Below are 57,671 nucleotides of genomic sequence, written 5' to 3'. Positions count from 1 at the left end.
TGCTAGAAACTTGGAAGGCGATACGCGTAGGGATATTCGCTTTTATTAGCCCAGTAATAACATCAACTGATGGTCGTTGCGTTGCAAGTATCAAATGAATACCAGCAGCCCTTGCTTTTTGGGCGATACGCGCTATCAATTCTTCTACTTTTTTACCGACAATCATCATCATGTCAGCGAATTCATCTACTATCACTACGATGCTAGGCAATTTATCTAATTCTGGCGCCGTTTCTTCCATGCTATCTTCAGACTTCCATAATGGGTCTAGTATTGGTTGACCATTCGCTTTCGCTTCTTTAATTTTCTTGTTGTACCCTTTCAGGTTTCGCACGCCCAAGGCAGACATCAATCGATAACGGCGTTCCATTTCACCAACACACCAGCGAAGCGCATTTGAAGCTTCCTTCATATCGGTCACAACTTCTGCAAGCAGATGTGGGATACCTTCATAAACCGACAACTCGAGCATTTTTGGGTCAATCATGATCAAACGCACATCTTCTGGTGTTGATTTATACAACAGACTCAAAATCATGACGTTTACACCGACCGACTTACCAGAACCAGTTGTACCAGCAACCAGTAAGTGTGGCATTTTACCCAAATCAACAACAACAGGTTTACCCGAGATATCAGCACCTAAAACCATCGTCAATGGTGATTCATTCGCCTGAAAAGCTTTTGTTTCGATGACCTCACTGAGACGCACCATTTCGCGATGTTTGTTTGGTAATTCCAGACCAATCACTGACTTACCCGGAATAACTTCAACAACTCGCACAGAGATAGCCGACATCGCCCTGGCTAAATCTTTAGACAAAGCCGTTATTTTGCTGACTTTCACACCCGGTGCTAAATCGAGTTCAAATCTTGTAATCACTGGACCAGGTAACACATCAACCACTTTTGCAACGACATTAAAGTCAGCAAGTTTGGCCTCTAATAGGCGAGAGACCTGATCGAGTTCTTCTTGAGTGATCGGGTTCTCATGCTTGTCCGCTCTCTCTAACAAGTCAAACGATGGCATCACCGGCTTTTCTGTTGCCGGTTTGGCTGCGTTAGCGCCTTGATTAATTGTTGGTGGCTGAATACTTTGCTCTGCACGTAATCCGCCCTGCCCTACACTTTTTGACGCTCGTACTACCTTTATTCGCTGTGCTTCTGGTTTTTGTACTTGCGGTTCATCTTCTTCCTCTGACACTTCAAACGGGCTTAATTTATTTTCAAGGGGTTCGTCTTCCTCAGACATAAATACAGCATCAGGAATATGGAACTTCGGCTCAGTGCGTTGAGGTGTATCGTTATTTGTTTCTGTTGCCGCTTCTGCTTGCGAATAGTCCGCTGCTTCTGGTTCCGGCTCAGCCCGGAGCGCGGTAATATTGAGTTCGGCTGTTTCACTTTCTTTTGGTAAATGGGCATCGATATCAGCAAGCCCTTGCGCCTCTGGTTTCTTGAGAGCCGGCAGCGACACTGAACTTAATGTAGAAGGCAAACGATAAACATCCAGTGCTCGGTTGATCGTAAACGAGCCAATGCTATCAATGATAGTTAGCCAAGAGATACCTGTTGCGAGTGTAAAGCCCGTACAAAAAAAGCTGATAAGCAACAATATTGTGCCTACAAAACTAAAATGCGGAATGAGTGCGGTACTGATAATATCGCCCATTGCTCCGCCAGCAGATACGCTATAAAAGTCATCGAAATTGATACTTGCTATACCTGTAAAACCGAAAACCATGAACAAGGCACCAATTAAACGGAGGCTAATAGTGAGGTAATCAAGCTTAGCGACACTTTTGACGTGTAGGAAAATAAACCAGCCACAAAACGCCAAGGCAAACGGCAGAGCGTACGCGGTAATGCCGAAGGTAAACAATAAGATGTCAGCAGACCATGCACCCATTGAGCCCATTAGATTCTGAATTTCATTGTGTAAACCCGCCTGAGACCAACCTGGGTCACTTGGGTGAAATGAAGCTAAAGCGATCAATAAAAAGAAAGCAGTGGCGCATGATAACATCATGCCTACTTCCATTAGTCGCTGAGTTCCGGACAATCGCGCCATATTCCCTACATCTTTTGTATGTTTAGTTCTTATTATATGTTTTCAGTGCTAAGAATATCATAATCCAAATGACTGAACACAGAATGAATGCTATTTATCGTTAATTTTTATCTTGTTTGTATGCTTCACTTCTTCCATCACGACGTAGGTTCGTGATTCACTCACACCAGGCAAACGCAATAACGTGTCTCCCAACAATTTTCGATAACTGGACATATCCGCAACCCTTGCCTTCAAAAGGAAGTCAAAATTGCCTGACACCAAATGACATTCTTGAATATCATCCTGGCTCTGTACAGCCGCAGAAAATTCTGCAAAGATATCTACCGACGTTTTTGAGAGTGTTATTTCGACAAACACCAACATTGCCGCCCCAAGTTTTGCTGGATCGACATTCGCTGTATAACCGACAATATACCCCTGCTGCTCTAGCCTCTTTACTCTTTCTAAACAGGGGCTTGGACTTAAGCCTACTCGCTTCGCCAATTCAACGTTAGCTAGCTTTCCATCATTTTGAAGTTCTGTCAGGATTTTTCTATCGATTCTATCAATATGTTTGGGAGTTTTAACCAGCATTTTATACCGCCTTTGTTGCCAAGTACAAAACATACTACCAGAAAGTTAAAATCTTCGATATTTTTGTTTTCAAAAAATACAGTACACTGCTATCGAATTTTTTTAGCTAAGGTAAATAAGATGATTGTAGGTGTACCAAAGGAAATTAAGAATCACGAATACCGCGTCGGTTTAACACCTGCCGCAGTGCAAGAGTTCACAAATAATGGGCACGCTGTCCTTGTTCAAGTGAATGCTGGCACGTCAATTGGTTTTACAGATGATTTATATCTAGCTGCTGGCGCAACAATGATTGAAACCCCAGAAGAAATCTTTGCCACCGCAGATATGATTGTTAAAGTGAAAGAGCCTCAGCCTAACGAGTGTAAAATGTTGCGTGAAGGCCAAACTCTCTACACTTACTTACACTTAGCACCTGACCCTGTACAGACTCAATTATTAGTTGAATCTGGTGCTACCTGCATCGCATATGAAACTGTCACCGACAACCGCGGCACTTTGCCACTCCTTGCTCCAATGAGCGAAGTTGCAGGTAGAATGTCTATTCAAGCGGGTGCGCATTACCTAGAAAAAGCCAATGGCGGAAGCGGCACTCTGCTTGGTGGCGTGCCGGGCGTTGCACCAGGCAAAGTATTAATAATAGGTGGCGGCGTTGTTGGGCTTAACGCTGCTAAAATGGCGATGGGACTTGGTGCAGATGTCACAATTTTAGACCGCTCTTTAAATCGGTTGCGAGAGCTTGATGATATTTTTGAAGGTCGCCTCACCACTGTCTTTTCAACTTCTGATGCGATTGACTATTATTCATCTCGAGCAGATTTAGTTGTTGGAGCAGTTCTCGTTCCCGGCGCTGCCGCACCCAAGCTGTTAACGCGCGAGCATATCAAAAATATGAAGCCAGGCTCTGTGCTAGTTGACGTTGCTATTGACCAAGGTGGCTGTTTTGAAACCTCTAAGGCAACGACTCATCAAGATCCTGTATATATTATTGATGATGTCGTTCATTACTGCGTAGCAAACATGCCAGGCGGTGTTGCTAGAACATCTACCATGGCATTAAACAACGCCACGCTTCCATTCGGTTTAGCCCTGGCGAACAAAGGACCTAAGCAAGCGATGCTTGATGACCCGCATTTGTTGAATGGTTTGAACGTACACAAAGGAATAGTGACTTATAAAGCCGTTGTCGATGCTTTAGGCGACAGTTTAGGCTTGACCTATCAAAATGCAGCGGAAGCATTAGCGCTGTAATTTTGGGTCATAAGAAATACAAAAAAGGAGCAGACTTATCTGCTCCTTTTTTTATGCTTATTCAAAACAAACTCTGATCTTCAAAACAAATTGTCATCTTAAATAGTCACTTATGCTTTGATTGATAGCATCTAAACTATCTAATGGTGAATCTGACTGAGTAATTGGACGACCAATAACCAAATAACTGACACCATCAGCCATCGCAGTTTTAGGCGTGGCAATGCGTTTTTGATCTCCTTTGTCGCTGCCTTCTGGGCGTATACCTGGAGTCACTAGGGCAAAATTAGGATCAACAAGGGTGCGCAGCGCTTTTGCTTCCTGTGCAGAACAAACTATTCCATCAAGACCACAATTTTGCGCCAACAAAGCCAATTTTTTCACCTGCTCTTGAATGGGCGTATTACCCATCACGGCGTCTAACTGCTCTTGATCCATACTTGTCAGCACCGTCACTGCCGTTAGTAAAGGGCGGCGGCCTGACACAGAATCCAAGGCTTCTTTCGCGGCTTTCATCATGACCTCACCGCCGCTAGCATGCACATTCACCATCCACACACCCAGTGATGCGGCCGCTTTACAAGCTTTTGCCACCGTATTAGGAATATCATGAAATTTCAAATCTAAGAATACATCAAACCCCATCTCAATAACTTGCTTTACCCACTCTGGGCCAAAGTAGGTAAACATTTCTTTACCTATCTTCAAACGGCATGCATTAGGGTCGAGTTTTGCTATTAAGTCATTGGCAAGAGTGACATCATCAAAATCTAGAGCAACAATGACTTTTGCGTCTCTAATTTTCATTTTTTATTCTCCATCTAGCCCTTTTATAGGCTTATTACTTGACCATGTTTTACATGAAGGGCATAACCAGTGCAATTGACGCCCGGAAAAACCACAACTATGGCAACGATACTTAGGTCGTTGACCGATTTGTTTATCAAGTAAAGACTTCAGGTGCTCAATGCTTCTTTGCGCTTGCTCACTTTCCTTAAAGTCTTCCTGATATAAACTCAGTAGCGTTTTAAATCCGCGCATTGTTGGGTGTTTCTGTAATTGCGTATTTAAGGTATCAATCGCAAGATTATTTTCACCACGTTTGGCAATAATGTTTACTTTAGCAATATATGAGGACGCACATTTTTGCCAGTAGGGTTCAAGAAGCTTATCTAATTCGTCCCAGCCATCACTTTTAGCTGCCCACTCTTCTAACAGTGGAACAGCCTCACTCAACCAATCTAGGTCTCGTTTAGGAATTTCAGATAAATAATTAAACGCTTCTTTGTAATTTCCAGACTCTAAGGCCAAACGCCCAAGGTCTAACCACGCTCTGACTTGGCTGCCATCGATTACAATTGCTTTCTTCAAAAATGATCTAGCTTCATCGACATTTTCGTCTTCGAGCAATAATTTTGCTTGTTCGCAGTAGAAGTGTGAAAGCAAAACGTACAAATGTTTGTCATTTGGCGTTATTTGTATACTCGCACTGGCTAAATCTATTGCCTTATTCCACTCTTTGGTAATTTGGTAAATGTTAAATAGTTTTTGCTGTGCAAGATCAAAATGCTGAGTCTGCTCTAGCAACTGCAAGAAAACACCTTCGGCACGTTCTAAAAAGCCAGCCATAAGATAATCAGTCCCTAACTCAACAAGTGCGAGTGCTTCTTGCCTGCTGCTGATTTCGTCACGACTAATTAAGTTTTGATGCACGCGAATAGCACGGTCTAACTCGCCCCGATGCCGGAAAAAGTTACCCATCGCGATGTGGGTCTCAACAGTGTCATTATTTACACTGATCATTTTCATTAAGGTGTCGACTGCCTTATCTGGCTCGTCGGACAACAAGAAATTCAGCCCTTTATAATAGTGCTTAGATAATATCGAGGATTGTTTACGTTGTGCTTTACGAAGGCTGTTGCGGCCCATTACCCAGCCATAAGCAACGGCGACTGGTAAGGCAAGAAAGAGAGCCTCTAACATTTAACTATTTTCTTTTGAAAGTTTCTTAATGCGTCTCTGCAGCAATTTGTTCTGCATCTTTAGCGCCAAGAAGCGTAAAAGCATTAATAAGAAACCAATAACGAAACCAATGGCCAAAGAAATGACCATAAAGGTAGCCACTCTCATCTCGGCTTTTGCTATAAGGTAATTAACGGAAATAATTTGGGTATTTTGAGAGCCAATGACAATCGCAAACATAAACAGCAAAATTATGACAACAAAAACGATTATTCCTTTCATCGATGCACCCTTTTCAACCGTCTTCCTGATTACAGATTAACTCTGTCTCTGAGTTCTTTGCCTGCTTTGAAGTGTGGTACGTGCTTACCTGTTAATTCAACTGTTTCACCCGTTTTTGGGTTTCTGCCAGTTCGTGGTGCACGGTAATGTAATGAGAAACTGCCAAACCCTCTAATTTCAATACGGTCGCCGCGTTGAAGGGTCTGTGCCATTTGCTCTAGTAATTCTTTGATTGCGAGTTCAAGCTCTTTACCTTGAAGGTGCTGTGCTTTTTCGCCTAAACGTTCGATAAGTTCTGATTTGGTCACAAAAAAATCTCCTATATAAGAATGAAGTCAAGCAACCGGGAAGAAATTGGAGCGACAGGAACTGCCGCTCCGAATTGCATTACTCGCCTTTAGCAGCTTTAAATGCTTCTGCCATCGCGTTAGCGAAACCAGCGTCTTCACCTTGATTGTTAACTTGATCAAGAGCTTCTTTTTCATCAGCCTGATCTTTTGCTTTAACAGAAAGGTTTACAACACGGTTCTTACGGTCAACGCCCATGAACTTAGCTTCGATTGAATCTCCAACCTTCGCTACTTCACTTGCATCTTCCACTCTATCGCGTGCAAGGTCACCAATGCGGATATAACCAACAACTTCTTCACCAAGTTGTACTGACACACCTTTAGCATCGGCCTCGATTACTGTTCCATTAACAATAGCACCTTTCTTGTTATCTGTCAGATACTTATTGAATGGGTCTTCTTCGATTTGCTTAACGCCAAGAGAGATACGCTCACGCTCAGGGTCAACTTGAAGAACAACAGCTGAGATTTCATCGCCTTTCTTATAGTCACGAACCGCTTCTTCACCTGTTTTCTGCCATGAAATGTCAGATAAGTGAACAAGACCGTCGATGCCACCGTCAAGACCGATAAAGATACCGAAGTCAGTGATAGACTTGATCTTACCGGACACTTTGTCACCTTTTTCGTGTGACTTAGCGAATGTTTCCCAAGGGTTGTCGATGCACTGTTTAAGACCTAGAGAGATACGACGACGTTCTTCGTCAATTTCAAGAACCATCACTTCCACAACATCACCTAAGTTAACAACTTTAGATGGGTGGATGTTTTTGTTAGTCCAATCCATTTCAGAAACGTGAACCAAACCTTCAACACCGTCTTCGATTTCTACGAAACAACCGTAGTCAGTTAGGTTAGTCACAGCACCGCTTAATTTAGCGCCTTCTGGGTAACGATTAGCAATTTCCTGCCATGGATCGTTGCCCATTTGCTTCATACCAAGAGAAACACGTGATTTCTCTTTGTCGAACTTAAGTACTTTAACGTTGATTTCATCACCAACGTTTACAATTTCACTTGGGTGCTTAACGCGTTTCCAAGCCATATCTGTGATGTGTAGAAGACCATCTACGCCACCTAAATCTACGAACGCACCGTAATCAGTTAAGTTCTTAACGATACCCTTAACTTCATCACCTTCTTCCAAGTTAGAAAGAAGTTGGTCACGTTCTGCGCTGCTCTCTGCTTCGATAACCGCACGACGAGAAACAACAACGTTATTACGCTTAGCATCAAGCTTAATAACTTTAAATTCTAATTCTTTGCCTTCAAGGTGTACTGTTTCACGAACAGGACGCACATCAACAAGTGAACCAGGTAAGAACGCACGTACAGTATTAACTTCAACTGTAAAACCGCCTTTAACCTTACCGTTAATGATACCTTTAATCGTTTCTTTTTCTTCGTAAGCTTTTTCAAGTTCAACCCACGCTTCGTGGCGTTTAGCTTTCTCACGAGAAAGGATAGTTTCACCGAAACCATCTTCAACTGCATCAAGAGCAACGTCTACTGAATCACCAACGGCGATTTCAAGAGAACCATCTGCTGCTTTGAATTGGTCTACTGGAATAGCGCTTTCTGATTTCAAGCCGGCGTCAACAAGAACGATGTCTTTATCGATAGATACTACTGTACCTTTCACAATTGCGCCTGGGCGAGTTTCTAGCTGTAGTAAGCTTTCTTCAAAAAGCTCTGCAAAATTTTCAGTCATTTTATTTGATAGTCTTTTTTAATCCGTAATATCATCCATAGGATTACGGGGTTGTTAATAATACAGTCGTCGTCCTGGCAACTGCTTTAAACATCAATACCAAACAATTTGGAATCGATGAAATCCTTTGCTTTATCAAGCACTTGCTTAATACTCATTGAAGTAGAATCAAGTACTAAAGCATCACTCGCTGCCACCAAAGGAGCAACAGATCTGCCCGAATCTCGCTTGTCACGAGCCTCTATGTCAGATAAAAGGCGCGGAAGTGTAACATCAAAGCCCTTGTCTTTCAACTGATCGTAGCGTCTTTGCGCTCTGGCTTCGGCGCTAGCTGTTAGGAATATTTTCACATCGGCATTTGGGAAAACAACCGTGCCCATATCGCGACCATCTGCAACTAAACCTGGCTCCTCAGCAAATGCTCGTTGACGACGCAATAAGGCCTCTCTAACGGTTGGTAATGCGGCGACTTTTGATGCCAATGCACCAACGTCCTCGGTGCGTATATCGTCTGACACATCCTCGCCTTCCAGAATCACTCTGGTATGGCCGTTAATCGTTTCAAAAGTCACATCTAAGCTTGACGCGAGTGGCACGATACCAAGCTCATCGTCCGGGCTAATACCATGGTGAGTGGCTGCAACTGCAAGCACTCGATAGATAGCACCGCTATCTAAGAATCGCCAATGATAATGTTCGGCAATAAGGGTACTGAGCGTTCCTTTGCCCGCGCCACTTGGCCCATCGACTGTAACTACTGGGACTTTATCCATAATTGCTCCGTATCTGCATGGCCGAAAAAACGCGGCAATTATACGCGCATAGAAGCTCAGTGCAATGCCTTATAGTAATTGCACTGAGCGATATCATAAAAAGTTCACTTAAACGTACGTGTTATCTCGAGATGGTGCTAAACGTCTGGAAGTAAGTCGGGAAGGTTTTCGCCGTACACTTTGGATCATTGATGGTAATTCCAGCATCACCTAGGGCCAAGAGGCTAAAACACATTGCCATGCGATGGTCATTATAGGTATCAATACTAGCATGCTGTAATCCAGTTGTAGGAGGAGTGACTTCGATAAAGTCATGGCCTTCTACGACGCTAGCACCCACCTTTTTCAATTCAGTTGCCATTGCGTGCAATCTATCTGTTTCCTTTACTCGCCAGTTATACACATTTGATATGCGTGTTGTGCCTTTTGCAAACAGCGCCGTTGTAGCAATAGTCATGGCGGCATCAGGAATATGATTCATGTCCATATCAACAGCATTTAGTGGTGCACCTGTCACTTGAATAAAATCATCGCCCCACTCTACTATCGCGCCCATCTTTTCAAGTACATCAGCAAACGCAACATCGCCCTGAATAGAAGCTTTTCCTACTCCGGTCACTTTTACCGTGCCACCTTTAATTGCCGCTGCCGCCAAAAAGTAAGAAGCAGATGAAGCGTCACCCTCGACTAAAAATTCACCCGGTGATTGATATTGTGCGTCTGCTGAAATGTGGAAAGACTTATATTCATTATTGTCGACACTGACACCAAACGCCTGCATCGTTTTTAGTGTTATGTCGATATAGGGTTTCGACACTAATTCCCCTTTAATCACTATTTCCAAATCATTGGTGAGCAATGGAGCTGCCATAAGTAATGCAGTCAAAAACTGTGAGGAGACTGTACCATCCACCTCCAAACGGGAAGCATCTATTGCTTGACCTTGGATTTTTAAGGGTGGAAAACCAGTTTCTTTTAAGTACGTAATATGGGCGCCTGATGCGATTAGTGGGTCAACTAAATCACCAATAGGGCGTTCTTCCATGCGCGGCTCACCGGTCAATTCAACATTCACATCTGAAAATGCTAAAGCCGCACAAAGAGGCCTCATAGCTGTGCCTGCGTTCCCTAAGAACAAAGAGAGCTCTTTTTCACACGAGAATCGACCACCCATGCCTTGCACGGTACATTTCGTTTTGTCTGGACTAAGATCAAACTGCACGCCAAGAGCAGATAGAGCATTAAGCATGTGTCGTATATCGTCACTGTCCAATAAGTTAGTGAGTGTCGTTGTACCCGTCGATACTGCCGCTAGCAATAGTGCACGATTAGATAGACTTTTTGAACCTGGTACGTTGACTTCACCTGCAACTGCATTGATTGGTTCTAAAGTTAAACTTTCCATTTATCCATGTTTCCTTTCAAATTCTTTCATAAAACCCGCTAATGCTTGAACACCCTCAAGTGGCATAGCGTTATAAATACTTGCTCGCATACCGCCTACAGCTCGATGCCCTTTTAACGCAACTAAACCATGTGACTCCGCTTGCTCCAAAAACATCGCATCTAAGCTACTGTCTTGCAATTGAAAGGTCACATTCATTTTTGAACGGAAGCTCTCATGGACGTTATTTTTATAAAAACCAGTGCTGTCTATTTGCTGGTACAAAAGCTCACTTTTCTCTTGGTTCCTCTGTGCCATCTTCGCTAACCCCCCTTTGGTTTTCAGCCACTCGAATACGAGCCCAGCTAAATACCATGAAAAGGTTGGAGGCGTGTTGTACATCGAACCACTTTTTGCCTGCAGTTGGTAATTGAAAATAGAAGGAGTTTGTTCTCTTTCGATGCCAATCAAATCGTTTCGTACAATGACCAACGCTAAACCCGACGGACCAATATTTTTTTGAGCTCCGGCATATATGACGCCGTATTCTTCAATGTTAAGAGGTTTAGATAAAATATTGGAAGACATATCTGCCACAATGGGTACGGCATCGTTGCCCGATTTAGGTACCCAGTCAATTTCCACACCATCAACCGTCTCGTTGGTACAATAGTGAAAATAATCAGCCTGATCAGATATGGACCATAGCGTTTGATCCGGCACAACGATTTTGCCATCGACTAATGCCGACTCAGCGAGTATTTCAGTTTTGGTATATTTTCTCGCCTCAGCCTCAGCTGAGACTGACCATTGACCAGTTAACAAATGTTGGCTCACACCACCTTGTTTTGAAATATTCATCGGTACAGCTGAAAACTGACCTCGGCCACCACCTTGCATAAACAACACAGTGTAATTACATGGAATAGATAAAAGCTCTCGCAAATCGGCTTCTGCTTTTTCTGCTACCTCTATAAAGGGTTTGCCTCGGTGGCTTACCTCCATTACTGAGGTGCCTAATCCTCTCCAATTTAGCATTTCATCTTGCGCTTGCTGCATAACTTCTTTTGGCAGCATCGCTGGTCCGGCACTAAAATTAAATATATTTTGCATCTACTTTCACTTTCCACAAAAAAAATAAGCGGCACCATGCCGCTTATCTAATTCAAATTATTCGGCTATCGAACAATTCACTATTCAGCGTCAGGCGCGTCATCCGGTGTTGCAGTGCCTTCAGCATTGGTTGCATCTTCAGCAGCATCTGCAGTTTCGACTACAATGGGATTACCATCTTCATCTAGCTCTACACCTTCATCTTCGATTTCGTCGATACGTTGCAAGCCAACCACTGTTTCATCCTCAGCAGTTCTAATCAGACGTACACCTTGCGTATTCCGGCCTACTGTAGACACTTCAGACGCTCGCGTTCTTACTAGAGTGCCTTGGTCGCTGATCAACATGATTTCTTTGCTTTCGTCTACTTGAATAGCGCCAACAACTAAACCATTGCGTTCAGAGACTTTAATAGAAACAACCCCTTTAGTCGCTCGGCTCTTAGCAGGATATTCACCGATGGGTGTGCGTTTACCAAAACCATTTTCAGTGGCGGTTAGGATGTCACCCTCCCCTTGAGGAACGATGAGTGAAACGACTTTCTCATTATCCATCAAACGAATACCGCGAACACCTGTTGCAGTTCGGCCCATAGGGCGAACTTGGTCTTCTGAGAACCTGACTACTTTACCCGCATCAGAGAACAGCATGATTTCACTGCTGCCATCAGTTAAGTCGACGCCAATTAGCTCATTTCCGTCATTCAGGTTCACCGCAATGATACCGTTAGCACGCGGACGTGAATATTGAGTTAACTCGGTTTTCTTCACTGTACCATTGGTTGTTGCCATGAAAACGTATTTGCCCGCTTCAAATTCTTGGATAGGCAATATAGCTGTAATACGTTCGCCCTCTTCAAGAGGTAGAATATTAACGATAGGTCTTCCTCTTGCGTTACGACTTGCAAGCGGCAATTGATAAACTTTCAGCCAATACAAACGTCCACGCGTTGAGAAGCACAAGATATGGTCATGTGTGTTTGCGACTAATAATTTCTCAATGAAATCTTCATCTTTCATCTTCGTAGCCGACTTACCTTTACCACCACGGCGTTGCGCCTCATAATCAGACAGCTTCTGATATTTGACATAACCTTCGCGTGACAATGTAACAACAACATCTTCTCTTTCTATTAAGTCTTCAATATCGATGTCATGACTCGCTGCGGTAATTTCGGTACGACGTTCGTCACCAAACTCTTCTCTTACAGCCTCAAGCTCTTCACGAATAACTTCCATCAAACGCTCTGAACTAGCAAGGATATGCAATAGTTCTGCAATGATATCAAGCAAGGCTTTGTATTCTTCAAGAATTTTATCATGCTCAAGACCTGTCAATTTATTCAGTCTTAAGTCAAGAATGGCCTGAGCCTGCTCTTCCGTTAGGAAATATTGACCATCTCGAATACCAAACTCTGGCGCTAACCAATCTGGGCGAGCTGCATCGTTGCCCGCTCTCGCTAGCATCTCAGCCACATCACCTAAGCCCCACCCCTGAGCGATAAGTGATTTTTTCGCGTCAGACGGGCTCTGCGACTTCTTGATTAACTCAATAATGGGGTCGATATTTGCCAGTGCAATTGCTAAACCTTCAAGGATGTGTGCCCGGTCACGCGCCTTCTTCAATTCGAAAACGGTACGACGGGTCACGACTTCACGGCGGTGTAGTATGAACTTTTGTAAAATATCTTTCAGATTAAATACACGTGGCTGCGTATTATCAAGGGCAACCATGTTGATACCAAACACCGTTTGCAACTGCGTGTTGGCATATAAGTGGTTCAATAGGACTTCCGCAGATTCATTACGTTTGACTTCAATAACGATGCGCATGCCGTCTTTATCTGATTCATCCCGTAAGGCTGAGATACCTTCGACACGTTTTTCTTTCACTAGCTCTGCGATTTTTTCAATCAATCGAGCCTTGTTTACCTGATACGGAATCTCATGAACAATAATGGTCTCTTTACCATTGTCTTCTTGTTCAATTTCCGCTCGTGCACGAAGATAAATTTTTCCTCGTCCTGTCTTGTAGGCGTCGATGATGCCTTTACGACCACTGATAATTGCAGCCGTTGGGAAATCTGGACCAGGGATAATATCGAGCAGTTCTTCAAAAGTGAGTTCTGGATTATTGATGAGCTCGATACAGCCATTAATCACTTCGGTTAAATTGTGCGGTGGAATGTTGGTTGCCATACCAACAGCAATACCTGAGGAACCGTTTACTAATAGATTAGGTACTTTCGTTGGCAAAACTTCGGGAATATGTTCTTGGCCGTCATAGTTTGGAACGAAATTGACGGTTTCTTTTTCAAGGTCAGCCAACAATTCGTGTGCGATTTTAGCCATTCTAATTTCGGTGTAACGCATTGCCGCGGCTGAGTCACCATCAACAGAACCAAAGTTTCCTTGACCGTCGACAAGCATGTAACGCAATGAAAAAGGTTGGGCCATACGGACGATAGTGTCGTACACCGCGGAGTCACCATGAGGGTGATATTTACCTATAACATCACCTACGACACGCGCAGACTTCTTATAGGGTTTGTTATAATCGTTCTTTAATTCGTTCATCGCGAATAGAACGCGGCGATGCACAGGTTTTAAACCGTCTCTTACATCTGGTAATGCTCGGCCAACGATAACGCTCATCGCGTAATCGAGGTAAGAGTTTTTTAATTCATCTTCGATATTAATCGGTAGGATTTCTTTAGCGTTATCAGTCATGAACTGCACTGTCCTTTGTTATTTGTAGAGGAATCACTAACTGATGCTATTCATTCTCTAAATGAACGTTAATCTGTTGCGACGCACTCACTTGTTATTTTTATAACCCACTTTATTCAGCCTCAAGATATTATCATTAAGACTGTTGAATATGTAGATTTATGTCATAATAATTACATAAAATTTGATGAATTATGCAATCCCGCGTGAAGACGCCCTTAAATCGCATAAATAGAAGAGGAAGGCATGCCGTCAGTTAATGTCGATAACAACGAAATTGAAAAATTTTCAGCACTAGCGTCAAAATGGTGGGATTTAAACGGCGAGTTTAAGCCACTTCACGATATAAATCCCATTCGACTTTCCTTTATAGAGGAAAAGTCTGGTGGCTTGTTCGGAAAAAAAGCAATAGACGTAGGGTGCGGTGGCGGAATCCTATCTGAAGCTATGGTGAAACTGGGTGCGGAAGTCACGGGAATAGACTTAGCAAAAGACTCGCTTGAAGTCGCTAAACTGCATGGTTTGGAATCCGGTTTGCAGGTGCACTATGAATATTGTTCAGCTGAACAAAAGGCCGAACAGGACCCCGGTCATTTTGATGTCGTTTGCTGCTTAGAAATGCTCGAACATGTCCCTGACCCTACTTCAGTTGTGAACGCTTGTGCCAATCTGGTCAAGCCTGGCGGAGATGTTTTCTTTTCTACCTTAAATCGCAATATAAAAAGTTGGTTAATGGCCATTATTGGCGCTGAGTACGTGCTGAACTTGGTTCCCAAAGGGACGCATGACCATGCTAAATTCATTCGACCTGCAGAACTAACTAGTTGGATAGAAAATAGTGCTTTGGTATCTAAAGACATAACAGGCTTACACCTTGATCCATTGAAACAACAATATTACCTCAGCAAGAAGAATGTAGATGTAAATTACATCATTCATTGTCAAAAACCGCTGTAAACACCAGATGTAGTGAGTTATAGAAAAATCAACACTATATAAGGTGTTTTCATTAAAACAATTAGGAATAAATAACTGCTTTTTAGATTAAATTAATTTAGCTCAAAATTAATTTTTAAATTTTTCTTGCAACACACATAAGCCTTGTTTTGTTTTGTTCCCAACGTTAGTAGATACCAACCTAAAATTAACTAGTGTCAGTAAACGTAAAAATCACTATATATTGGGTTGCATAAGCATCAAAACCTCACTATCTTGTGTTTACTTAATTACGACCTGTGATCTAATAAGTCTCAAATGTCATACATAATTTGGCAAGTTAGGCACTCATTCTTAATATGCACAAAGACGCCCAATAAGAGCGTTCAGCAAATCCTGACAGTACCTTAAGGTCAGAAGAATTCGGCGAATTAAGCATTAAGGGAACTAAAACACGCTAAGCGCAAGCGGCGACGACCACATAGAGCGATAAAAAATGAATAACACTCTGCTAGTAACAAAAAGAGATGGCACTCAAGAACCTCTCGAATTAGACAAAATCCACAAAGTAGTAACATGGGCAGCAAAAGGCTTAAGTGATGTTTCAGTATCTCAAGTAGAAATAAAGGCACAAATTCAGTTTTATAACGGTATTAAGTCAGCTGAAATTCACGAGACAATGATCAAATCAGCGGCCGACCTCATTTCAACTGATGCTCCTGATTATCAGTACCTTGCTGCTCGACTGGCCATTTTCCATCTTCGTAAAAAAGCTTACGGCCAATTTGAGCCGCCAGCGCTGTATGACCATGTCACTAAATTGGTTGCAGCGAAGAAATATGACGATCATCTGCTGGTCGACTACACGAAAGAAGAATTTGAACAAATGGACGATTTCATCGATCATTGGCGAGACATGAACTTCAGCTACGCCGCAGTGAAGCAGCTTGAAGGAAAGTATTTAGTTCAAAACCGCGTTAGCGGCGAAATTTATGAAAGTGCACAGTTTTTATATGTACTTGTAGCTGCGTGTTTATTTGCGAAATACCCGAAAGAAAGCCGTTTGGATTATATCAAGCGCTTCTACGATGCGGCATCTACCTTTAAATTGTCACTACCTACGCCAATTATGGCTGGTGTAAGAACCCCTACTCGTCAGTTCAGCTCTTGTGTACTCATCGAAGCAGGCGATAGCTTGGATTCAATCAATGCGACTGCATCAGCTATCGTAAAATACGTGAGTCAACGAGCCGGTATCGGTGTAAACGCTGGTCGAATTAGAGCCTTAGGGAGCCCAATTCGTGGCGGTGAAGCATTCCACACTGGTTGTATTCCGTTCTACAAATACTTCCAAACAGCTGTCAAAAGTTGTTCACAAGGTGGTGTTCGTGGTGGTGCTGCAACTTTGTTCTATCCACTGTGGCATATGGAAGTCGAATCACTATTGGTGTTGAAGAATAACCGTGGCGTAGAAGAGAACCGCGTTAGACACCTCGATTATGGTGTTCAATTTAACAAGTTAATGTATACCCGCATGATCAAGGATGACTACATCACTTTGTTCAGCCCTTCAGATACGCCTGGTTTATATGATGCTTTCTTTGCGGACCAGGATGAATTTGAACGTTTGTATGCTATTTATGAAGCTGATGACAGCATTCGCAAAAAGCATATCAAAGCGATCGAACTATTCAGTTTGTTTATGCAGGAGCGTGCAAGTACAGGTCGTATATATTTGCAAAACGTTGACCACTGTAATACTCACAGCCCATTTGATCCAAAAGTTGCGCCTGTTCGCCAGAGTAACTTATGTTTAGAGATTGCCCTTCCAACCAAACCTTTATCGCACGTAAACGATGAAGAAGGTGAAATTGCGCTTTGTACTCTTTCTGCCTTTAACCTCGGTGAAATTAAGAGCTTAGATGAGTTTGAAGAGCTATCGGATCTGGCAGTAAGAGCGCTAGACAGTCTATTAGATTACCAAGATTACCCTGTTCCAGCTGCTTACAATGCAACAATGGGTCGAAGAACTTTAGGTGTGGGTGTTATTAATTTTGCCTATTATCTCGCTAAGAATGGTGTGAAATATAGCGACCACAGTGCCAACGGCCTTGTGCACAGAACATTTGAGGCAATGCAGTATTATTTGCTAAAAGCGTCTATGCAATTAGCGAAAGAAAAAGGTGCTTGCCCTAAATTTAATGAGACAACCTACTCACAAGGTTTAATGCCAGTAGACACCTACAAAAAAGATGTGGATGGTATCTGCAATGAACCATTGCATTACGATTGGGATACTCTGCGTGCAGATATCGTAAAACATGGTTTACGAAATAGTACTCTTTCAGCCCTAATGCCGTCTGAAACCTCTTCTCAGATTTCAAATGCAACAAACGGTATTGAACCACCACGCGGTCATATTAGTATAAAAGCTAGTAAAGACGGCGTCTTGAAGCAGGTTGTTCCTGATTATCAAAATCTAAAGAATGACTACGAGTTGTTATGGGATATCAAATCTAACGATGGATATTTGCAGTTAGTAGCCATCATGCAGAAATTTATCGACCAAACGATATCGGCTAATACGAGTTATGACCCAAGTAAGTACGAAGGAAACAAGGTACCGATGAAAGTCTTGTTGAAAGACCTATTAACAACCTACAAGCTTGGTGTGAAAACCTTGTATTACCATAACACCCGAGATGGTGCTACCGACAGTACTGATAAGGCCTACGTTGCCGAGGCGGTAGATAAGCCAGTGCAAGAAGTCGTAATTGAAGAAGATGACGATTGTGCCGGCGGCGCATGTAAAATTTAACCTGATTGATTAATCCTATAAGTGACTAAATAAAAATGAAATACACGACTTTTAATCAAGAAAGTAATAACACAATGATAGAGCCAATGTTTTTCGGTAATCCGGTAAACGTGGCTCGCTATGACCAGCAAAAGCACCCTATTTTTGAGAAGCTAATCGAAAAACAAATTTCTTTCTTTTGGCGACCAGAAGAGGTTGATGTAAGTAAAGATAGAATGGACTTTCAAAAGCTGACTGATGCTGAGAAACATATCTTCACTTCGAACTTAAAGTACCAAACTTTGTTGGACTCAGTTCAAGGCCGAAGCCCTAACATTGCGTTTTTACCTATCATCTCTATTCCTGAATTAGAAACTTGGGTCGAAACATGGTCATTCTTTGAGACTATTCACTCTCGTTCTTACACGCACATATTGCGGAATCTTTTTACTGACCCGAGTGAAATCTTTGATGATATCGTGGTAAACGAAGAAATAGCGAAGAGAGCAACTGATATTTCTAAGTACTACGACGATCTAATCTTTGCTACACAGCTTTGGCAAACCAAAGGTGAAGGTGAACACGAAGTGGATGGTGAAACAATTGGTATCACCATGCGCGAGCTGAAAAAGAAACTATATCTATGCATGAACTCTGTGAATGCGCTTGAAGCTATCCGCTTTTATGTTTCTTTCGCGTGTACCTTTGCATTTGCCGAGCGAGAGTTGATGGAAGGCAATTCAAAAATCATACGCTTAATAGCCAGAGATGAGAATATCCACCTAACGTCTACTCAACACGTTCTAAATTTGTGGGCGAAAGGCAAAGATGATCCAGAAATGGCTGAAATCGCTGAAGAATGCCACGAAGAAGCCAAAGAGATTTTCTTAAAAGCCGTTCAACAAGAAAAAGAATGGGCTCACTATTTGTTTAAGAATGGCTCAATGTTAGGCCTAAATGAAGAGATTCTTAGCCAGTATGTAGAATATATTGCTAACCATAGGATGGCAGCAATAGGTATGGGGCAACCTTTCGATGTGAAAAGTAACCCGCTACCATGGATGAATAACTATTTGAATTCAGATAACGTCCAAGTTGCACCTCAGGAAACTGAGATAAGCTCTTACTTGGTAGGCCAAATAGACAGTGAAGTTGCATCAGACGACTTCGAGGCGTTTGAACTGTAAGGTGTCTGAAGAATCAGGGACGTACAAAGTCCGAGTAGAACACTCGGACTCACAATATATTATTGAAGACGACACTAGCTTGTTGGTTCATTTAGAGAAGCAGAAAGTAGAGGTGCATTATCATTGCAGAGAAGGTTACTGTGGTGCTTGTCGAACAAAGTTAATTTCAGGCGATGTTGAATATCAAACAGATCCCCTCGCCTTTATTGATGACGATGAGATCCTAGCCTGTTGTTGTAAACCTACATCTGATATCGAAATAAAGCTCTACTAAGGTTAGGTCAATTTACATAGCCAGCTTCTTATTTATGCGCAGATAACAAAAAGCCCGAGAGGAGATAAGTCCACTCGGGCTTTTTTATTTAGACAATTTATTTGCTGCTATTTTTAAATAAGGAAATAACATTCTCTGAAGCTTGATAACCAGGAATTATTTGGATGTCAGCACCAACTAGGTACATGAGGGGGGTTCCCTCTAATCCAACTTTACGTCCTGCTAACTGACCTTTTCTGATGCTATCTACACAGCTGTCAGGATAAGACTCTTTCACATATGCACCATTATCAGTACCTGCTTTAATTTCTGTCATCGCCTTTGTTTTATCCTCAGCACACATGACTTGTTTCATTCTTTCAAAGGCTGGCTCACCATCCATTAATGCACTGCGTGGATAAGGTATATATTTAACTTCAATACCCGCTTGTTGATAATTTTCAATTTCTAGGTGCAGCTTTTTACAATAACCGCAGGTCGTATCAGAAAACACATATAGCTGTCCGACTTTTGTTCCACTGACGGGATAAGTCACAAAGTCGCTTTCATCCAACTTCGCAATTTCTTGTTCAGCAAGCACGACTTGACCTTTTTGTTTTTCCAATCGGGTTAGGTTCGTCATTGTAGATAAGCTGAAAACATCACCGACAATTGCAGTTTTTCCATCGCTAGTTACAACAAGGGATTGTCCATCAATGGATGCCTCGTAAAGGCCAGGTAAATTGAGTTCACTAAGCTCTCTGTGTACAACAATATTAGCACCACCAAATCTGACATTTGCCGCCGCTAAATTCGCTTTAACTTCGTCTAAACTAAGACTTTTATCGACTATCCCTGAATTGACACCTGGTGATTGGCTGACTTCTGCAGTCGCAGCGGTATCCGCTGTTGCATCGTTTGTCGCATCACCACATGACATAAGCGTCATTGAAAAAAGAGCCAATAGCGTTTTCTTAAACATGTTTATTTCCTGTTTTGAAACAAAAAGAGTAGCCCTGAGCTACTCTTAAATGAAAAATGTTAGCATAGTTTTACAGCTCTAAACCTATACGTTTTGCTACTTCGATATATGATTCGACAACTGAACCCAAACCCTGACGGAATCGATCCTTATCTAATTTTTTACGCGTTTCCTTATCCCACAAACGACAACCATCTGGTGTGAACTCATCACCTAAAACGATGTTGCCATCGGCGTCGAGCCCAAACTCTAGTTTGTAATCGACCAGCAGCATACCGCCTTCTTCAAATAATGGTTTGAGCACATTATTGACAGCAAAAGTCAGTCGTTTCATTTCCTCAATTTGGTCCTGAGTCGCCCAGCCAAAAGCGGTAATATGATAATCGTTCACCATCGGGTCGTGTAATGCATCATTCTTCAAGAAGAATTCAAACGTTGGAGGACTAAGGACCAAACCCTCTTCTACGCCCAAACGCTTGACCATTGAACCGGCAGCGATATTTCTGACGACACACTCAACCGGTATCATATCGAGCTTTTTCACCAAACATTCTGCGTCAGAAAGTAATTCTTCGACCTGTGTTTGAATACCCGCAGCTTCTAATTTTTGCATAATGTAGTGATTGAACTTGTTGTTCACCTCACCTTTACGCTCAAGCTGTTCAATTTTTTCACCGTCGAATGCAGAGGTATCGTTTCTAAAAAACAACACCAACTTGTCATCACTATCTGTTAGGAATACAGTTTTAGCCTTCCCGCGGTACAACTCATCTTTCTTTTGCATCTACCCTATTCCTAAATATCTAAATTTTCAGTGCCCATATACTCTTTAAACGGTGCAAACACTTCTGTAATTAATTTGGTATCAAAAGGTGCACTTTCATCGTTCATAAAAGTGACTGCCGTTTTCTCACCGACATCACTGACCTTCAAACGATAGTCTTCTTTCTCAATTTGTAAGCCTTCAGATGAACCGAATAGGTTGCCCCACCATGACTGTTCAGCTCCAGTGTATTGAACAAACAACAAACCGGTAGATTGGTCTAAGTCTTTTACATCAAATCCCATTTTTCTCAAAACGAGCAACAGACGTGGCCATGTATTTTCATATTCAGCATCAACCATGATGGCGGGTTCACCGTCTTCATTAAAGCCCATATTACTATCAAAACCTTGACGAATCATGGCGATTCTTTGAGTACGAGCCAAACGCAGACCAAAGTCATACTCAGCTATCACAGAATTCAAAAATGCTGACTCTTCATTTCTTTTACTTATCACATCTACCTGAGAGAGTGTTTTATTGTCTTCCGGATCTTCGTAAGCAATTAAATTACTTTTTAACGAAGCGGTTCTTCCGTGAGGTGCCACATTCATTGTGAACTTAAATTTCTTTCTGACTGGTTTAAAACTATCTGTAAAGTCATACCATGCACTTTCAGTTTCTACCATCTCAACAACCCAATCAGTGACCAATAAGCGATTGTCAGGTTCGAAACTTTCAACGCCAATTTGATTTTTTTCGAGATACTTCAGGACAGTATCCCAAACGGTTTTTTGCAATGGTTCGCTATCATCTATCTGATCAAACAATACTTTCGCATCTTCTGAACCTTCCTCGACGTGTGAACCAGCCACAAGCGGCAATATTAACGCTGGTGAAACAACTTTTAGGCGTTCGCCTACCAGACTTGGATCAGCATTTTCACCTAGCTCAGGAAGCTCATACCGTCTGGAAAACTGCGGTGTATCTAACTCAGCAGGGACTTCCAACACTTTTTGTTGTGAGGCTTCTAAATACTGATAACTACCAGATGCTATTTGACGTTCTTCTTTGCTGGCACACCCGCTTACAGCAAGGGCGAACAAACTTAAACCTATGACTTTACTATTCATTAAAAACCTAACTAAATTAATTTCAACGCGCTTAGGACTTCTTCGATTGCATTTTTACTATTAAGTTCAGGCAATACCATAGGAAGTCTTAAAAAAGCGTCTTCGATTAAACCCATTTTATACAACGCCCACTTGGGCATAACTGGATTTGGTTCGATAAAGAGCTGACGATGCAGCTCCGTGATATCTTTGTTAATCATTTGCGCCGCTTCAACGTCCCCTTTCAATGCAGCATTACACATTTTGCTCATCGCTTGGGGAACAACATTAGCCGTTACCGATATAACGCCGTCACCACCCTCACACATGAAATTGCATCCAGTTTCATCATCGCCACTGAAGAACAAGAAATCGTCAGGGACTAGTGCTTTCGTCGTCGCATATCTTTGTAAATCGCCAGTTGCGTCTTTAATACCGACTATGTTTTTATGTTCAGCGAGTTGAGCAACAGTATCAGGCAGCATATCGGCTACGGTTCTGCCGGGTACATTATATAACATCAAAGGAATATCTGTCGCGTCAGCGATTGCTTCAAAGTGAGCAACCATACCAGCCTGTTGAGGCTTGTTATAATAAGGGACGACACTTAAGAAACCGTCAACACCCGTGTCAGCCATTTGTTCGCTTAAAAAGATAGCCTCAGCTGTCGAGTTTGCGCCACTGCCTGCCATAACGGGTATTTTTTTATCTACCAGTTTGACTACGTCTTTGACAACATCTATGTGCTCGTTAAAAGGCAATGTCGCACTTTCACCCGTGGTGCCAACAGCAACGATGCCGTGAGTGCCATTGTCGATATGAAACTTTACTAAGGCTTCCAAACTGCGTTGGTCGACTTTTCCGTCAGCGTGCATTGGAGTGACCAAGGCAACATAACTTCCTTTAAACATTATTCCCCCTTAAAACTTGCCCGTCATGTTAGTGTTCAAAGCCCTTAAACACAAGCTTATATAGGTAATACTGGGTACTTTTTTTTGTTCTTCTTCTAATCGTCTAATTTTCATCCAAAAATATGACACAGCAAAGAGCTATGCTACACTCTGCGGCCTCTTTTATTGCAAAAAAAATTCACTATGAAACATCAAGTCATTGTCAATATTTTAGGTCCTGACAAGCTCGGCATTTTGAGCGAAATAAGCGCTTGCGTGCACGAAAAATGTTGTAACATTTTGGATAGCCGACACGCTATTTATGGCCAAGACTTTTCACTATCCATGATTGTTGAAGGTACTTTATCTGCAATCACGAAGTTAGAAATGGCCTTATCAGCACTCTGTATTGAGCATGATCTTCTATCAATGATTAAGCGTACAAGCGGACATGCAAAACAGAATTTGGAACAACTAGTCCATCTCGAATTTGCAGGCGAAGATACTGCTGGTTTGATTCAAAAAGTCACCACGTTTTTGGCGAACAATAAAGTATCTGTCAGCGCCCTAAGGCAAAAGACCTTTACAGACATGACGACGCATAAGCAGTCTGTAAAATGTAAGATGGTGCTAAGTGCGCCCAAAGAAGTCGATTTAATTGCTTTTGATAGCGAAGTTAAAACCCTGATGTGCTCCTTGGGACTGTCAGGTAAAGTAACCCATAACGAAGTTAAGGAAGAAAATGAACACATTGAAAGCTGGTGACAAAGCCCCCGAGTTTGTCCTTAAAAACCAAGATAATGAAGATGTCAGCCTAAACGACTTTTCAGGTAAAAAAGTATTGGTGTACTTTTATCCGAAAGCAATGACACCTGGCTGTACCATTCAGGCCCAAAATTTACGTGACGTTAAAGCTGAGCTTGATAGCAAGAACGTGGTTGTACTTGGCATCAGCCCTGATGCAGTGAAACGGCTACCTAAATTTATAGAAAAAGAATCTCTAAACTTCACCCTCTTATCTGATGAAGATCATGCTGTTGCCGACGCCTTTGGTGTTTGGGGACTCAAAAAATTCATGGGTAAAGAGTATGATGGGATACATCGTATGAGTTTTCTTATCGATGAAAGTGGCGTAATTAGCCATGTGTTAAATAAGTTTAAAACGAAAGATCATCACCAAGCGGTACTGGATTTACTAGCTTAACTACTAGTGCTTGGTCTTCTACGACCAGTGCAGTCGATAATCGAGAAACGCGCCAAACAAAAAGCGCGTTTTTTTATTACGCTAACGGCGTTTCTTCATCAACTTGTTCTGGCACTGGCGTAGACCAGGCCGTGATCACAGCCTTTACCAAGGTTGCTAAGGGGATTGCAAAAAACACGCCCCAAAAACCCCACATGCCACCGAAGACTAACACCGCTATGATGATATAAAGTGGATGCAGACTCACGGCTTCAGAAAACAAGACAGGAACAAGTAAATTACCATCTAAGGCTTGAATTATTGCATACACCAGCATCAGGTACCCGAATTCAGAACTGAGCCCAAATTGAAACAATGCAACAATGGCCACCGGTATGGTAACTACCGCCGCACCAATATAAGGAATGAGAACGGAGAAACCAACCAGCACGCCAAGCAGTAATGAATAGCGTAAATCCATAAAAGCGAATGCTGCGGATGAGACCCCACCTACAATAATGATTTCAATGACTTTGCCGCGGATATAATTCGCAATTTGCAAATTCATTTCTTCACCTACTTGAGTAATTAATCTGCGTTCCTTTGGTAAGATGTTTGAAATGCTTTGTAAAAAAATCTGCTTATCTTTCAACATAAAGAATACCATCAAGGGTACCAATATCATGTAAATCAACAAGGCTGCTAAGTTACCAATAGAACTCACCGATACACTGATGACTTGTTGTCCCAAGTCGACAAGATGTTCGTTAACGCTGTCCATTGTATTTTTTATGTAATCAACTTGAATTAAATCAGGGTACTTTTCTGGCAAACTTGTTAACCAACGTTGACCAGAATCCCAAATAAGGGGTAATTCTTGAGCAAGATTGACACTCTGTTTTGATATTACGGGCACAAGACCGACTAATAGCAAAATACTCACTAATATAAACACCACTAGGGTAAGTGCTGTAGCGAGGGTTCTATTCATCCCGCGTCTATTTAATCGAGTTACTGGCCAATCAAGTAAATAAGCAATAATGGCAGCGACAATAACAGGCATTAAAATGCCACCCCAGACAAGCAATACGACTGTTGATATGATAATCAACAACAAAAGCATCATCGCATTAGGGTCTGAGAACTTGCGTTTGTACCATCTATCGAAAACGCCGAACATGAATAAAGTATTCCTATATTTTGATTTATTGCTCTGATGCATTTATGGTAAACCTAGTTTCGTATGAAAACCAGATTTACTGAAACTATCTTGTACTATATCGGTCTATACTGAGTATTAAAGAAGATGAGACCGTTCTTCATTGTGAAACTACAAAGGAATTTGAAACTATTTTCATGCGCAATATTACTTTTCGTAAATTATTCATCGTGCTTACCTGCTTTTCGCTGCCAATTATTGCTAGCAGCCAGAGTGTTAATAGCGATAAAAACAAGCTTCCTGAAATTGGCGTTGTTGCCTCAGACACTCTCACGATTGATAAAGAAGTCCTGGTGGGTAATGCCATTATGCGCCAATTGAGAGGTCAAGCACCTATCATTCACGACCCGGTTTTAAACGAATATATCCAAGACTTGGGAAACAAACTTGTTGTTCAAGCTGACAATGCAAAGTTTCCATTTACGTTTTTTACACTCAATAATTCGACAATAAATGCATTCGCATTCTTTGGTGGCCACGTCGGCATTCATAGCGGCCTTATTACTCAAGCAGACAGTGAAAGTGAACTAGCATCAGTATTTGCCCACGAAGTGGCTCACGTAACGCAACGACATTTAGCACGGGCTAACCAAGCGCAGAAACGCAGCGCCCCATTGCAAATTGCGACACTGATTGGCGGAATATTATTAGCCATGGCAGATCCTGAAGCCGGTGTTGCAGCAATCAGTGCGGGAAATGCAGGTGCTGCACAGAGTCGAATAAACTATACTCGAAACATGGAACAAGAAGCCGACAATATTGGCATCGCAATGCTTGCAAGAGCTGGCTTTGACCCTCAGGGTGCCCCTGCATTCTTTGGTAAATTAGCAGTGCAAAACAGAGGTAGCAGTAAGGAACTAGAATTCTTGCGTACTCACCCAGTGCCAGAGAATCGAATTTCTGAAACGCGTGCAAGAGCAGCGACCTATGGCAGTCGTTCTGTTCCTCCCAGCCTTCAATTTCAATTAGCTAAGGCGCGTGTTATCGCTAGATATGAGGGCAATCCACAACGTAATATTAGTTATTTTGCTTATCAACTTCAAAATCAACAATATGTCATAAGAGAAGCTGCGCTATATGGCTTAGCATTATCCTATTTCGAAGCTGAACAGTATGCATCAGCTTATCAAATATTGAGTGAGTTGCTGGCCAATCAACCAGAAAATTTATTTTATCTGGATGCCATGACTGACGTTTATATTCAACGAAATATGCCTAAGAAGGCAATCGAGTTGCTTAAGCCGATTTGGTCTTTCAAGCCACAGAATAAGGTACTCGCGTTGAACCTTGCAAATGCAATGATAAAAGACCAGCAGTTTGCGCCGGCTATTCAAATTTTACGAGATATACTACTAGTCGATCCAGAACACTACTTATCGTACACCTTGCTTATTGATGCCTATACTGGAACGGGTCAAAAAAGGGAAATGTACAAAGCGAGCGCCGAACGTTTTAGCCTTGTATTGGCATACCCGCAAGCAATAGATGAACTCAATTTCGCTTATAACGAAACGGGTGAAGATTACTTAGAGAAACAAAGAATTAAAGCGAGAATCCAGCAGTTCCGCAATCGTATGGAAACCTTAGAGAGATTATAAGCCAGTGGAGGTCTACTGAGGATTAGACGGGCTACTTTGCTTGAATCGCTTCTAGCAATGACTGCTGGGATTGTTCTCCGAGCAATTGCCCCGCTAGAGTCCCATCCGGTCTAATAAGGTAAGTAGCTGGCAAATACTTAGGGGGGTCAAAAGGCATAGCTGTATCAAGTTCATTGATCAATGGAAACTGAATATCATACTTTTCGGCTAGCAAGGACAATTCATGGTCTTGGATTGCATCATAACTAACACCAAATAGCACCACATCACCCTGCTCTTGCATTGTGTGGTGAAACTCATTGAGTTCAGGAATTTCTCGTAAACACGGGGCACACCATTCGGCAAAATAATTGATCACCAGCCATTTGCCTTGAAGTTCCTTAAAGGTATAGCTTTTACCCTCTAAAGTAGAGAAGTCGGTTTGACTGTATATTTGATATGCCACGCCAATAGATAACGACAGCATGCCAACAAACACATACAAAAACACTTTTTTCAATGGTAACTCCCAAACGTTTAATGGTATTTTACGTCTTATAAATATCGCTCAAAGCCTGACGCATACCGTAAGATTAACTTAAGGCTTTTTATTTTTTGAACGTCAATTAGACACAATAGGAAATCCGTTAATATGGCTAATTTTACACTACTTCACAACCCTAGATGTAGCAAAAGTCGGCAAGCAGTAGATTATATAAGCCAAACAGGCTTAGAAGTAGACATCAGAGAATACCTAAAGGTTCCACTTACCTTGGAAGAAATCAAGACGCTATTTAACGCACTCAACATTGATAATGCTATCGACATGATTCGCACCAAAGAAAAAGAATTTAAAGAGGCTGGCTTAAGCAAAGATTCAGAGAATCAACAAATATTTGAAGCCATAGCAAAATATCCCAAACTGCTTGAACGCCCGATCCTAAGCAATGATAAAGATGCTGCAATCGGTCGCCCCTTAGAAAATATTGTACAGTGCATTGCCAAAACACAATAGACTGTCTAAAAAGGCATCTATTTATGGGTAATACGCGTAAGTATTTCATCAAGCAAAGAGTCATTCCATTTAGCAAAGAGTAATAATGCATCTATGAATAAAGCAAATGTATTGGTTTTGTATTACAGCCAACACGGCATCACCAAAGCCCTGGCTGAGTCAATAATGCTAGGCGCTGAGAAAGCAGGCGCTGATGTGTGCCTACGCACCGTACCCCGCGTATCAGCAACAATAGAAGCTGTTGAGGACTCAGTACCAGAGAGCGGCGCGCCCTACGTCACACATGAAGATTTAATCCAATGCCACGCCCTCGCATTGGGCAGTCCAACTCATTTTGGCAATATGGCGGCTGCAATGAAGCACTTTCTTGATACAACATCGAGCCTTTGGTTGAAAGGTGCTCTCATCGATAAACCGGCTGGCGTTTTTACAAGCTCTTCAAGCTTGCACGGTGGACAAGAGTCGACCTTGTTGAGCATGATGCTGCCTCTGCTTCATCATGGAATGGCCATCATTGGCGTACCTTATGCAGAGCCAGGATTACATCAAACAAGCGACGGTGGAACGCCCTATGGGCCCAGTGCACTGAGCCGAGATGGTAAAAGCACTCTCAGCAATGACGAAAAATCAATCGCCATTGCTTTTGGTAAAAGACTGGCACAACATGCCATAAAATCTAGGAATAATTCATGAGTTCATCATCACCTGCTTCGAACACAAGCGAATCACAGGCCCAAACATCCGTGCCAATGTCGGCAAAAGTTAAAAATCTTCGAATATTAGCGCTTGTAAGTCATATTGGTCTCTTAGCCTGGATGTGCATCTGGTATTTCTTCTTACCAATGAATGCGGAATACTCAATTTTATTCAAGTTTCTAATTTACATTCTCCCATTGCTACTACCTTTTTATGGAGTAGTGCAAGGAAAACCTTACACTCATGCTTGGGCAAGTTTTATTGTCCTGCTGTACTTTTTACACAGTATTACGGTCATATATGCTGAACCAACACAAATGTTGTATGCCATTATAGAACTGATCTTCGCAACAGGCATGTTCGTTGGCTGTAGCGCGTTTGCTAGATTACGAGGTCAGGAACTCGGAACAGGCTTACCAAAACTGAAAACCGTAATGGAAGAAGAGAAAACATTTTTTGAGGGAAAACCAGATGATTAAGTCGACTCCTTTTGTTGTTGCTATTGCCATCACGCTCAGCGCTTGCGGTGGCTCTTCTAATGACGGTCAAAGCTCTGGTCGAAGTCCTTTGCCACCACCTGAAATGACAGAGAGTGTTGGTTCCATAGATCCTATCCTTACCGTTAACAATGTCGAATTGTATGGCGATCAATCGTTTTCAGAGGGCGGCTCTTATGGTTTTGCCGTGATCACGAACGATGGTAGCCGAATCAATTCGGTTAATTGGGAACAAACAGCAGGCCCTTCCTTAAGTATTCTAGCTACACAGTCACGCACGATTGGTTTCGATGTTCCAGTCGCAGGTGATTATGCAATTGATGTAACTGTAAATACCACATCTGGAACACAGGCGTTGTCTTACGATTTTACGGCAGCGAGTGCCGAGGTTGCGAATGCGAATATTCGCTTAGACCATACTGTGACAGAACGAGGCAAGGTATCGATTCGAGTCGGCTCTTTAAGTCACGATATCAGTACAGCGACAGTCGAATGGAATCAGCTAGCCGGCTCTGCGGTTCTCAATATGGCAGTAGGAGAATCCCAAGCAAACCTCCTGACATTTGATATTCCCACGGTAAATCGGGATGAAATATTACAGTTTGAAGCACAAGTCAGTTTTGCTGATGGTAGCGAAGCAACAGACCTTACTTTTATTACGATTGCTGATGCAATCATCTCGGATGACGCTTATTTTCCATCAAATAATATTATCACGACACAAGATATCAGAGCATTTAACCCCGACAGTCCATACAAGTCTGCACTTGAAAGTTGTGTTTACACGAATACGTTAAGCAGTACCTGTACCTTCGGTACACTCCCTCTATTGGGTCAGCAAACCGATACACCTTCGATACAGGACGTGCTGGACCGCACCCTGGTTTCACACGATTGGATGGGCGAACGCTTTAAGCAATACTTAGAGCAGTCACTTGCAGGGCCCGATATGTTGCAACTGTTAAGAGGAGTGACAGCGGTTGTCATTTCTTACGACGTGAGACCTTCATTTTATTGGACTGCTACGGGCGCGATTTACTTAGATGCCGATAATTTTTGGGTTACCCCAGAAGAGAGAGATACCTTAAATGAAGCGCCAGACTACCGGAGCGGCTTCAGCTCCGATTTGTCTTTTCGAATATTTTGGCGATATGTAAAGGACAACGAAGCTTATATGCCAGGCAGACAATATCCGATCGCGGCAAGAGAGTCGCGTTCTTTTGACGTATTAGAAGCTGATATTTCATGGCTCATGTATCACGAACTCGCTCACGCCAATGATTTTTTCCCATATATCGTTTGGTCGACTTTACGTGATAGCGATGATCCTCGCTCATACTTCAACAACAACGGCGCGAAATCCGACGAAATGATTGCAAACTTTCCTTTAGCCTCATCCCAAATGAAAGGCTTGGCACAAGTGAGTTTCGCTGGCGATACAGCAAGTGCAACTCAAAGGAACTACGCTGCAGATGACATCCAAAGCTTCTTCTCGCCTGATAGCGCGTCATCCTATTATTCCTACCTCAACGAGCGCGAAGATTACGCAACATTGTTTGAACGCTTTATGATGCAATATCGCTTAGGCGCTTCAGCTGATTTGGGCATTTTGAATACTGTTAATAATAATAATCTGCTGGTGACTTGGGGGCAACGGGATAGGTTTAATGACCCTAAAGTGCAAGCGCGTGCTAGATATACGGTCAGCCAAATATTGCCGCAAATTGGCAACATCCGTGATATTCAGGATAACGAATTACCCGCTCCCCTGCTATTGCGTTCAGGTATTGGCTGGTTTGATAATATTGATTTGTCTGAGCAAGGTGAAAATGCCATACAAATACCGTTAAGGCCTGAAGAAACTAGCATTTTGGAAGCACAACACCTTCATAAAGGGCGGCCTACCTTAGAGTAGACAGAAAGGAATGGCGTAAACTCACGATTATTTAAACATTAAGCACTTGTTTAATGAATGGGATAGTGACTTTTCGCTGCTCTTGTAGTGACTTTTTATCTAATTCATCGAGAATATCCATTAAACTGCCTAATTCTCGTCCTACCCGGCTGAGTAAGAATCGCAGAGACTCGTCACTGGCATCAAGCCCACGAAGACTAAGCCTAAGCGAAATGATTGCTAAGAGCTCGTCTTCACTGCGTGAAGCTAGTTTAAAAACGGCTCCCCAACTGAGTCTGGAGACCAAATCTGGCAAGACAAAGCCAGAGCTTATCGGTGAAGATCCACTGGCTAATACAATGCGATGATTGCCTCCCAATTCGATAAACTGATTAATGAGGTCAAAAATCGCCACTTCCCACTCTCTAACCCCAGCAATGATGTGCAAGTTATCGATACACAAAAGTTGATATTCTGTGAGCCCTGCTACAACTTCTACTGGCATTTCCACAAGGATCGACATATCCAAATACATCGCGGAGCGATCGATTTGATTGGCATGTTGACACATCGCATATAGCAAATGTGATTTGCCTAAGCCCCTACTACCGTGTAGATAGCAAATCACGGTTGAACTTGCGTTCTCGGAATATAAAAACTGTTTTAAATACTCAACAACGAAATCATTACCAGCGGAATAAAAAGAATCAAATGTCTCATCAACATTCAGTGAGACAGGTAAACTCAACTGCAAACCTATTTACCTCGCCAGATATATGTCAAACTCTGCTCATCGTCGCTAGCAGGGTCTCCCTCGTAGATAGTGTTTTCGAGTTTTAATATGGAGCGTAAACGCAGAGCCGGTACGTTTGTTGTGATGTGAAATTCTGACACATCATTTTGTTGCGCCACTAACTCCACACTCTTGGTTATTGTCAGAGAACTAAGAATACTTAATACCGTTCTGTAATCTAGCAAACTATTCACGTTGGATACTTTTAATACGATATCGTAGGTCTCGTTCGTATCATCTGAGCTCACCGCATATTTCAAACCCAGTTCGTCTGCGTAGCGATTAATAAATTCGCCCAATAACACAGGTAATGAATCACCAGCAACTTGCGCAGTTTCTATAGACTGACCGTCCGTCACAAAATAGTTAAGAATGAATTTTTCACTTGCGCTGTAATCATCAAAACCCAAGCCTATTTTTGCGCCAATGACGTAGTTAGTGCCGTATCGAATTGAGTGATTATAGATACTTGAAGAATATAAACCCCAAACATCATTGGTACTCACGTTCATTGAATCGCTCAAATCACCTAATGGAAATACAACTTCGATACCGCGCTGAAATGCAGCGGTATTCAATAAGGTCTTGAGATCACTTTCTGTGGTTTGGGTCAACAACTTTTTATCTTTAGTTGTGTCGTCCTCAATGGCTATCCATAACAAACTTGATGGCCTGCGTTTGCCCCAAACTCTCAGCCCTTCAGATCGTAACAAGTCAATAATTTTATCTTGGTTAAACTCAGCTCGGTATATTAGTGCTTCTTTTTCTTGTCGGTATGAACTGGAGATCAAATATTGTTCAAAGTTTGTGGCAGCACGACGAACAGTAATATTCTCGTTGCTCGTACTTTCGCCACTCATTTTAGTGACAACTTGCTCAAACGCTCTCTTACCAGCGCGTTTTTGTGAGTAAATAGATTGATCAGATACCACAACTTCTCCCACATTGAGGTGATCAATCTGAGCGTGTACCTTGCTCACAGGGAAAGTGAACAATAAAGCAACAGCAAAAAGTAACAGCGTTTTATTCAAAAGTGTTTGTTCCTATTCATATCTAAGCCGCTATTGTGAGATATTTCATGCTTTTTTGCATCAGATATTTGTTCCACATTGTTTTTTGATACCTTTTATGTCGATGAACTGCTAAAATTCTGCCTTCAAATTTTTCAGAGGAAAGCGCGTGGCTGAACAAAACAAACCCCTTAGTTATAAAGATGCTGGTGTAGACATTGATGCTGGCAATCAGTTAGTAGAAAGAATTAAATCTGTGACGAAAAAAACACATCGTCCAGAAGTTAAAGGTGGTTTGGGTGGTTTCGGCGCGCTTTGTTCGCTGCCTACAAAATATAAACAACCTTTACTCGTGTCTGGTACAGATGGTGTTGGCACTAAACTTCGTCTTGCAATGGATGAAAATAAGCACGATGGCATTGGTATTGACCTAGTCGCGATGTGCGTAAATGACCTGATCGTTCAAGGCGCAGAGCCGCTTTTCTTCCTAGATTATTATGCAACAGGCAAGCTTGATGTTGATACTGCGACGCGTGTTGTCACGGGCATTGGAGAAGGTTGCCAACTAGCTGGTTGCGCACTCATTGGTGGCGAAACTGCAGAGATGCCAGGCATGTATGATGGCGAAGATTATGATGTTGCCGGTTTTTGTGTGGGTGTCGTAGAAGCTGAAGATGTCATTGATGGTAACAATGTTGCCACGGGTAACAAGCTGATTGCACTCGCCTCTTCCGGTCCACATTCAAATGGCTACTCGCTAATACGAAAAATCATTGAAGTCAGTCAACTCGACTTGTCGGCCAACTTAAATGAAAAAACGATTTCTGACCATCTATTAGAACCGACTAGAATCTATGTAAAATCTGTATTAAACGTATTGGAATCATTTAAGGTAAACGCGATTTCCCATATTACTGGTGGCGGCTTTTGGGAAAATATACCTCGTGTGCTCCCTGATAATATGCAGGCCGTAATCGATGGTTCTTCTTGGCAATGGCCGGCGATTTTTGAACTACTTCAAGAGAAAGGCAATGTCACGACTCATGAAATGTATCGTACGTTTAACTGCGGTGTCGGTTTGATATTGGCCGTTGAAGAAAAAGATGCCCAAGCTATCAGTGATGCTTTTAACGACCTTGGTGAAAATGCATGGATAATCGGTGACATTAAGCAACGCCAAGAAGACCAAGAACAAGTGGTTATTAATTAATAATGACAGCCACTACCAAACAGTCTCAGTCGCAAACAACTGTCGCCGCCAAAAAGCAAATAGTCATTATTGCTTCTGGTGGCGGTTCAAATGCTCAGGTAATTATCGATGCATGCGTTAATCAAAAAATATCTGGCGAAGTGTGCAAAGTTATCAGTAATATTCCCGGTGCAGGTGTTCTAAACCGTGCAGAACAAGCTGGCATTAAAGGTGTCTGTGTTGATCACACGCAATTTGATACAAGAGAAGCATTTGACATCGCCCTCAGTGCCGAAATAGATACTTCGCACGCAGATGTTATTGTACTCGCTGGTTTCATGCGTATTTTGAGTACGCAGTTCGTAAATAAGTATTTGGGCAAATTATTGAACATTCATCCATCTTTGTTGCCGAAGTACCCAGGACTAAATACACATCAACGAGCAATCGATGCCGGCGACGAGGAACACGGGACTTCTGTGCACTTTGTCACTCCAGAACTTGATGGTGGCCCCGTTATATTACAAGCAAAGGTGCCGGTGTTCGAAGACGACACTGCTGACGAGTTGGCACAGAGAGTGTTGGTGCAAGAGCATGATATTTATCCACTTGTTGTTAGCTGGTTGTGTGCTGAGCGTGTTAAGCTGGCAGAATATAAAGCGTATTTAGATGACGAATTACTCTCGGAGCAAGGTTATGCAAGCGATTAAATGGGTCAAAGGACTAGGCACATTAACTAGAACAATGAAGTTAGTCGGATTCATCGCTCTCATTGCTGGCGGATATTCTCCGCCCGCGCTAGCTCAGTCAGAATCTGAAGTCTCCCTACCTCCCCCATTTATCGCTAAATACGATGCCTTACGGCATGACAAAAAAATTGGTACTGCCAGTTTGTCGCTGTCTCTTGTAGCGTCATCAACATATAAATTAGATTATCAATCTAAAGTATCTCGTTTCTTTCTTTCAGACAAACGCTATGAAACGAGCTTTTTCAATTATAATGCAGGTATTATTACACCGACCAAATACGAATTTGCTCGCAAAGGAACGGGGCCTAACAAATCCTTAAAGGTTGTTTTCGATAAGAAAAAACAAGAGATAAAAATTAATAAAAGTGAAACGCTCAAATGGGAAGGCGAATATGACAATCAACTTTTCAGAATTGATATTTCACGCCAACTCGCTTCAGGAAAAAATCAATTCGATTACAAATTTCTAAATTACCGTGGTGAAAAACGCAGTTACTCTATAGAAGTTGTAAAAACAGAAACGGTAGATTTACCTTTTGGTCAACTTGAGGCAATCAAGGTTAAGGTCAATAGAGATTCAAATAAGCGCCAAACCTATGCATGGTTTGCCCCTTCCCTCGACTTTGTTCTCGTACGATTACAACAGTTTAAAGAAGGTGAAGAACAAGGCGATATCCAGCTTTCTTCATATACAAAACAATAACATCTAAATCCTGTATAATACGTAAACAATCTTGTGAGGATAAGCCTCCTCTTTTGTACCGTTTTACTTGATCTTTTTGTCCTCAAGTAATACCGTTACCTAATCTGGTCAGACCTGCGGGAGCAAAGATGAACGAATTATTGTGGTTACTTATTGTACTTAGTGTTTATGGCGCCACGGCGTATAAACAAACTTCTCCTCAAACAACCTTAGTTGCGGTCACCGTCGCGATGGTTGTGGGTACTGTCGCTGATGGCGTCGGTATTTTTGGTTGGATAGCATTTGCGGTAGTGGCTATTCCGCTAAGTTACGCACCTTGGCGTAAAGAATTTATCACCAAAAAGTTATTGGCTTTCTACAAAAGTGTGATGCCTGAAATGTCGACGACTGAACAAGAGGCTATCGATGCCGGCACTGTTTGGTGGGACGGAGACATTTTCAGCGGTAAGCCAGACTGGCAGAAATTTCATGCTATCAGTCAGCCTCGACTAAGTGCAGAAGAGCAAGCTTTCCTTGACGGACCTTGTGAAGAAGTCTGCAATATGGTTGACGAATGGCAGATAAATCATGTTGATGCTGACCTATCTGATGAAATTTGGCAGTTTTTGAAAGACAAAAAATTCTTTGCCATGATCATTAAAAAGCAATACGGCGGTCTCGACTTTTCTGCTTATGCACAATCAAGAGTATTACAAAAATTAGCAGGTGTTAGTGCTGTTTTGTCTAGCACCGTCGGTGTGCCAAATTCACTCGGCCCGGGTGAGTTGCTTCAACACTATGGTACGAAAGAACAGCAAGATCATTATCTCCCTCGCCTCGCTGTCGGCGATGAAATCCCATGTTTTGCTCTAACAAGTCCGGAAGCCGGTTCTGACGCAGGCGCAATTCCAGATGAAGGCATTGTTTGCAAGGGGAAATTTGACGGTAAAGAAGTGCTAGGGATGCGTTTAACTTTCTCAAAACGTTATATCACACTCGCCCCCGTCGCTACTGTTATTGGGTTAGCGTTTAAACTAAAGGATCCAGAGGGTCTGCTCGGCGAAACGAAGGACCTGGGTATTACTTGTGCATTGATTCCAAGAGATACCAAAGGACTCGATTGTGGTCGTCGTCACTTCCCGTTGAATGTGCCATTTCACAATGGTCCGGTGCGCGGAAAGGATATTTTTGTACCACTGAGTTACATCATTGGTGGTGAAGCGATGGCTGGTAAAGGTTGGCGTATGCTGATGGAGTGTTTATCAGTTGGACGCTGCATTACCCTGCCATCATCCGCTGCTGGTGGTGCAAAAGCGTTAGCACTCTCAACAGGCGCTTACTCACGTATCCGTCGACAATTCCGTATGCCAATTGGTCAGATGGAGGGTGTTGAAGAGATGTTAGGTCGCATCGGTGGTAATGCCTACCTGATGGATGCCGTAACAACACTGTCTACTGCGGGCGTTGACTTAGGCGAAAAGCCGTCAGTTATTTCTGCCATATGTAAATACCACTTAACTGAAAGAATGCGTCAAATTGTTAATGACTCTATGGACGTTCATGGCGGTAAGGGAATTTGTTTAGGTCCAAATAATTACTTAGGCCGCGCATATCAAGGCGTTCCTATTTCTATTACCGTTGAAGGTGCAAACATACTGACGCGAAATATGATGATCTTTGGCCAAGGCGCAATGCGTTGTCACCCTTACGTATTGAAAGAGATCTACGCCTCTCAAATGGAAGATAGAGAAGAACAATTGGAAGCGTTTGATTCAGCAGTATTCGGGCACATTCGTTTTGCTGTTAGTAATACCTTCCGTTCTATCTGGTTTAGTTTGGTCGGCGGCCGTTTGAGTTCTGCGCCATTCAAAGATGAAACTGCGAAGTACTATAAAAGTATGCAAGGATATAGTGCAAACCTAGCATTACTCACTGATGTTAGTATGGGTGTTTTAGGTGGTTCTTTAAAACGAAGAGAAAGACTGTCAGCCCGACTAGGTGATATTCTAAGTTATCTATATCTTGGTTCTGCCGTGCTTAAGCGCTTTGATGAGCAAGGTCGTAACCATGACGATTTACCTTTTGTCCATTGGGCGATGCAAGATTGTCTTTCTAAGCTAGAAGTAGCCTTAGACGACTTCCTGCGTAATTTCCCTAATAAAGTGATTGGTGTGTCGTTAAGAGCTCTGGTTCTTCCGTTTGGTAAGCGCTACTCTGCCCCATCTGATGATATAGAGCACAAAATTGCGCATATATTACAACATCCAAATAAAACCAGAGACAGACTGGGTCATGGTCAATACTTGACTCAAGAGGAAGGTAACTTGTTTGGTGATTTAGAGAAGACGCTGCTCAATATCGTGAAAGTTGAACCTATCTTCGACAAGATATGCAAAGAGTTAGGTGAAAAGCTCCCGATGACGAACTTAGACTTAGTTGCTGAACGCGCACTTGAAGCCGGTATTATTGATAAAGAACAAGCTGATTTATTAATAGAAACAGAAGCTGGCAGATTGAGAACTATCAACGTGGATGACTTTGATCCGCAAGAGTTATTAATGTCGACCAGCAAAAAAGTTAAGAAACCGGCAGCTAAGCGCAAATCAACCAAAGCGGTGAAAGCTGCTTAGTTCGCTGGAGAACAAATGAGAAGGCTACCTAGTTAGGTAGCCTTTTTTTTACATCGTGAAAACATTACTTTTTAAAAATTTGGCGATAGCCGTTTTTCCTTAACGTTTCTATTTGATGAGTATTTAACGCTAAAACCTGCTCAGCTAACTTATACTCATCTTGAATCGTAATATTGGAAATCGCAGGATCGTCTGTATTTAAACTCACGGACAGCCCCAAATCTAAGAACTGTTTCAATGGATGTGTCGATAATTGAGTCCATGTGCCAGTCTGATAATTCGAGGTCAGACACGACTCAATGCCGATATTATGCTTTAGCATATAATCTATGAGTTTATTATCATTGACGACGGCAACGCCATGACCGATTCTTTCAGCACCGAGTAATTTTATTGCATCCCATACACTCTCCGGCCCCGCGGCTTCACCGGCATGCACGGTTACATGGAGTCCACTGTCTCGCGCTTGTTTAAAGTGACTCTCAAACAATGCTGCGGGGTATCCTCGTTCATCACCCGCTAGATCAATCCCTACGAACTCAGAGACCTGTGACAATATAGCATCTAACTCTCGTTGACACGCTTCCACACCAAATGTACGGCTGAGTATGCCAATTAATTGATAATTTGTGCCAAAGACACGATTGCCATCTTTTACACCTTGCACCACCGCGTTGACGACTTCGTTCATGGGGAGGTTGAATTTATTCGCCATAAAATATGGCGAGAAACGCAATTCAGTATAATCTAAGCCTTCGCTTTTGGCCGACTCAACATTATCATAAGCAACCTCATAGCATGCGTCGATATTCGCTAAAACAGACACCCCATAATCTAATTTCTGCAAAAACTGCATGAGATCGCTGGTTCGGTCTTCGATGGTAGTAAGCTTGATTAATTCTGAAAGCGAATCAACTGGCAGTGCAATCTTATTTTGCTGGGCTAAATTCCACATTATGTGCGGGCGGATATTGCCGTCCAAATGTCGATGCAAATCGACTAGAGGCGAATATTGCGCAGGATATGAGGTCATGAATCGCCTTGCCTTGATAATAAACTAAGAGTGACAAACTAAAAGTATTTAACTGAGAGTGATAAGGTCAGTCAAGCTTGAGTTTTTCAACAGCCAGTACTATCTGCGTGCGCGTTTTAACATCTAGTTTCTTAAATATCACCCCGATGTGCGCCTTCACTGTTGCTTCGGTCACGTTAAGTGCATCGGCTATTTGCTTATTCATCATGCCGTCTTTCACGAGCTTTAAGACTTTGAATTGCTTCGGTGTTAACTCTCGCAACCTATTAGCAATGCTTTTCGCTTCACTATCTACATGAACTAACGCTTCTTCGATGTTACTAGGTAGCCATTTGCTACCTGCAAGCACGGTGTCTATCGCTTTTTTGATATCGGATGTTGGTGTGGTTTTTGGAATAAAAGCATTGGCACCAAACTCCATAACCTGAGCGATAGTTTCTGTTGAATCACTCGCGGATAACACAACCACTGGAATGTCTGGGTAAGATTGCTTCACTCGAAGTAAACCGTAAAAATTATCACAACCTGGCATATTCAGATCGAGGATGATTAAATCAATCTTTCTCCCTTTTCGAAGCACTTCTATTGTCGTGTCTAGTGAATCTGATTCAAAAAAGCTGACACTGTCATAACAGGAAGAAAGAGAGCCCTTCAACGCCTCTCTAAACAAAGGGTGATCATCAGCAATCAAAAACTTGTACATTTACCATTTCCCGAGATTATATTTATCATTATTATTTTTATAGAGCGGTAGTTTTTTATATACTACCAACTTACGTGCTGCATTGCTTCAAAAGTGACGACATTTCCTAACAGCAACTCGATTATTAATGATCATATTGCTTGTTCCATAACTGAGATACCATGGCTAAAAATACACCTAGCGACAACAAAGATAGAATATACAGTAGCAAGCAAGAGGAAGTAAGAGATTTTTCATTCAATGACCAAGTAGCTGATGTCTTCCCTGATATGATAGCCCGCTCAGTTCCGGGCTATAAAAATATCATAGATGGTATAGGCAAACTGAGCGCTATTTTTGCTCAGGACAATACGCATATTTATGATTTGGGTTGCTCTCTCGGTGCAGCAAGCCTCTCGATGGCAAAGCAAATCAATAAGACTGGTCTGGAGATTATCGGTATTGATAACTCCGCTGCTATGGTCTCCCGTTGTCAACGTAACGTAAATAACTATAACTATGGCTCCCCTATTCACATTATAAAAGATGACATTGCATGTATTGATTTCAAACCAGCCAGTGTGATTGTGATGAATTTCACCTTACAGTTCATCGATAAAACTAAACGTGATGCGCTCATGAAAAAGATTCATGAAGCCTTAGTACCCGGTGGTATATTAATATTGTCAGAAAAAATAAAACTCGGGCACCCAAAAATTGATAGCGCAATTATCGACTGTCACCATGAGTTCAAGCGTGAAAATGGCTACAGTGAGTTAGAAATTGCGCAAAAAAGAACAGCCTTGGAAAATGTGATGATATTAGATGAATTCACAGAACACGAAAATAGATTAAAAGCAGCAGGATTTAGTGCCGTGAGTATCTGGTACCAACAGTTTAATTTCGCTTCTTTCTGTGCAATTAAGGGGGACTAGAATGAATTGGAAGTCAGCTATGTACCAAGCGCTTATCAATACAGACATGGAACCGTGGATAGCGCACCTGATGCCGCAATTAGAGGCTTGGGAAAATTCAGCCCGGCACGGTGATAGCACAAAATGGCAACAACAATTAAAACAACTCCCTGATATCACTCCTGCTTCTGTCGAGTTGAAGGCATCAGTCAGCTTTGATGCAGACGAAGCCTTGAGCTCAGGCCATCGATCTCATGTCAAAAACGTACTCAAACAATTCATGCCGTGGAGAAAAGGACCTTTCTCTTTATTTGGTATCGATATTGACACTGAATGGCGTTCAGACTGGAAATGGGACCGTGTCGTGCAGCACATCGAAACTCTCGAGGGAAGAAAAGTGTTGGACGTCGGATGTGGGAGTGGCTACCACCTGTTCAGAATGCTCGGCGAAAAGGCGGAACTGGTTGTTGGTATAGACCCCACGGAACTGTTTTTTTATCAGTTTAGTATTTTTAAGAAATACCTTTCTAACTCTCCCATTCATTATCTCCCACTAGGTATTGAAGATATGCCATCTGAAAATCGTTTTGATACGGTATTCTCGATGGGAGTGTTGTATCACAGGCGTGATCCCATTGAGTTTTTATATCAATTAAAAAACCAACTTAGGTCAGGAGGACAACTGGTATTAGAAACAATTGTTGTTGATGGTGATATCGACACAGTGCTAATGCCAGGTGAACGCTACGCACAAATGCGAAATGTATGGTTTTTACCCAGTAACTTAGCGCTCAAACAATGGTTAGAGCGAGTTGGATTTATCGATATACAGTTAGTTGATGAGTCAATTACAACATGTGAAGAACAAAGAGCCACAGAGTGGATGACGAACCATTCTTTAGCTGATTTTTTAGATCCTAATGATGCTAGTTTAACCATTGAAGGATATCCCGCCCCTACTCGTTCAGTTTTTACTGCTAAAAAGAAATAATTACCTGTTTTGGGAGTCTATGCTTTATGTATTGGCATAAAGCTTGTTATACAGAACACATAGACCCAAAGTATAAGACATTATCATGTTAAATAGAGGCACTCATTGTCCATCATTTGAGCAAAAAGCAATTAATATTAGCAGCTTTTTTTTCACTGAGATGTGTTCAATGCCCTATTTAATAAGAATCTTAAGGTAAAAATGCTAAAACTCGAAGAATGCATCAATCAATTTATTGAGCAAGAATCATTGCCAAAGACTTATTTGGACACTGCACTAAGTTGGTTCACTCCGCTAATCGAAGAGATATCGCTGCACCATAACAAGGCAAAGAGAACAGTATTTATTGGCGTAAATGGCTGCCAAGGTTCTGGAAAATCAACCATGAGCGGTTTAATCCAATATATATTGGAAAACGTGTATGAGAAATCTTGTCTTGTGCTGTCGTTAGATGATTTCTATTTGAAGAAATCTGAACGTCAGACTCTAGCCGATGATATCCATCCTTTGTTATCAACAAGGGGGGTACCCGGTACTCACGATACGCAATTAATTGCAAGCGTGCTGCATTCGCTGAAGCAAGGAAGTCCCTCCCTTATCCCACGTTTCGATAAATCTATTGATGATCGCAGTGCTACAACCTTACATACCAAAATTCTTGAACAAATTGGTGTCGTTATCTTTGAAGGTTGGTGCTGGGGAGTACCGTCACAAGCCAATGAGCAACTGTCGACACCGCTTAACGACCTAGAAAAGTATTCAGACCAGACTGGTGAATGGCGTAATTACGTGAACAGAAAGTTAAAAAACGACTACATGCCACTTTATCGTTATATGGATAAATGGATATTTTTAAAAGCGCCTTCTTTTGACAGCGTTTATAAATGGCGTTGCCAGCAAGAACACAAACTATTGCAAAAGGTCGGAAACAAAGCAGAGATCATGAGCGATAAAGAGATTGCAGAGTTTATTCAATATTATCAGAGACTAACTGAGCATAGTTTGTGTACACTGGAGTTCATCAGTGACTGGATATTTGAGTTAGACAATGAACGAACAATTACCAAAAGCGCTCACAATGCAAAGTGATTTAATTACGAAATATCAGCGACAAGTGCTCGTTTTTACCGATCTCGATGGCACTCTGTTAGACCATTATACCTACGAACACGAGGCAGCAGTTGCATGCATGACGCGCCTTTTGAATCACGGTATTCCCATCATTCCAAACACGAGCAAAACGTTTGCTGAGCTGATCTCCCTTAGAAAGAGGCTCGGTATAAAGGGCCCATTTATCGTAGAGAATGGAGCTGCAATATACATAGACAAAGACTTTTTACCTGAAAAACCTCGTGGCGCAGTTTGGCAGGATGGCTACTGGATGAAGTCTTTTAGCTCAAAACGGCAATACTGGTTAGGCTTGATTAACAAAGTGTTACCAGAATTTGGGCATTTATTTGAAGCATTTTCCAGCATGAGTATTGGCCGCATAATGGAAGTGACAGGATTAGAAGAAGCAGATGGGAGTTTAGCGGCGCAAAGGCAGTTTGGTGAGCCTTTGTTATGGAAAGGTAGCGAAGAGGAAATGGATAAGTTCATTGCCCATGTCCGCAAGCTGGGGGCCCACCCTCTTAAAGGCGGTCGCTTCTTGCACATTTGTGGTGACAACAATAAAGGTATCGCACTATTGTGGTTACTCAAAGAGTATCAACGCCAACATCGCAAAATTACTGTTAGCACAATCGCGCTTGGTGATGGCAAGAACGACATTGCGATGCTGGAAGTAGCAGATACCGCGGTTCGCATCGCGTCACCCGTTAATCCTCCGCCACCACTAGAACGCACAGTAAAACTATATACAAGCAATAAGTACGGCCCTGAGGGCTGGGCGGAAGTGCTCGATCAGCTCATTCCAGAGTCTGTATTTTTTGCGAAATAATTGGAATATTTAATCATAAACTAGGAGAAACTCATGGCTGATTTTTATCAAAATGGGATTGTAACGACACTACATAATCTAGAGGATCGTTCTATAGATGAGCTAGAGTCAGAATTAGTAGAGTTCTCTAGCAAAAGACCACTCGGCTTAATTTTACCCTCTTTGTTTTCCGAACTTGAAGGCGAAGCATTACCTGCTACCATAGAGCATATTAAAGACGTTCCTTATTTGTCTGAAATCGTTATTGGTTTAGACCGAGCAGACGAAGCCCAGTATCGCTATGCCATCGACTTTTTCGCAAAACTACCACAGCATCACCGTATTCTTTGGAATGATGGTCCAAGACTTCAAGCTTTAGATGCGGAACTACAAGCACTAGGGCTTGCACCAAAGGAGTTGGGTAAAGGCAGGAACGTTTGGTACTGCATGGGCTACATCCTAGCGTCAGGTAAAGTAGAGAGCGTTGCTTTGCATGATTGCGACATTTTAACTTATGACCGTTCTTTGCTCGCCAGACTCATCTATCCGGTTGCTAACCCACAGTTTAATTACGAGTTTTGCAAAGGTTTCTATGCCAGAGTTGCTAACGGCAAGGTAAATGGCCGAGTCTCTCGACTATTAGTCACACCACTACTCCGTGCTCTAAAAACTACCCTAGGCTCAAATGAATATCTTGAGTTTATGGATAGCTTCAGATATCCATTGGCTGGCGAGTTTTCATTCCGCCGAGATGTACTTAACGATATTAGAATTCCAAGCGATTGGGGCTTAGAAATAGGTGTGCTGTCAGAAATGCATAGGAACTATTCTCATAATAGGCTCTGCCAAGCGGATATTGCAAAAACCTATGATCATAAGCACCAAGACTTGTCACTAAACAACGAACATGGTGGCCTATCGAAGATGTCGATAGATATTACTAAGGCATTGTTTAGAAAATTAGCGACACAAGGCACGACATTCAATACTGAAACCTTCAGAACAATAAAAGCAACCTACTTTCGAATTGCCTTAGACTTTATAGAAACCTATCACAACGATGCAATCATGAATGGACTAAAACTAGACATTCATAGCGAAGAAAAAGCGGTAGAAATGTTCGCTCAAAATATCATGAAAGCAGGCCAAAGCTTCTTAGATAACCCCATGGAAACGCCATTTATTCCAAGTTGGAACCGAGTAGTAAGCGCCAAGCCAGATGTATTGGAAAGACTTAAAGAAGCTGTCGAAGCCGACTCTGAAGAGTTCAGTAAAAAAGCATAAGGAGCGCGATATGGCAGATGTTTTTGTTAACTTACAAGAGAAAGTTAAACACCACCTAGAAGTGATTTATGAGGGTGTGCTAAACAGCAGTGATATTACAACGATTGTCCCAGAACTGATTTCAAAGATTGGTATACAATCAGCTGAAGATTGCCACTATCCGACGCCTCATAAAAATCGCTGGGATGAATCTGACATCATAATGATCACCTATGGTGACAGTATCGTCGAGAATATGGACACGAGCGAGTTTGGTTATCAACAAAAACCCTTGAAGACCCTCTTACGTTTCCTTGAGGACTATGCTGATTCGATTATCAGTCATGTGCACATATTACCCTTCTTTCCTTACAGCTCAGATGATGGCTTTTCAGTAATCGACTACTCAATAGTTAATCAAAGCTTAGGGGATTGGTCTGATATAGAAAAGATCGCGGATAAATATGGATTAATGACGGACCTGGTGATTAATCATTGCTCTTCAAGAAGTCAGTGGTTTCAGAACTTTATTGCGAAAGATGGTATCGGCTCAGACTACTTTTTTACAGCCTCTCCAAGCGATGATTTGAAAGCGGTCGTCAGGCCCAGGACATCAGACTTACTAAAGGAAGTTGAAACAGCAAGTGGTATCGAACATGTTTGGTGTACTTTTAGTCACGATCAAGTCGATTTTGATTTCAGAAATCCAAAAGTGTTGCTTACGTTTGTGGATATTATCCGTCTATACCTCGATAAAGGAACAAAGATTTTCCGTCTCGATGCGATCGCCTTTTTATGGAAAGTCGCGGGAAGTCCGTCGATTAATTTACATCAAACACATGAAGTTGTTCGTTTGTTGCGAACTCTGATTGAACATGCTGAACCAGAAACTGTCATTATTACCGAAACAAACATACCAAATAGAGAAAACCTCACTTATTTTGGTAATGCTAACGAAGCTCATGCTATTTACAATTTCTCGCTTCCACCCCTATTGTTAAATACGCTAGTGACCGGAGATTGCAGTTATTTGAAAAGCTGGATGATGAGTATGCCGCCGGCTCAGAACGGGACTACCTATTTCAATTTTATTGCCTCTCATGATGGTATTGGTTTAAGGCCAGCCGAGGGCCTATTAAGTGATGAAGAGCTCACTAGCTTAGCCAATTGTATGCAAAACTTTGGCGGGCGAGTGTCTTGGCGAGCCACTGAAAACGGTGAACAAAAGCCTTATGAATTGAATATTGCATTAATTGATGCACTAAAAGGCACGTTAGAAGGTGCTGATAAGTATCAACTACAGCGCTTTATTTGTGCTCACGCTATCATGCTGGGTTTAGAAGGAATACCCGGTATTTATATCCACTCATTATTGGGCACCCCAAACGACGAAGAAAAAGTATTAAACACCGGGCAAAACCGTGGTATCAATAGGCACCGCTGGGATTATAAATCACTCGTGACTCACTTAGACAATGACAATTCTATGCACACGAAAGTTCTCTCGTCCCTGTCAATGTTGATTCGAATTCGTCGCTCACAAGCAGCCTTTCATCCAAATGCAACGCAATTTACCCTGCAACTCGGTAGACGAATATTTGGGTACTGGCGTCAAAGCGCTGACCGTCAACAAAGTATTTTCTGTATATCGAACATATCTCACAAGACCAAGAAAGTTAGGCTTTCAGACATTAACTTAATAGAAAATAGTCTGTGGTTTGATCTGATTGGAGAAAAGCCGATAGACCCTAACACCGAAGACTTGGTGCTAAAACCGTATCAAACCATGTGGATATCTAACAAATCTACCGGATAACCTGCCAATAACCTTGAAAGCAGTACATCAAGGCAAAAAAAAGACCACTTCGAGTGGTCTTTTTTAGTAAGTTGCAGGCGCTTATTCGTAGCCCCTTTCTCTCTTTACTTCAATTGTATCAATGTAGCCATGCCAGCTAGCATAGCCAATTATTGGCATAATGAACAAGAACGCAAAGAAAAAGGTAACGAAGCCTAAAAACACCGAGAAAACGATAATTGATGCCCAAAAGAACATTGCTCTTTTATTCAACCAAACAGCGTTCATACTGGTTAATACCGCTGTTGCCAAATCAACTCTGCGTTCCATTAATATCGGCTGTGTGAACGCCGTTATGAAAAATACAATGACCGTAAGAACCGCGCCCACTATGGTACCCATAATCAAGAATGGCCATAAATTAGCTAAGGAGTATTCCATGTGACTTGGGTAAAGCGCATGAATCAGAGACGCAATACGTAGCCAAAATAACATTAGCACCATCAATAAAAGACCAAATGCCCATTCATTTACAGCGTTACGGGACATCGCTTTTAATGAATGTCGCAATGAGGGTTTATGTTTCTTCTCAAATTGCCATGAAACATCATATAAACCCGCGGCTAAATAGGGTCCTAGCAACATAAAACAAACCATCGCAGGGAATATGATCATATACCACCCTGTCGTTTCTATGAGGTAGAAGATAATCCAAGGGATGAGTGTAAAAGCGGCGCCGTAAGTCAAACTGATTACAGGTGCTTTTTTAAAGTCGTTAATGGCAAGTGAGATCCATTTTAATGAATCGAACACTGCCAATTTTTTACAGGGTATAACACGTGCGATACCACTGCTATTAATCGCTGTTTCTGGCATTTCATCGAACTGCTGAGACATAACATCTCCTATTTAGCGTTTAGTCATTAACTTACTGTCGAGCTTAAGAATATTTACTTAACTCAAGTTTATACTAATCCACTTCACTGTTTAGTTCAAAATTTAGTCGCACATTTACTGACCTATCTCAATAAGTTTGAATTTTAGCTTGATGCCAGCTCACGGGGCTCATGAACATTGAAGCAATTGCTTCATTCAATTCGCTGAAGCTAGTAATTCTTTGTTTTTCGCCGCTAAGCATCTCTAATACAAACTGATGACAATTATTACTCAACACATGATAATCCCGGGTATGATATAAATTATCAATGCAACGTTGGGCAACGGCTTCAGCAGCCAGTGGCCGGTAATCATCGTCACATGCAACAAAAATTGATTCGCCGCTACGATTTTCTAAGAAGCGTCGAGGTGAAATACAGCGAATCAAGCCGGCACCACTCAATTCGTAAATATTGCCATTCACCCATATACCAGTATGGTCTAAGACGCCATATATACCACAAGTCACAATAGCACCGTTTCTAGGCGCTACTCGTTTAGTAGACTCTCCTGGCAGTAAGCTCACATATTCGTTGTGTTTTAAATAGGCATTATTGGCTTTGTTCGTAGCATATAAGCCAAGACAAGCAGCGCCAAGCCATAGTAAAGGTGCAGGCATGTATTTCTCCACATTTTCATTGTTTGGTATCTTAACCTAGTCGTTGAAAAATTAGCCAATGAAAAAGTGTGACAAATAGTGACAAAGCGCTTAACACTTAGGCTTAGCTGTATTATCCTCTAGGTCTATATAAATCAATATCTTAAGTTAATGCACCATGTCTACGATTAATCGCTCGAATAAATTGGCAAATGTTTACTACGACATTCGAGGGCCAATATTGGAGCAAGCGAACAAAATGGAAGAAGCGGGTGAACGAATATTGAAACTGAATATTGGTAATCCAGCGCCATTTGGTTTTGAAGCACCAGACGATATTCTTAAAGATGTGATTCATCAACTGCCAGCAGCTCAGGGCTATACTGACGCTCAAGGCATCTACAGTGCGCGCGTTGCGGTTATGCAGTATTACCAGCAAATGGGCATCACCAATATCAAAGTAAAAGATATTTATTTAGGCAATGGCGTCAGCGAATTAATTATGATGTCAATGCAAGCTCTGTTAAATGCAGGAGATGAGGTTTTACTACCTGCACCTGATTATCCTTTATGGACAGCAGCGGTCAACCTTTCTTCTGGGACAGCTGTGCACTATCGCTGTGATGAACATGCAGGTTGGTTCCCTGATCTAGAAGACATCGAATCAAAAATCACCAAAAATACCAAAGCTATTGTTCTCATTAATCCGAACAACCCTACCGGCGCCGTTTACAGTAAGGAAATACTACTCGACCTTGCTGCGATAGCACGCAAACACAATTTGATTATTTATAGTGATGAAATCTACGACAAGATTTTATACGACGATGCAAAACATACCTGCATTGCGTCATTGGCACCTGATTTATTCTGCGTCACGTTTAGCGGACTCAGCAAGAACTATAGAGTCGCCGGTTTTAGAGCTGGCTGGATGCTTGTTAGCGGTAATAAGGACAGTGCAAAGAGTTACATCGATGGTTTAACCATATTGTCTTCAATGCGGATGTGTTCCAATGTTCCCTGCCAACATGCGATTCAAACCGCGTTGGGTGGGTATCAAAGTATTAATGAATTGATTGCTGGTGATGGTCGCCTGTTTACGCAGCGCAATCTTGCTTATGAAATGCTAAACGAGATCGATGGTATTCACTGCAGCAAGCCGATGGGGGCAATGTATTGTTTTGCTAGCGTTGACGCCAAAAAATTCAACATCAAAAACGACGTTAACATGGTACTAGACCTGCTCAACCAAAAGAAAATATTACTTGTGCATGGCAGCGCATTCAATCTGACTGACGGGTGTTATTTCCGTTTAGTGTTTTTGCCACACAAAGAGCAATTGCGTCCGGCCTTGGGCCAAATTAAACAGTTTTTCGACAACTACACTCAAAATTAACAGAGAACCATGACATTGACTCAGAATAAGCACAGCGCTTTTTTAGCTTGGATACTTAGAATGCCCCTAATTAAAAGATGGGCTTTAATGCACACACTAAAGAGCGAAAACGTTGCCGAACATAGCCATCAAGTTGCTGTCATCGCCCATTTACTTGCGGTTATCAGAAACACTTATTTCGATGGCAATCTAAATGCTGAAAAGGCGGCAACGATCGCGTTGTATCACGAGGTATCGGAAACCAAGTTACAGGATATTAATCATGTCACTAAATATCACAACCCAGACTTGACCCGTGAATTTAAAAAAATTGAAGAAATGGCGGAGCTCGAGTGTTTAAAAACACTTCCCTTGGAATTGCAGCCTATCTTCAAGCCGTTGCTAGTGCAAAAAGAAGTTGATAGTGAATATAAGTCATTGGTAAAGGCTGCTGATTTAATATCTGCCTATCTCAAGGCCTGTGATGAACTACGTTTCAAAAATGAAGAGTTCTCACATGTGAAGACCAGGCTTGAACGCATGTTAAAACAATACCAAGAAGAAATGCCAGAAGTTGACTACTTCTTGAGTATTTTTAAGGACAAATGCTTTGTTAGCGTCGACCAATTAGCGGAATAGTGAATAACTAGCAATGACGAATAGTGAACTTACTCTTGCTATGAACTGTAAATACAAGAATACTCTAAGTTCTACTGACGCGATTTTAGGAACATCAATAAACGCTTAACGATGGAATTTCAGATATAAGGAACTAGCCAAAATTGCACTCTTTATTAGACACGCCTAACCAACGAAGTTTAGTTGAAAAGTATACTCAAACTGGCACATTACTGTTTGACTACGACACTGGTCAAGTTAGTGTATCTAATAACCTGCTTAATTTGCTTGGCTTAGAAAGAAATGACTCGCAAATACCCGCGGAATGGGACCTACCCTGCTTTTCTGAACATACTCAAAAGCTATTAAAGAATCGTATTAGTCTAGGTGAATCTAATCTAAGTCCAATTGAGTTGAGAGTGGTTTTTAAAACATCCCAAGGCAAGGATCGTTGGCTTCGTTATTGTTGTGAATTTATTGGTGAAGTAAATAAGATAAGCAAACGGGTCGCATTATTTCAAGACATTACTCATACCGTCGAACTAGCAGAACAGAATAATTATTATCAAGAGCGTGTTGAACTTGCGTTACTAAACTCCAATACAGGTACCTGGGATTATAGAGTCGACAGCAATGAGTTGTATTGGGACGTATCAATGTACAATTTGTTCGACGCTCGCCAAACTCAAAAGACGATAAAGTTTCACGACTGGGTGAGCTTAATCCATGTTGATCATCGCGACATGTTTATGGATCAGATAAACAGCGGCATGAAAAAAGGTGATACTGATGATGTGCTTGATATTGTCTTTCAAACGGTTACTCCGCTGGGTAATATCAAATATATTAAGCTCAAGGCCCGTTCGTTTTATAACGATTTTCAAAAGGTCGTGCGTATTATTGGTACTTGTAACGACGTTACCGAAACACAATTGCAGAACGATAAGTTATTAGAGCAGGCAACAATTGCCCAAAAAAACGCTATGCTCCTGCAAGAAGCAAATGCTGCTCGAGGACGCTTCATTGCCAATGTTAGCCATGAAGTTAGAACGCCATTGAATGCTGTTTTAGGGGCAATTCAGATACTTCAGAGCTATGACTTCAATGATGAGTTACGCTCTATTATTGATATGGCAAGCCAGTCCTCATATGAACTGCTTCAAATTTTAAACGATGTACTCGATTTATCAAAACTAGATGCTCGAAAGCTCGATATTGGCCAAGTTGATTTAAACGTCAAAGAGCTACTCGAAAACGTAATAAGCAAGTATAGGCCAGAGATTCGACCTAGTGTCGAACTGAGTGTGGATATACCGAGTGATTTCGCAAATAATCGTTTGGGCGACCCTTTACGCTTCAATCAAATTATCGATAATTTAATTTCAAACGCGGTGAAATTCACCCTCAATGGGAATATTTCGATTGCGGCAAGTGGAGACCATCAGTTCTTTCAACTCACAGTGAAAGATACGGGAGTTGGCATTAGCGAGGACGATAAAAGCCATATTTTTGAACCATTCAGACAAGTAGATGAAACAACAACGAGAGAATTTGGTGGAGCTGGGCTGGGATTAGCGATATCCAAAAAACTTGTGTCGTTGATGGGTGGCGAAATTGCTTTGGAGTCAACGGTGGGTTTAGGCTCAGAGTTTTCGGTGACACTTCCCCTCCCCGTGATTAAAGATAATGTCACAAACGAAGGCGTTTCAACACTGACTCAAGCTGTCCCAGACCTTTCTAAACATACCATTTTATTTGCAGAAGATAAGCCTCAAAGCAGTAAAATAGTACAACAGTTACTTCGCCCAACGGGTGCTAAAGTCATTACAGAAATCGATGGCAAACGAGCCATTGAAAGTTATAGAAAGTTGAAGAGTTTCACTGCTGTCATTGTGGACGAAGACTTACCTGTGATTAACGCAATGAACCTGTGTGAAAAAATCAGACGAGAAAATAAATATATTCCTATTATTGCGATATGTAATCAGGTTAAGCTCGAAGATCAAAAGATGTACTTTAATGCTGGTTTTACTCACGTTGTCGAACGTCCCATTAAGTTTGACAGCTTTTATCAAATTCTTATGCAGTTATAGTGACATCTAAGCGGAACTTTTATGACTAAATCAGACAAAAAATCACCTCAGACGAACAGTGGGAATGATAACAGCCAAAGTATTAGTTCACCTGGACAAAAACCGAGCCATTTAGCGGAAAAGAGCATTAAGGCGCCGTTGTTTCAATCGTAGAAATAGTCAAATCATAAGGATACGTAATGAGTATAGTGGATGTCTGGTCTGAACGCGCCTTACAAAGAGTTGAAAAGCGTGATGGAGACCATCGCTCTGCGTACCAGCGAGATAAAGCGAGAATAATGCATTCAGCGGCCTTTAGGCGCTTACAAGCGAAAACGCAGGTATTGGGCATAGGTATTAGTGATTTTTATCGTACAAGGCTCACCCACTCTCTTGAAGCGGCGCAAATTGGTACTGGCATAGCTTCGCAAGTTTGGCAAAAGCAAACTGAACTGGCGAAACGATTACAGATTGACGAGCATCTCATTGAAAGTCTTTGTTTAGCGCACGATATTGGTCATCCACCTTTTGGCCATGGCGGTGAAGTTGCACTGCATTACATGATGAATGATTACGGTGGGTTTGAAGGTAATGGACAGACATTTAGGATCATTACAAAGCTAGAAACTTATAGCCCTGATGACGGTATGAATTTAGCAAGAAGAACACTATTAGGCTTAATTAAATATCCAAATTATATCGATAATTTAAAGAACACTACCATTACTGAAGCGAAACCTCACACTCACCGTTTAGTAAAATCCAAACAATGGCATCCGCCTAAAGGTTTATATTTGTGTGATAAGGCCGCGTTTGATTGGGTTGTTTCGCCTTTATCAGAACTCGATCAAGAAATATTCTCCGAATCATTAGTCGGTGATAACCGGCACGCCAGAACATTATATAAATCGGTAGACTGCTCAATTATGGAGTTAGCCGATGATATTGCTTACGCTATTCATGATCTTGAAGACGCCATTGTGATGTCAATGGTTACGCGTGACGAGTTTCAAAACCAAGTGGTAAAAGCAATTTTAAACATGGATATCAATGGTTTATCAGAAAATATCATCAATATTACTGAACAATTATTTAGCGCTATCCCTTACAAACGGAAAAATGCTATTGGTGCACTTGTGAATACCTTTATCACAGCGATAAGCATTCAAAAGCAAGGTATTTTTGAGGCTGATATCCTAGATTACAACGCCAAATTTCCTGCAGAGTATGCGAAAGCACTGAGCCTTTTTAAGTCCTTCGTATATGAATTCGTTATTCGTAAACCCGAATTGCAATTGTTGGAGTATAAAGGTCAGCAGATCGTGATGGAGTTGTTTGAAGCATTTAGTTCTGAGCCAGAGCGTTTATTGCCGGCAAACACTGCGAAGCGATGGATGGAGGCTGTAGAATTGGACAGTAAGACTGCACCGGATAATCAGCATCAACAGTTTCGTGTGATTGCTGATTACATTTCTGGAATGACAGATGAGTATGCGACGCGCCTATATACCCATTTATTCTTACCCAAATCGAACGCCGTCACAGACTCTTTAACGCCTTAGTGAAATATATAATGAGTTAACAGGGTCTAATTTAAAAATGAAAAAGGCCTTGTCATGATATTCAAATTTCGAAAAAAACACGACCTCACAGAAAGTGATGTAACCGACGAAAAGGTGTACCTGCAGCGTCGAGAAATCTTGAAGAAACTGGGTTACATTGGTGCAGGTTCTCTGCTAGCAGGCAATGCATTCAACGCTAACGCGGGTCCATTCGATTGGTTCTCGAGTGACGATGACCCGGTTTTTAAAACGTCTCCTCTATCCTTCAAGAAAAGTGGCCCTGATTCGCAAATATTAACACCTGAAGAAAGAGCGACTAGTTATAATAATTTTTATGAATTTGGCACCGGTAAAGGCGATCCAGTAAAGCGTGCGCAAGGTTTTAAAGTAGATCCATGGAGTTTAACTGTTGACGGCTTAGTTAATAAACCACAGAAGTTAAACTTAGAGGATTTATATTCACGCTTTGACCTTGAAGAGCGCATCTACCGGCTACGTTGCGTCGAAGCATGGTCAATGGTGATCCCTTGGGTTGGTTTTTCTTTAGCTGAGCTGATAAAACAAGCGGACCCGCTCTCAAGCGCAAAGTATGTCGCTTTTCAAACCTTATACGATCCTAAACAGATGCCAGGACAGCGCAGTCGCTTTACTGGCGGTGGTGTTGATTACCCATACGTTGAAGGACTGCGGATAGATGAAGCGATGCAGCAGCTGAGTTTATTGAGTGTCGGCATGTATGGTAAAACATTACCCGCCCAAAATGGTGCGCCAATTCGATTAGTCGTGCCATGGAAGTATGGTTTTAAAAGTATTAAATCAATTGTCAAAATAACACTCACTGACAAACAGCCGCCTACAACTTGGAATATCCTTGCACCAAACGAATATGGCTTTTACGCAAACGTCAACCCGAAGGTCGACCACCCTCGTTGGTCACAGGCTCGGGAGAGAAGGATCACAGGAGGCGGTTTACTCGCGCAAGATCGTATTGATACTCTACCGTTTAATGGTTATGACGAAGTTGCACCTCTCTACGCTGGCATGAATTTGCGTAAGTATTATTAGTGTCGTTTTCGTAGTATTTTAATATGAAGCCAATGCGAGTTAATACAGCATTAATAAAAACTATTCAGTTTAGCCTTCACTTAATTACACTCATTTGGCTAACGTGGGTTTTCTATGCCGGATTTACCGCTCAACTACCTGGGGATCCGGTGCAATATTTATTGGATTTTACCGGTATTGGTGCCTTAAACCTACTTGTTGCAAGCTTAGTTGTGAGTCTTGTTGCGCAACACCTAAAGTTTGCGCAAGTCATGGTTTTTCGGCGCCCTCTTGGGGTCTACTCGGCGGTTTATGTACTCGCTCACTTCATCGTATTTATTGCGTTTGAGTTGCAATTCGAGTTTCGTTTAATTGCTGCTGAAATTATTGAACGGCCCTATATCACCGTTGGCTTTACTGGGTTTATCATACTCAGTTCACTCGCTCTCACCAGTTTTCCTTATATAAAAAGAAAAATGGGGAAATCATGGCAAAAATTACATAATTTGACTTATCTTGCGGTTATATTGGGGTGCATACATTATTTGTGGTTAGTGAAGTCATCTTGGATAGAGCCCGCTATTTATATCGCTATAGTGCTGTCCTTAATCATTATGAAACGAAAAAAAATCAAAAATATTTTCAATTAGTGCTTGCATGTTTATTTATACAGTACTACTGTATATACATACAACATGGATAAGAATACAGCTATAAGAATAGATTGAACGAACCCTGATATCTTTATAGAAGCACAACATCAAGCTTTGTCTGTTGGCTAAAAAAGTTTATCACTTCTGAAATCTGTCCTTTAATTAGGAGCACTAATATGAGTATTAACAACGTCGAACTGTCTACACAAGCTCTAATGCCAATGCATTTTGCTTCACTGTCTAGCCTGCCAACAACTAAGTTGGCGCACAATTCAGTTAGAGCGCACCTGCCACTCAAACGTTGGGTTGCACACGTATCTGATAAAACTCAATTGGTATCTGCCGAAGAACTTGTACTTCAGTTGTCACCTACGGCCTCACTTAACGCTTTTGATATTATCGAAAAGTTATTATTTGCAAAAACTTGTCGAATCATCCACACAGACGCGCAATTCTCCTTGAACCAAATAGCGTTCTTAAAAGAAATGGCCTTGTTTAGTGGCACCGACTTAGTTTTCATAGGTGATAAAGAAAGATTTAATCGCAAACAAATGCTTTCTTTAGAGAAAGCTTAAGCGAAGACCTTGCGCTCTTGCCATGATTGAGGTTTGTCCGATAGCAGGCGCTCATGTGGTGTTGCTCTTAAATTCAAATAATCAACGGACTCCGCAATGAAAGAAACAAGTACAAAATTTTCACTGATATTGCGAATGACCTCTGCATTATTGATATTCGTTTTTTTGATATTCGTCGATAATTTGTTGTTGTCACTACCTTGAATATCAGATATTTCGGAATTATCACAAAAGGGTGTTTTCGGAGTGTCTAAATAAAACGCTTGTTGGGCGTTTTGCGATAATTCAATCCATGTTTTGATCAGCTGACTATTTTCCGCTTCACCCGCCGTATATTTAGGTAAATCGCTAGCAAAGAGTAATTTAGCCCTACCTGACACTCGATATTGCTCGCGACTTTTAGCGAAGTACCAGCACAACTCAAAAGTCTTGTTCTCTTGCTCTTGCCAATCGATAATTTTTTCACTGCGTCTATCTGTAATCGACAACAAGTTATCATTACCATCCTCAAAGCCTCTAAACACCATGGTTCTATTTTTGGGTAAGCCACTGCCATCGACAGTTGCGACTTGATAATAACGCGATTGCGGCTGACTCCTATTCAGATGGAGGCTTCTAACTAAACGCTGACGCCAAGGCGGAAATAATTGTGTGTTCATTTGTTGATATGTGAAAACAATGTATAGAAGTTTTCAGTCGTAGCTTTACCTAATTCAGCGACCGTTATCCCCTTTAGTTCAGCAATAAAGTAAGCAACATCGACTACATTCGCTGGCTCATTCTCTTTCCCCCTGTGTGGTACAGGAGCAAGCCATGGGCTATCGGTTTCAATAAGTAGTCTATTCAAAGGAATTTGTTTCACGGTCTCCCTTAGTTCACTGGCTGAAGAAAACGTTACGATACCTGAAATACTAATATAGAAACCCAGTTCCATCGCTTCCTGTGCCATCTCTAGAGATTCCGTAAAACAGTGCAAAACACCAGTGGTATGCGCTTCTTTATGTTCTTTCAGTAAGGATATAGTATCCTCCCTAGCATCTCTTGTGTGTATTATCAGTGGCTTTTTCACTTTGTTTGCGGCAATGATATGGTCAACAAAAGAAGCTTTTTGTACATCTCTGGTCTCGGCACTATAAAAATAGTCCAAACCAGTCTCACCCACAGCAACGACATCGTCTCGCGAAACATGGCTTAGCAGCTCGTCAAAAGAGCAAACGTCTTCGTTATGTAGAGGATGCACACCGCAAGACATTGATACATTATCGAAGCCCTTCACTCTATTCCGCATATCTTCAAATTCTTTCACAGATACTGCGACACAAAGCATATGTTCAACACGCCTCTTTTCTGCAGCTGCTACAACATCAATCAGTTCAGACTCTGACTTTT

General features: G+C 41.8%; 54 protein-coding genes (2 of these 54 running past the window's edge). 29 read left to right on the top strand and 25 right to left on the bottom strand.

What is annotated here, in order from left to right; translation table 11 throughout:
• On the bottom strand, window positions 1-2,068 hold the 5' portion of the coding sequence (locus RM556_RS01735; protein WP_311373697.1) for a DNA translocase FtsK 4TM domain-containing protein. The gene continues 458 nt to the left of window position 1, outside the view; only the first 2,068 of its 2,526 coding nucleotides appear in the window; its start codon is at window positions 2,066-2,068; its stop codon lies beyond the left edge, outside the window.
• Between the two features lie 90 nt (window positions 2,069-2,158).
• A complete protein-coding gene (gene lrp / locus RM556_RS01730) occupies window positions 2,159-2,644 on the bottom strand; it encodes a leucine-responsive transcriptional regulator Lrp (protein ID WP_311360220.1) in 486 nt (161 codons plus the stop codon).
• A gap of 120 nt (window positions 2,645-2,764) precedes the next feature.
• Here lrp and ald point away from each other — a divergent pair, with 120 nt between their 5' ends.
• Window positions 2,765-3,895: an alanine dehydrogenase gene (gene ald, locus RM556_RS01725; protein WP_311360219.1), complete on the top strand. Its 1,131-nt coding sequence runs from the start codon at window positions 2,765-2,767 to the stop codon at window positions 3,893-3,895.
• Window positions 3,896-3,988: 93 nt separating this feature from the next.
• On the opposite strand, the gene pyrF is transcribed toward ald, so the two are convergent.
• From pyrF to gyrA, 9 genes are all read right to left on the bottom strand, one after another.
• The gene (gene pyrF / locus RM556_RS01720; RefSeq protein ID WP_311373696.1) at window positions 3,989-4,702 is read right to left on the bottom strand and encodes an orotidine-5'-phosphate decarboxylase; all 714 of its coding nucleotides are present in this window, start codon (window positions 4,700-4,702) and stop codon (window positions 3,989-3,991) included.
• A 3-nt stretch (window positions 4,703-4,705) separates the two neighbouring features.
• Complete coding sequence (gene lapB / locus RM556_RS01715) at window positions 4,706-5,878, bottom strand: lipopolysaccharide assembly protein LapB (RefSeq protein ID WP_311373695.1); 1,173 nt, start codon at window positions 5,876-5,878, stop codon at window positions 4,706-4,708.
• Window positions 5,879-6,139 carry a LapA family protein gene (locus RM556_RS01710; protein WP_311360216.1) on the bottom strand — a complete coding sequence of 87 codons (261 nt, stop codon included), beginning with the start codon at window positions 6,137-6,139 and terminating at the stop codon, window positions 5,879-5,881. It abuts the gene before it with no gap.
• A gap of 29 nt (window positions 6,140-6,168) precedes the next feature.
• Complete coding sequence (gene ihfB / locus RM556_RS01705) at window positions 6,169-6,447, bottom strand: integration host factor subunit beta (protein ID WP_311360215.1); 279 nt, start codon at window positions 6,445-6,447, stop codon at window positions 6,169-6,171.
• 79 nt (window positions 6,448-6,526) lie between these two features.
• Window positions 6,527-8,200: a 30S ribosomal protein S1 gene (gene rpsA, locus RM556_RS01700; protein ID WP_311360214.1), complete on the bottom strand. Its 1,674-nt coding sequence runs from the start codon at window positions 8,198-8,200 to the stop codon at window positions 6,527-6,529.
• An 86-nt stretch (window positions 8,201-8,286) separates the two neighbouring features.
• Entirely contained in the window at window positions 8,287-8,973 is a 687-nt protein-coding gene (gene cmk, locus RM556_RS01695) for a (d)CMP kinase (protein ID WP_311373694.1), read from the bottom strand.
• A gap of 121 nt (window positions 8,974-9,094) precedes the next feature.
• Window positions 9,095-10,378 carry a 3-phosphoshikimate 1-carboxyvinyltransferase gene (gene aroA / locus RM556_RS01690; RefSeq protein ID WP_311360212.1) on the bottom strand — a complete coding sequence of 428 codons (1,284 nt, stop codon included), beginning with the start codon at window positions 10,376-10,378 and terminating at the stop codon, window positions 9,095-9,097.
• Window positions 10,379-11,470: a 3-phosphoserine/phosphohydroxythreonine transaminase gene (gene serC, locus RM556_RS01685; protein WP_311373693.1), complete on the bottom strand. Its 1,092-nt coding sequence runs from the start codon at window positions 11,468-11,470 to the stop codon at window positions 10,379-10,381.
• Between the two features lie 80 nt (window positions 11,471-11,550).
• Window positions 11,551-14,199: a DNA topoisomerase (ATP-hydrolyzing) subunit A gene (gene gyrA / locus RM556_RS01680; RefSeq protein ID WP_311373692.1), complete on the bottom strand. Its 2,649-nt coding sequence runs from the start codon at window positions 14,197-14,199 to the stop codon at window positions 11,551-11,553.
• A gap of 246 nt (window positions 14,200-14,445) precedes the next feature.
• Between gyrA and ubiG the strand changes: the two genes are divergently transcribed.
• The 4 genes from ubiG to yfaE all read left to right on the top strand — a co-directional run bounded on the left by ubiG (window position 14,446) and on the right by yfaE (window position 19,393).
• Window positions 14,446-15,156 carry a bifunctional 2-polyprenyl-6-hydroxyphenol methylase/3-demethylubiquinol 3-O-methyltransferase UbiG gene (gene ubiG, locus RM556_RS01675; protein ID WP_311360209.1) on the top strand — a complete coding sequence of 237 codons (711 nt, stop codon included), beginning with the start codon at window positions 14,446-14,448 and terminating at the stop codon, window positions 15,154-15,156.
• A gap of 475 nt (window positions 15,157-15,631) precedes the next feature.
• Window positions 15,632-17,953 (top strand): class 1a ribonucleoside-diphosphate reductase subunit alpha, encoded by a 2,322-nt coding sequence (nrdA, locus tag RM556_RS01670; protein WP_311373691.1) that lies wholly within the window; start codon window positions 15,632-15,634, stop codon window positions 17,951-17,953.
• 35 nt (window positions 17,954-17,988) lie between these two features.
• Complete coding sequence (gene nrdB, locus RM556_RS01665; protein ID WP_311373690.1) at window positions 17,989-19,119, top strand: class Ia ribonucleoside-diphosphate reductase subunit beta; 1,131 nt, start codon at window positions 17,989-17,991, stop codon at window positions 19,117-19,119.
• A 1-nt stretch (window position 19,120) separates the two neighbouring features.
• The gene (gene yfaE, locus RM556_RS01660) at window positions 19,121-19,393 is read left to right on the top strand and encodes a class I ribonucleotide reductase maintenance protein YfaE (RefSeq protein ID WP_311360206.1); all 273 of its coding nucleotides are present in this window, start codon (window positions 19,121-19,123) and stop codon (window positions 19,391-19,393) included.
• A gap of 97 nt (window positions 19,394-19,490) precedes the next feature.
• Here the strand turns inward: yfaE and RM556_RS01655 are convergent, their stop codons facing one another.
• The 4 genes from RM556_RS01655 to dapA form a co-directional block, all read right to left on the bottom strand.
• Window positions 19,491-20,354: a DsbC family protein gene (locus tag RM556_RS01655; protein ID WP_311360205.1), complete on the bottom strand. Its 864-nt coding sequence runs from the start codon at window positions 20,352-20,354 to the stop codon at window positions 19,491-19,493.
• Window positions 20,355-20,424: 70 nt separating this feature from the next.
• On the bottom strand, window positions 20,425-21,138 hold the full coding sequence (gene purC, locus RM556_RS01650) for a phosphoribosylaminoimidazolesuccinocarboxamide synthase (protein WP_311373689.1): 714 nt from the start codon (window positions 21,136-21,138) through the stop codon (window positions 20,425-20,427).
• 11 nt (window positions 21,139-21,149) lie between these two features.
• A complete protein-coding gene (gene bamC, locus RM556_RS01645) occupies window positions 21,150-22,250 on the bottom strand; it encodes an outer membrane protein assembly factor BamC (protein ID WP_311360203.1) in 1,101 nt (366 codons plus the stop codon).
• Window positions 22,251-22,261: 11 nt separating this feature from the next.
• Window positions 22,262-23,140, bottom strand: a complete 879-nt coding sequence (gene dapA / locus RM556_RS01640; RefSeq protein WP_311360202.1) for a 4-hydroxy-tetrahydrodipicolinate synthase — start codon at window positions 23,138-23,140, stop codon at window positions 22,262-22,264.
• Between the two features lie 183 nt (window positions 23,141-23,323).
• Here dapA and RM556_RS01635 point away from each other — a divergent pair, with 183 nt between their 5' ends.
• Entirely contained in the window at window positions 23,324-23,884 is a 561-nt protein-coding gene (locus RM556_RS01635) for an ACT domain-containing protein (protein ID WP_311360201.1), read from the top strand.
• Complete coding sequence (gene bcp / locus RM556_RS01630) at window positions 23,862-24,323, top strand: thioredoxin-dependent thiol peroxidase (RefSeq protein ID WP_311360200.1); 462 nt, start codon at window positions 23,862-23,864, stop codon at window positions 24,321-24,323. Before RM556_RS01635 ends, bcp begins: the two co-directional genes overlap by 23 nt.
• Before the next feature lie 76 nt (window positions 24,324-24,399).
• Here bcp and RM556_RS01625 read toward each other — a convergent pair whose 3' ends face one another.
• A complete protein-coding gene (locus RM556_RS01625; protein ID WP_311360199.1) occupies window positions 24,400-25,482 on the bottom strand; it encodes an AI-2E family transporter in 1,083 nt (360 codons plus the stop codon).
• Between the two features lie 176 nt (window positions 25,483-25,658).
• Here RM556_RS01625 and RM556_RS01620 point away from each other — a divergent pair, with 176 nt between their 5' ends.
• Window positions 25,659-27,119 (top strand): M48 family metalloprotease, encoded by a 1,461-nt coding sequence (locus RM556_RS01620; RefSeq protein WP_311360198.1) that lies wholly within the window; start codon window positions 25,659-25,661, stop codon window positions 27,117-27,119.
• A 31-nt stretch (window positions 27,120-27,150) separates the two neighbouring features.
• Here RM556_RS01620 and RM556_RS01615 read toward each other — a convergent pair whose 3' ends face one another.
• The gene (locus RM556_RS01615; RefSeq protein ID WP_311360715.1) at window positions 27,151-27,609 is read right to left on the bottom strand and encodes a TlpA disulfide reductase family protein; all 459 of its coding nucleotides are present in this window, start codon (window positions 27,607-27,609) and stop codon (window positions 27,151-27,153) included.
• Window positions 27,610-27,750: 141 nt separating this feature from the next.
• On the opposite strand from RM556_RS01615, the gene arsC reads away from it, so the two are divergent.
• From arsC to RM556_RS01595, 4 genes are all read left to right on the top strand, one after another.
• Complete coding sequence (arsC, locus tag RM556_RS01610) at window positions 27,751-28,113, top strand: arsenate reductase (glutaredoxin) (protein ID WP_311360197.1); 363 nt, start codon at window positions 27,751-27,753, stop codon at window positions 28,111-28,113.
• A gap of 93 nt (window positions 28,114-28,206) precedes the next feature.
• Window positions 28,207-28,806, top strand: coding sequence for an NAD(P)H:quinone oxidoreductase (gene wrbA, locus RM556_RS01605; RefSeq protein WP_311360196.1), 600 nt, complete (start codon window positions 28,207-28,209; stop codon window positions 28,804-28,806).
• Complete coding sequence (locus tag RM556_RS01600; protein ID WP_409220036.1) at window positions 28,803-29,288, top strand: DUF2069 domain-containing protein; 486 nt, start codon at window positions 28,803-28,805, stop codon at window positions 29,286-29,288. The genes wrbA and RM556_RS01600 overlap by 4 nt, the downstream gene beginning before the upstream one ends.
• Window positions 29,281-31,221 (top strand): hypothetical protein, encoded by a 1,941-nt coding sequence (locus tag RM556_RS01595; protein ID WP_311373688.1) that lies wholly within the window; start codon window positions 29,281-29,283, stop codon window positions 31,219-31,221. Before RM556_RS01600 ends, RM556_RS01595 begins: the two co-directional genes overlap by 8 nt.
• A 31-nt stretch (window positions 31,222-31,252) precedes the next feature.
• Here RM556_RS01595 and hda read toward each other — a convergent pair whose 3' ends face one another.
• Both hda and RM556_RS01585 read right to left on the bottom strand, forming a co-directional pair.
• Window positions 31,253-31,948 carry a DnaA regulatory inactivator Hda gene (hda, locus tag RM556_RS01590; RefSeq protein WP_311360194.1) on the bottom strand — a complete coding sequence of 232 codons (696 nt, stop codon included), beginning with the start codon at window positions 31,946-31,948 and terminating at the stop codon, window positions 31,253-31,255.
• An 8-nt stretch (window positions 31,949-31,956) separates the two neighbouring features.
• Window positions 31,957-33,024, bottom strand: coding sequence for a DUF2066 domain-containing protein (locus RM556_RS01585; RefSeq protein WP_311373687.1), 1,068 nt, complete (start codon window positions 33,022-33,024; stop codon window positions 31,957-31,959).
• Window positions 33,025-33,172: 148 nt separating this feature from the next.
• On the opposite strand from RM556_RS01585, the gene purM reads away from it, so the two are divergent.
• From purM to fadE, 4 genes are all read left to right on the top strand, one after another.
• Window positions 33,173-34,213, top strand: a complete 1,041-nt coding sequence (gene purM / locus RM556_RS01580) for a phosphoribosylformylglycinamidine cyclo-ligase (protein WP_311373686.1) — start codon at window positions 33,173-33,175, stop codon at window positions 34,211-34,213.
• A gap of 2 nt (window positions 34,214-34,215) precedes the next feature.
• A complete protein-coding gene (gene purN / locus RM556_RS01575) occupies window positions 34,216-34,902 on the top strand; it encodes a phosphoribosylglycinamide formyltransferase (protein WP_311360191.1) in 687 nt (228 codons plus the stop codon).
• A complete protein-coding gene (locus RM556_RS01570) occupies window positions 34,889-35,644 on the top strand; it encodes a DUF3108 domain-containing protein (protein ID WP_311373685.1) in 756 nt (251 codons plus the stop codon). The genes purN and RM556_RS01570 overlap by 14 nt, the downstream gene beginning before the upstream one ends.
• 128 nt (window positions 35,645-35,772) lie before the next feature.
• Complete coding sequence (fadE, locus tag RM556_RS01565; RefSeq protein ID WP_311360189.1) at window positions 35,773-38,253, top strand: acyl-CoA dehydrogenase FadE; 2,481 nt, start codon at window positions 35,773-35,775, stop codon at window positions 38,251-38,253.
• Window positions 38,254-38,317: 64 nt separating this feature from the next.
• Here fadE and add read toward each other — a convergent pair whose 3' ends face one another.
• Both add and RM556_RS01555 read right to left on the bottom strand, forming a co-directional pair.
• Window positions 38,318-39,286 carry an adenosine deaminase gene (add, locus tag RM556_RS01560; RefSeq protein WP_311373684.1) on the bottom strand — a complete coding sequence of 323 codons (969 nt, stop codon included), beginning with the start codon at window positions 39,284-39,286 and terminating at the stop codon, window positions 38,318-38,320.
• Window positions 39,287-39,353: 67 nt separating this feature from the next.
• Complete coding sequence (locus RM556_RS01555) at window positions 39,354-39,989, bottom strand: response regulator transcription factor (RefSeq protein WP_311360187.1); 636 nt, start codon at window positions 39,987-39,989, stop codon at window positions 39,354-39,356.
• Between the two features lie 161 nt (window positions 39,990-40,150).
• Here RM556_RS01555 and cmoA point away from each other — a divergent pair, with 161 nt between their 5' ends.
• The 6 genes from cmoA (at window position 40,151) to RM556_RS01525 (ending at window position 46,870) form a co-directional block, all read left to right on the top strand.
• Window positions 40,151-40,903, top strand: a complete 753-nt coding sequence (cmoA, locus tag RM556_RS01550; RefSeq protein ID WP_311373683.1) for a carboxy-S-adenosyl-L-methionine synthase CmoA — start codon at window positions 40,151-40,153, stop codon at window positions 40,901-40,903.
• A gap of 1 nt (window position 40,904) precedes the next feature.
• The gene (gene cmoB / locus RM556_RS01545; protein WP_409220035.1) at window positions 40,905-41,873 is read left to right on the top strand and encodes a tRNA 5-methoxyuridine(34)/uridine 5-oxyacetic acid(34) synthase CmoB; all 969 of its coding nucleotides are present in this window, start codon (window positions 40,905-40,907) and stop codon (window positions 41,871-41,873) included.
• 201 nt (window positions 41,874-42,074) lie between these two features.
• The gene (locus tag RM556_RS01540; protein ID WP_311373682.1) at window positions 42,075-42,962 is read left to right on the top strand and encodes a hypothetical protein; all 888 of its coding nucleotides are present in this window, start codon (window positions 42,075-42,077) and stop codon (window positions 42,960-42,962) included.
• Entirely contained in the window at window positions 42,952-43,812 is an 861-nt protein-coding gene (locus tag RM556_RS01535; RefSeq protein ID WP_409220042.1) for an HAD-IIB family hydrolase, read from the top strand. Before RM556_RS01540 ends, RM556_RS01535 begins: the two co-directional genes overlap by 11 nt.
• A gap of 33 nt (window positions 43,813-43,845) precedes the next feature.
• Window positions 43,846-45,075: a glycosyl transferase gene (locus RM556_RS01530; RefSeq protein WP_311360183.1), complete on the top strand. Its 1,230-nt coding sequence runs from the start codon at window positions 43,846-43,848 to the stop codon at window positions 45,073-45,075.
• A 10-nt stretch (window positions 45,076-45,085) separates the two neighbouring features.
• The gene (locus RM556_RS01525) at window positions 45,086-46,870 is read left to right on the top strand and encodes a sugar phosphorylase (RefSeq protein WP_311373680.1); all 1,785 of its coding nucleotides are present in this window, start codon (window positions 45,086-45,088) and stop codon (window positions 46,868-46,870) included.
• An 81-nt stretch (window positions 46,871-46,951) separates the two neighbouring features.
• Here RM556_RS01525 and RM556_RS01520 read toward each other — a convergent pair whose 3' ends face one another.
• Together RM556_RS01520 and RM556_RS01515 are read right to left on the bottom strand one after the other, a co-directional pair.
• Window positions 46,952-47,746, bottom strand: coding sequence for a DUF2189 domain-containing protein (locus RM556_RS01520; RefSeq protein ID WP_311360181.1), 795 nt, complete (start codon window positions 47,744-47,746; stop codon window positions 46,952-46,954).
• A gap of 127 nt (window positions 47,747-47,873) precedes the next feature.
• Window positions 47,874-48,404: a hypothetical protein gene (locus RM556_RS01515; protein ID WP_311373679.1), complete on the bottom strand. Its 531-nt coding sequence runs from the start codon at window positions 48,402-48,404 to the stop codon at window positions 47,874-47,876.
• 157 nt (window positions 48,405-48,561) lie between these two features.
• On the opposite strand from RM556_RS01515, the gene RM556_RS01510 reads away from it, so the two are divergent.
• From RM556_RS01510 to RM556_RS01480, 7 genes are all read left to right on the top strand, one after another.
• On the top strand, window positions 48,562-49,779 hold the full coding sequence (locus tag RM556_RS01510; protein ID WP_311360179.1) for a pyridoxal phosphate-dependent aminotransferase: 1,218 nt from the start codon (window positions 48,562-48,564) through the stop codon (window positions 49,777-49,779).
• Between the two features lie 9 nt (window positions 49,780-49,788).
• The gene (gene yfbR, locus RM556_RS01505) at window positions 49,789-50,397 is read left to right on the top strand and encodes a 5'-deoxynucleotidase (protein ID WP_311360178.1); all 609 of its coding nucleotides are present in this window, start codon (window positions 49,789-49,791) and stop codon (window positions 50,395-50,397) included.
• 143 nt (window positions 50,398-50,540) lie between these two features.
• Window positions 50,541-52,469, top strand: a complete 1,929-nt coding sequence (locus tag RM556_RS01500; RefSeq protein WP_311373678.1) for an ATP-binding protein — start codon at window positions 50,541-50,543, stop codon at window positions 52,467-52,469.
• Window positions 52,470-52,648: 179 nt separating this feature from the next.
• Complete coding sequence (locus RM556_RS01495; RefSeq protein ID WP_311360176.1) at window positions 52,649-54,010, top strand: anti-phage deoxyguanosine triphosphatase; 1,362 nt, start codon at window positions 52,649-52,651, stop codon at window positions 54,008-54,010.
• 54 nt (window positions 54,011-54,064) lie between these two features.
• Window positions 54,065-55,075, top strand: a complete 1,011-nt coding sequence (gene msrP, locus RM556_RS01490) for a protein-methionine-sulfoxide reductase catalytic subunit MsrP (RefSeq protein ID WP_311373677.1) — start codon at window positions 54,065-54,067, stop codon at window positions 55,073-55,075.
• A gap of 32 nt (window positions 55,076-55,107) precedes the next feature.
• Entirely contained in the window at window positions 55,108-55,704 is a 597-nt protein-coding gene (locus RM556_RS01485) for a protein-methionine-sulfoxide reductase heme-binding subunit MsrQ (protein WP_311373676.1), read from the top strand.
• 179 nt (window positions 55,705-55,883) lie between these two features.
• Window positions 55,884-56,282 carry a hypothetical protein gene (locus RM556_RS01480; RefSeq protein WP_311373675.1) on the top strand — a complete coding sequence of 133 codons (399 nt, stop codon included), beginning with the start codon at window positions 55,884-55,886 and terminating at the stop codon, window positions 56,280-56,282.
• Here RM556_RS01480 and RM556_RS01475 read toward each other — a convergent pair.
• Window positions 56,279-56,941 (bottom strand): pyridoxamine 5'-phosphate oxidase family protein, encoded by a 663-nt coding sequence (locus RM556_RS01475; protein WP_311373674.1) that lies wholly within the window; start codon window positions 56,939-56,941, stop codon window positions 56,279-56,281. The two genes, RM556_RS01480 and RM556_RS01475, sit on opposite strands and share 4 nt — an antisense overlap.
• Window positions 56,938-57,671: the 3' portion of a YchF/TatD family DNA exonuclease gene (locus RM556_RS01470; protein ID WP_311373673.1), read on the bottom strand. The gene runs 37 nt beyond the window's last position; the window shows 734 of its 771 coding nt (coding positions 38-771); the start codon falls outside the window, past its right edge — the gene reads right to left on this strand; it ends in the stop codon at window positions 56,938-56,940. The genes RM556_RS01475 and RM556_RS01470 overlap by 4 nt, the downstream gene beginning before the upstream one ends.

Origin of the sequence: Alteromonas sp. W364, assembly GCF_031846205.1 — a bacterium.
Classification (GTDB): Bacteria; Pseudomonadota; Gammaproteobacteria; order Enterobacterales; family Alteromonadaceae; genus Glaciecola; species Glaciecola blandensis.
This window is presented reverse-complemented; position numbering and strand designations above follow the sequence as displayed.

Coding starts and splice junctions, on each gene's coding strand:
- arsC (WP_311360197.1), top strand. CDS start 27,751: ATGGCTAATTTTACACTACTTCACAACCCTAGATGTAGCAAAAGTCGG.
- add (WP_311373684.1), bottom strand. CDS start 39,286: ATGACCTCATATCCTGCGCAATATTCGCCTCTAGTCGATTTGCATCGA.
- RM556_RS01655 (WP_311360205.1), bottom strand. CDS start 20,354: ATGTTTAAGAAAACGCTATTGGCTCTTTTTTCAATGACGCTTATGTCA.
- RM556_RS01495 (WP_311360176.1), top strand. CDS start 52,649: ATGAGTATAGTGGATGTCTGGTCTGAACGCGCCTTACAAAGAGTTGAA.
- bcp (WP_311360200.1), top strand. CDS start 23,862: ATGAACACATTGAAAGCTGGTGACAAAGCCCCCGAGTTTGTCCTTAAA.
- nrdB (WP_311373690.1), top strand. CDS start 17,989: ATGAAATACACGACTTTTAATCAAGAAAGTAATAACACAATGATAGAG.
- bamC (WP_311360203.1), bottom strand. CDS start 22,250: ATGAATAGTAAAGTCATAGGTTTAAGTTTGTTCGCCCTTGCTGTAAGC.
- lapB (WP_311373695.1), bottom strand. CDS start 5,878: ATGTTAGAGGCTCTCTTTCTTGCCTTACCAGTCGCCGTTGCTTATGGC.
- ald (WP_311360219.1), top strand. CDS start 2,765: ATGATTGTAGGTGTACCAAAGGAAATTAAGAATCACGAATACCGCGTC.
- RM556_RS01480 (WP_311373675.1), top strand. CDS start 55,884: ATGAGTATTAACAACGTCGAACTGTCTACACAAGCTCTAATGCCAATG.
- cmoB (WP_409220035.1), top strand. CDS start 40,905: ATGAATTGGAAGTCAGCTATGTACCAAGCGCTTATCAATACAGACATG.
- RM556_RS01635 (WP_311360201.1), top strand. CDS start 23,324: ATGAAACATCAAGTCATTGTCAATATTTTAGGTCCTGACAAGCTCGGC.
- serC (WP_311373693.1), bottom strand. CDS start 11,470: ATGCAAAATATATTTAATTTTAGTGCCGGACCAGCGATGCTGCCAAAA.
- rpsA (WP_311360214.1), bottom strand. CDS start 8,200: ATGACTGAAAATTTTGCAGAGCTTTTTGAAGAAAGCTTACTACAGCTA.
- RM556_RS01595 (WP_311373688.1), top strand. CDS start 29,281: ATGATTAAGTCGACTCCTTTTGTTGTTGCTATTGCCATCACGCTCAGC.
- RM556_RS01530 (WP_311360183.1), top strand. CDS start 43,846: ATGGCTGATTTTTATCAAAATGGGATTGTAACGACACTACATAATCTA.
- purN (WP_311360191.1), top strand. CDS start 34,216: ATGACAGCCACTACCAAACAGTCTCAGTCGCAAACAACTGTCGCCGCC.
- msrP (WP_311373677.1), top strand. CDS start 54,065: ATGATATTCAAATTTCGAAAAAAACACGACCTCACAGAAAGTGATGTA.
- RM556_RS01570 (WP_311373685.1), top strand. CDS start 34,889: ATGCAAGCGATTAAATGGGTCAAAGGACTAGGCACATTAACTAGAACA.
- RM556_RS01515 (WP_311373679.1), bottom strand. CDS start 48,404: ATGCCTGCACCTTTACTATGGCTTGGCGCTGCTTGTCTTGGCTTATAT.
- RM556_RS01710 (WP_311360216.1), bottom strand. CDS start 6,139: ATGAAAGGAATAATCGTTTTTGTTGTCATAATTTTGCTGTTTATGTTT.
- dapA (WP_311360202.1), bottom strand. CDS start 23,140: ATGTTTAAAGGAAGTTATGTTGCCTTGGTCACTCCAATGCACGCTGAC.
- RM556_RS01620 (WP_311360198.1), top strand. CDS start 25,659: ATGCGCAATATTACTTTTCGTAAATTATTCATCGTGCTTACCTGCTTT.
- gyrA (WP_311373692.1), bottom strand. CDS start 14,199: ATGACTGATAACGCTAAAGAAATCCTACCGATTAATATCGAAGATGAA.
- lrp (WP_311360220.1), bottom strand. CDS start 2,644: ATGCTGGTTAAAACTCCCAAACATATTGATAGAATCGATAGAAAAATC.
- RM556_RS01520 (WP_311360181.1), bottom strand. CDS start 47,746: ATGTCTCAGCAGTTCGATGAAATGCCAGAAACAGCGATTAATAGCAGT.
- nrdA (WP_311373691.1), top strand. CDS start 15,632: ATGAATAACACTCTGCTAGTAACAAAAAGAGATGGCACTCAAGAACCT.
- pyrF (WP_311373696.1), bottom strand. CDS start 4,702: ATGAAAATTAGAGACGCAAAAGTCATTGTTGCTCTAGATTTTGATGAT.
- fadE (WP_311360189.1), top strand. CDS start 35,773: ATGAACGAATTATTGTGGTTACTTATTGTACTTAGTGTTTATGGCGCC.
- purC (WP_311373689.1), bottom strand. CDS start 21,138: ATGCAAAAGAAAGATGAGTTGTACCGCGGGAAGGCTAAAACTGTATTC.
- RM556_RS01600 (WP_409220036.1), top strand. CDS start 28,803: ATGAGTTCATCATCACCTGCTTCGAACACAAGCGAATCACAGGCCCAA.
- RM556_RS01475 (WP_311373674.1), bottom strand. CDS start 56,941: ATGAACACACAATTATTTCCGCCTTGGCGTCAGCGTTTAGTTAGAAGC.
- RM556_RS01510 (WP_311360179.1), top strand. CDS start 48,562: ATGTCTACGATTAATCGCTCGAATAAATTGGCAAATGTTTACTACGAC.
- RM556_RS01535 (WP_409220042.1), top strand. CDS start 42,952: ATGCAAAGTGATTTAATTACGAAATATCAGCGACAAGTGCTCGTTTTT.
- RM556_RS01525 (WP_311373680.1), top strand. CDS start 45,086: ATGGCAGATGTTTTTGTTAACTTACAAGAGAAAGTTAAACACCACCTA.
- RM556_RS01540 (WP_311373682.1), top strand. CDS start 42,075: ATGCTAAAACTCGAAGAATGCATCAATCAATTTATTGAGCAAGAATCA.
- RM556_RS01555 (WP_311360187.1), bottom strand. CDS start 39,989: ATGTACAAGTTTTTGATTGCTGATGATCACCCTTTGTTTAGAGAGGCG.
- yfbR (WP_311360178.1), top strand. CDS start 49,789: ATGACATTGACTCAGAATAAGCACAGCGCTTTTTTAGCTTGGATACTT.
- ubiG (WP_311360209.1), top strand. CDS start 14,446: ATGCCGTCAGTTAATGTCGATAACAACGAAATTGAAAAATTTTCAGCA.
- RM556_RS01625 (WP_311360199.1), bottom strand. CDS start 25,482: ATGTTCGGCGTTTTCGATAGATGGTACAAACGCAAGTTCTCAGACCCT.
- cmoA (WP_311373683.1), top strand. CDS start 40,151: ATGGCTAAAAATACACCTAGCGACAACAAAGATAGAATATACAGTAGC.
- wrbA (WP_311360196.1), top strand. CDS start 28,207: ATGAATAAAGCAAATGTATTGGTTTTGTATTACAGCCAACACGGCATC.
- cmk (WP_311373694.1), bottom strand. CDS start 8,973: ATGGATAAAGTCCCAGTAGTTACAGTCGATGGGCCAAGTGGCGCGGGC.
- RM556_RS01485 (WP_311373676.1), top strand. CDS start 55,108: ATGCGAGTTAATACAGCATTAATAAAAACTATTCAGTTTAGCCTTCAC.
- aroA (WP_311360212.1), bottom strand. CDS start 10,378: ATGGAAAGTTTAACTTTAGAACCAATCAATGCAGTTGCAGGTGAAGTC.